Source organism: Wolbachia endosymbiont (group A) of Sturmia bella, from assembly GCF_964030905.1.
GTDB classification, from domain to species: domain Bacteria; phylum Pseudomonadota; class Alphaproteobacteria; order Rickettsiales; family Anaplasmataceae; genus Wolbachia; species Wolbachia pipientis.
Genome location: NZ_OZ034988.1, coordinates 518,464 through 576,134, shown reverse-complemented (window position 1 = coordinate 576,134; position 57,671 = coordinate 518,464). Strand labels below are relative to the sequence as shown.

Annotated in this window: 41 protein-coding genes and 8 pseudogenes (2 of these 49 only partly in view); 19 read left to right on the top strand and 30 right to left on the bottom strand. The window is 35.2% G+C overall.

The features are described from left to right. A protein-coding gene (locus ACQH3L_RS02770) for an ankyrin repeat domain-containing protein (protein WP_425384962.1) crosses the window boundary here: on the bottom strand, positions 1–5,965 show its 5' portion. Its footprint begins 2,192 nt before the window's first position; the window shows 5,965 of its 8,157 coding nt (coding positions 1–5,965); its start codon is at positions 5,963–5,965; the stop codon falls past the left edge of the window. 194 nt (positions 5,966–6,159) lie between these two features. Here ACQH3L_RS02770 and ACQH3L_RS02765 point away from each other — a divergent pair, with 194 nt between their 5' ends. From ACQH3L_RS02765 to ACQH3L_RS02755, 3 genes and pseudogenes are all read left to right on the top strand, one after another. After that, complete coding sequence (locus tag ACQH3L_RS02765) at positions 6,160–6,765, top strand: ankyrin repeat domain-containing protein (RefSeq protein WP_425384961.1); 606 nt, start codon at positions 6,160–6,162, stop codon at positions 6,763–6,765. Further along, on the top strand, positions 6,758–8,767 hold the full coding sequence (locus ACQH3L_RS02760) for an ankyrin repeat domain-containing protein (RefSeq protein ID WP_425384960.1): 2,010 nt from the start codon (positions 6,758–6,760) through the stop codon (positions 8,765–8,767). The genes ACQH3L_RS02765 and ACQH3L_RS02760 overlap by 8 nt, the downstream gene beginning before the upstream one ends. A 180-nt stretch (positions 8,768–8,947) precedes the next feature. Next, positions 8,948–9,797, top strand: a pseudogene (locus ACQH3L_RS02755) (IS630 family transposase). A 166-nt stretch (positions 9,798–9,963) separates the two neighbouring features. On the opposite strand, the gene ACQH3L_RS02750 reads toward ACQH3L_RS02755, so the two are convergent. The 4 genes and pseudogenes from ACQH3L_RS02750 to rnhA form a co-directional block, all read right to left on the bottom strand. Continuing rightward, positions 9,964–11,769, bottom strand: coding sequence for a hypothetical protein (locus ACQH3L_RS02750; RefSeq protein WP_425384959.1), 1,806 nt, complete (start codon positions 11,767–11,769; stop codon positions 9,964–9,966). A gap of 82 nt (positions 11,770–11,851) precedes the next feature. Continuing rightward, positions 11,852–12,684, bottom strand: a protein-coding gene (locus tag ACQH3L_RS02745; protein WP_425384643.1) for an IS5-like element ISWpi1 family transposase whose coding sequence is annotated in 2 segments (ribosomal slippage) — positions 11,852–12,315 and positions 12,315–12,684 — 834 coding nt in all. Because the reading frame shifts where the segments join, the coding sequence is not laid out codon by codon here. A gap of 60 nt (positions 12,685–12,744) precedes the next feature. Beyond that, positions 12,745–13,863: pseudogene (gene mutL, locus ACQH3L_RS02740) on the bottom strand (DNA mismatch repair endonuclease MutL); the annotation flags it as partial. An 89-nt stretch (positions 13,864–13,952) separates the two neighbouring features. After that, a pseudogene (gene rnhA / locus ACQH3L_RS02735) lies at positions 13,953–14,374 on the bottom strand (ribonuclease HI); the annotation flags it as partial. A gap of 410 nt (positions 14,375–14,784) precedes the next feature. Here rnhA and ACQH3L_RS02730 point away from each other — a divergent pair. Continuing rightward, positions 14,785–15,714, top strand: coding sequence for an Rpn family recombination-promoting nuclease/putative transposase (locus ACQH3L_RS02730; protein ID WP_425384958.1), 930 nt, complete (start codon positions 14,785–14,787; stop codon positions 15,712–15,714). Positions 15,715–16,045: 331 nt separating this feature from the next. On the opposite strand, the gene ACQH3L_RS02725 is transcribed toward ACQH3L_RS02730, so the two are convergent. Beyond that, positions 16,046–16,624 carry a hypothetical protein gene (locus tag ACQH3L_RS02725; protein ID WP_425384957.1) on the bottom strand — a complete coding sequence of 193 codons (579 nt, stop codon included), beginning with the start codon at positions 16,622–16,624 and terminating at the stop codon, positions 16,046–16,048. Between the two features lie 258 nt (positions 16,625–16,882). Then, positions 16,883–17,083 (bottom strand): annotated as a pseudogene (locus ACQH3L_RS02720) (ankyrin repeat domain-containing protein); the annotation flags it as partial. Positions 17,084–17,239: 156 nt separating this feature from the next. On the opposite strand from ACQH3L_RS02720, the gene ACQH3L_RS02715 reads away from it, so the two are divergent. Next, positions 17,240–18,072, top strand: a protein-coding gene (locus ACQH3L_RS02715; RefSeq protein ID WP_264374449.1) for an IS5-like element ISWpi1 family transposase whose coding sequence is annotated in 2 segments (ribosomal slippage) — positions 17,240–17,609 and positions 17,609–18,072 — 834 coding nt in all. Because the reading frame shifts where the segments join, the coding sequence is not laid out codon by codon here. Here the strand turns inward: ACQH3L_RS02715 and ACQH3L_RS02710 are convergent. Together ACQH3L_RS02710 and ACQH3L_RS02705 are read right to left on the bottom strand one after the other, a co-directional pair. Continuing rightward, entirely contained in the window at positions 18,047–18,304 is a 258-nt protein-coding gene (locus ACQH3L_RS02710; protein ID WP_425384956.1) for a hypothetical protein, read from the bottom strand. The two genes, ACQH3L_RS02715 and ACQH3L_RS02710, sit on opposite strands and share 26 nt — an antisense overlap. A 32-nt stretch (positions 18,305–18,336) precedes the next feature. Further along, entirely contained in the window at positions 18,337–20,859 is a 2,523-nt protein-coding gene (locus ACQH3L_RS02705; RefSeq protein ID WP_425384955.1) for a hypothetical protein, read from the bottom strand. A 122-nt stretch (positions 20,860–20,981) separates the two neighbouring features. On the opposite strand from ACQH3L_RS02705, the gene ACQH3L_RS02700 reads away from it, so the two are divergent. The 7 genes and pseudogenes from ACQH3L_RS02700 (at position 20,982) to ACQH3L_RS02670 (ending at position 25,946) form a co-directional block, all read left to right on the top strand. Further along, complete coding sequence (locus tag ACQH3L_RS02700) at positions 20,982–21,260, top strand: hypothetical protein (RefSeq protein WP_223823133.1); 279 nt, start codon at positions 20,982–20,984, stop codon at positions 21,258–21,260. Beyond that, on the top strand, positions 21,236–21,535 hold the full coding sequence (locus ACQH3L_RS02695; protein ID WP_138265064.1) for a type II toxin-antitoxin system RelE family toxin: 300 nt from the start codon (positions 21,236–21,238) through the stop codon (positions 21,533–21,535). The genes ACQH3L_RS02700 and ACQH3L_RS02695 overlap by 25 nt, the downstream gene beginning before the upstream one ends. 265 nt (positions 21,536–21,800) lie before the next feature. Then, positions 21,801–22,688: a replicative DNA helicase gene (locus ACQH3L_RS02690; RefSeq protein ID WP_223823132.1), complete on the top strand. Its 888-nt coding sequence runs from the start codon at positions 21,801–21,803 to the stop codon at positions 22,686–22,688. A 51-nt stretch (positions 22,689–22,739) separates the two neighbouring features. Next, positions 22,740–22,985: pseudogene (locus ACQH3L_RS02685) on the top strand (PD-(D/E)XK nuclease family transposase); the annotation flags it as partial. Positions 22,986–23,423: 438 nt separating this feature from the next. Continuing rightward, positions 23,424–23,567, top strand: a complete 144-nt coding sequence (locus tag ACQH3L_RS02680; protein WP_173862902.1) for a hypothetical protein — start codon at positions 23,424–23,426, stop codon at positions 23,565–23,567. Positions 23,568–23,604: 37 nt separating this feature from the next. Beyond that, entirely contained in the window at positions 23,605–25,152 is a 1,548-nt protein-coding gene (gene ltrA, locus ACQH3L_RS02675; RefSeq protein WP_006280223.1) for a group II intron reverse transcriptase/maturase, read from the top strand. Then, positions 25,149–25,946 carry an Rpn family recombination-promoting nuclease/putative transposase gene (locus ACQH3L_RS02670; protein WP_182282561.1) on the top strand — a complete coding sequence of 266 codons (798 nt, stop codon included), beginning with the start codon at positions 25,149–25,151 and terminating at the stop codon, positions 25,944–25,946. The genes ltrA and ACQH3L_RS02670 overlap by 4 nt, the downstream gene beginning before the upstream one ends. 114 nt (positions 25,947–26,060) lie before the next feature. On the opposite strand, the gene ACQH3L_RS02665 is transcribed toward ACQH3L_RS02670, so the two are convergent. The 3 genes from ACQH3L_RS02665 to hemC all read right to left on the bottom strand — a co-directional run bounded on the left by ACQH3L_RS02665 (position 26,061) and on the right by hemC (position 28,105). After that, positions 26,061–26,252 carry a hypothetical protein gene (locus ACQH3L_RS02665; protein WP_070356842.1) on the bottom strand — a complete coding sequence of 64 codons (192 nt, stop codon included), beginning with the start codon at positions 26,250–26,252 and terminating at the stop codon, positions 26,061–26,063. Between the two features lie 96 nt (positions 26,253–26,348). Continuing rightward, positions 26,349–27,236 (bottom strand): UDP-N-acetylmuramate dehydrogenase, encoded by an 888-nt coding sequence (gene murB, locus ACQH3L_RS02660; protein ID WP_010082163.1) that lies wholly within the window; start codon positions 27,234–27,236, stop codon positions 26,349–26,351. Next, on the bottom strand, positions 27,227–28,105 hold the full coding sequence (hemC, locus tag ACQH3L_RS02655; protein ID WP_010962666.1) for a hydroxymethylbilane synthase: 879 nt from the start codon (positions 28,103–28,105) through the stop codon (positions 27,227–27,229). The genes murB and hemC overlap by 10 nt, the downstream gene beginning before the upstream one ends. 955 nt (positions 28,106–29,060) lie before the next feature. Between hemC and odhB the strand changes: the two genes are divergently transcribed. Continuing rightward, positions 29,061–30,233 (top strand): 2-oxoglutarate dehydrogenase complex dihydrolipoyllysine-residue succinyltransferase, encoded by a 1,173-nt coding sequence (gene odhB, locus ACQH3L_RS02650; protein WP_425384954.1) that lies wholly within the window; start codon positions 29,061–29,063, stop codon positions 30,231–30,233. A 38-nt stretch (positions 30,234–30,271) separates the two neighbouring features. Here odhB and ACQH3L_RS02645 read toward each other — a convergent pair whose 3' ends face one another. Together ACQH3L_RS02645 and ACQH3L_RS02640 are read right to left on the bottom strand one after the other, a co-directional pair. Beyond that, on the bottom strand, positions 30,272–33,124 hold the full coding sequence (locus ACQH3L_RS02645) for a tetratricopeptide repeat protein (protein ID WP_425384953.1): 2,853 nt from the start codon (positions 33,122–33,124) through the stop codon (positions 30,272–30,274). Beyond that, positions 33,096–33,749, bottom strand: a complete 654-nt coding sequence (locus ACQH3L_RS02640; protein WP_425384952.1) for a hypothetical protein — start codon at positions 33,747–33,749, stop codon at positions 33,096–33,098. The genes ACQH3L_RS02645 and ACQH3L_RS02640 overlap by 29 nt, the downstream gene beginning before the upstream one ends. 249 nt (positions 33,750–33,998) lie before the next feature. Here ACQH3L_RS02640 and secA point away from each other — a divergent pair, with 249 nt between their 5' ends. Then, on the top strand, positions 33,999–36,659 hold the full coding sequence (gene secA / locus ACQH3L_RS02635; RefSeq protein WP_425384951.1) for a preprotein translocase subunit SecA: 2,661 nt from the start codon (positions 33,999–34,001) through the stop codon (positions 36,657–36,659). 9 nt (positions 36,660–36,668) lie between these two features. Here the strand turns inward: secA and ACQH3L_RS02630 are convergent, their stop codons facing one another. The 3 genes from ACQH3L_RS02630 to ACQH3L_RS02620 form a co-directional block, all read right to left on the bottom strand. After that, positions 36,669–37,754 (bottom strand): ankyrin repeat domain-containing protein, encoded by a 1,086-nt coding sequence (locus tag ACQH3L_RS02630; protein WP_425384950.1) that lies wholly within the window; start codon positions 37,752–37,754, stop codon positions 36,669–36,671. A 517-nt stretch (positions 37,755–38,271) separates the two neighbouring features. Continuing rightward, positions 38,272–38,913: a fructose-6-phosphate aldolase gene (gene fsa, locus ACQH3L_RS02625; RefSeq protein WP_007552982.1), complete on the bottom strand. Its 642-nt coding sequence runs from the start codon at positions 38,911–38,913 to the stop codon at positions 38,272–38,274. A gap of 39 nt (positions 38,914–38,952) precedes the next feature. After that, positions 38,953–39,294, bottom strand: coding sequence for a hypothetical protein (locus ACQH3L_RS02620; RefSeq protein WP_010082297.1), 342 nt, complete (start codon positions 39,292–39,294; stop codon positions 38,953–38,955). A 270-nt stretch (positions 39,295–39,564) separates the two neighbouring features. Here ACQH3L_RS02620 and ACQH3L_RS02615 point away from each other — a divergent pair. Next, a pseudogene (locus ACQH3L_RS02615) lies at positions 39,565–40,642 on the top strand (IS3 family transposase). Positions 40,643–41,122: 480 nt separating this feature from the next. Here the strand turns inward: ACQH3L_RS02615 and folD are convergent. The 5 genes from folD to ACQH3L_RS02590 all read right to left on the bottom strand — a co-directional run bounded on the left by folD (position 41,123) and on the right by ACQH3L_RS02590 (position 45,383). Continuing rightward, positions 41,123–42,001, bottom strand: a complete 879-nt coding sequence (gene folD, locus ACQH3L_RS02610) for a bifunctional methylenetetrahydrofolate dehydrogenase/methenyltetrahydrofolate cyclohydrolase FolD (protein WP_010082295.1) — start codon at positions 41,999–42,001, stop codon at positions 41,123–41,125. Beyond that, the gene (locus ACQH3L_RS02605; protein WP_425384949.1) at positions 41,985–42,560 is read right to left on the bottom strand and encodes a UbiX family flavin prenyltransferase; all 576 of its coding nucleotides are present in this window, start codon (positions 42,558–42,560) and stop codon (positions 41,985–41,987) included. The genes folD and ACQH3L_RS02605 overlap by 17 nt, the downstream gene beginning before the upstream one ends. After that, positions 42,553–42,819, bottom strand: coding sequence for a DUF2312 domain-containing protein (locus ACQH3L_RS02600; protein WP_010082293.1), 267 nt, complete (start codon positions 42,817–42,819; stop codon positions 42,553–42,555). The genes ACQH3L_RS02605 and ACQH3L_RS02600 overlap by 8 nt, the downstream gene beginning before the upstream one ends. Before the next feature lie 13 nt (positions 42,820–42,832). Beyond that, the gene (locus tag ACQH3L_RS02595; RefSeq protein ID WP_010962674.1) at positions 42,833–44,116 is read right to left on the bottom strand and encodes an HlyC/CorC family transporter; all 1,284 of its coding nucleotides are present in this window, start codon (positions 44,114–44,116) and stop codon (positions 42,833–42,835) included. 88 nt (positions 44,117–44,204) lie between these two features. Next, positions 44,205–45,383 carry an aspartate aminotransferase family protein gene (locus ACQH3L_RS02590; protein WP_006280246.1) on the bottom strand — a complete coding sequence of 393 codons (1,179 nt, stop codon included), beginning with the start codon at positions 45,381–45,383 and terminating at the stop codon, positions 44,205–44,207. A gap of 275 nt (positions 45,384–45,658) precedes the next feature. Here ACQH3L_RS02590 and ACQH3L_RS02585 point away from each other — a divergent pair, with 275 nt between their 5' ends. Next, the gene (locus tag ACQH3L_RS02585; RefSeq protein ID WP_010962676.1) at positions 45,659–46,831 is read left to right on the top strand and encodes an NADH-quinone oxidoreductase subunit D; all 1,173 of its coding nucleotides are present in this window, start codon (positions 45,659–45,661) and stop codon (positions 46,829–46,831) included. A gap of 753 nt (positions 46,832–47,584) precedes the next feature. Here the strand turns inward: ACQH3L_RS02585 and ACQH3L_RS02580 are convergent. The 4 genes and pseudogenes from ACQH3L_RS02580 to ACQH3L_RS02565 all read right to left on the bottom strand — a co-directional run. After that, positions 47,585–47,779: pseudogene (locus ACQH3L_RS02580) on the bottom strand (IS256 family transposase); the annotation flags it as partial. 84 nt (positions 47,780–47,863) lie between these two features. Then, positions 47,864–49,195: a DNA recombination protein RmuC gene (gene rmuC, locus ACQH3L_RS02575; protein WP_038199773.1), complete on the bottom strand. Its 1,332-nt coding sequence runs from the start codon at positions 49,193–49,195 to the stop codon at positions 47,864–47,866. 173 nt (positions 49,196–49,368) lie between these two features. Then, positions 49,369–50,349: pseudogene (locus ACQH3L_RS02570) on the bottom strand (IS3 family transposase). Positions 50,350–50,454: 105 nt separating this feature from the next. Beyond that, on the bottom strand, positions 50,455–51,165 hold the full coding sequence (locus tag ACQH3L_RS02565) for a class II aldolase/adducin family protein (RefSeq protein ID WP_010082280.1): 711 nt from the start codon (positions 51,163–51,165) through the stop codon (positions 50,455–50,457). A 280-nt stretch (positions 51,166–51,445) separates the two neighbouring features. Between ACQH3L_RS02565 and ACQH3L_RS02560 the strand changes: the two genes are divergently transcribed. After that, positions 51,446–52,069: an AAA family ATPase gene (locus ACQH3L_RS02560; protein WP_010082279.1), complete on the top strand. Its 624-nt coding sequence runs from the start codon at positions 51,446–51,448 to the stop codon at positions 52,067–52,069. On the opposite strand, the gene tsaB is transcribed toward ACQH3L_RS02560, so the two are convergent. The 3 genes from tsaB to ACQH3L_RS02545 all read right to left on the bottom strand — a co-directional run bounded on the left by tsaB (position 52,064) and on the right by ACQH3L_RS02545 (position 54,887). Then, on the bottom strand, positions 52,064–52,639 hold the full coding sequence (gene tsaB / locus ACQH3L_RS02555; protein ID WP_010962437.1) for a tRNA (adenosine(37)-N6)-threonylcarbamoyltransferase complex dimerization subunit type 1 TsaB: 576 nt from the start codon (positions 52,637–52,639) through the stop codon (positions 52,064–52,066). The two genes, ACQH3L_RS02560 and tsaB, sit on opposite strands and share 6 nt — an antisense overlap. After that, the gene (locus ACQH3L_RS02550; protein ID WP_006280118.1) at positions 52,639–53,769 is read right to left on the bottom strand and encodes a cation:dicarboxylate symporter family transporter; all 1,131 of its coding nucleotides are present in this window, start codon (positions 53,767–53,769) and stop codon (positions 52,639–52,641) included. The genes tsaB and ACQH3L_RS02550 overlap by 1 nt, the downstream gene beginning before the upstream one ends. A 128-nt stretch (positions 53,770–53,897) precedes the next feature. Continuing rightward, complete coding sequence (locus tag ACQH3L_RS02545) at positions 53,898–54,887, bottom strand: ribonucleotide-diphosphate reductase subunit beta (protein WP_006280119.1); 990 nt, start codon at positions 54,885–54,887, stop codon at positions 53,898–53,900. 131 nt (positions 54,888–55,018) lie between these two features. Between ACQH3L_RS02545 and ACQH3L_RS02540 the strand changes: the two genes are divergently transcribed. Beyond that, the gene (locus ACQH3L_RS02540; protein ID WP_006279908.1) at positions 55,019–55,357 is read left to right on the top strand and encodes an outer membrane protein assembly factor BamE; all 339 of its coding nucleotides are present in this window, start codon (positions 55,019–55,021) and stop codon (positions 55,355–55,357) included. A gap of 697 nt (positions 55,358–56,054) precedes the next feature. Here ACQH3L_RS02540 and ACQH3L_RS02535 read toward each other — a convergent pair. Then, entirely contained in the window at positions 56,055–56,675 is a 621-nt protein-coding gene (locus ACQH3L_RS02535) for a hypothetical protein (RefSeq protein WP_022626225.1), read from the bottom strand. A gap of 172 nt (positions 56,676–56,847) precedes the next feature. Here ACQH3L_RS02535 and ACQH3L_RS02530 point away from each other — a divergent pair, with 172 nt between their 5' ends. Further along, a protein-coding gene (locus ACQH3L_RS02530; RefSeq protein WP_038199734.1) for a PDDEXK nuclease domain-containing protein crosses the window boundary here: on the top strand, positions 56,848–57,671 show its 5' portion. Its footprint extends 208 nt past the window's final position; only the first 824 of its 1,032 coding nucleotides appear in the window; its start codon is at positions 56,848–56,850; the stop codon falls past the right edge of the window.

Sequence of the window (57,671 nt, the reverse complement as noted above, 5' to 3'; positions counted from 1 at the left end):
CATCTATAAAATTAACACCACTAGTATCACTCTTGCATGTAACAAATACTTTATCTGCTTTATCTTTTCTACCTAAGAATCTATTTATTCCACTTACTCTAAAAGAGTTATCCTGATAATAATCTTCAACCTCACCTACATCTAATCTCACATTCATACTCTCTTCTTCTCGAGCAAATGATGCAAGATCCAAAGTATTAACTCCACCTTCTCCATATAAATATCCTTTTATAGCACTTCCCTGCAAAATGAATATATCATCCTTATTACCACCATAATACCTTTTGAATCCATCATTTACTACAAAAACATTAGAACTATCTATAAATCCTTTTGCATGATCATTACCTTTTCCTAAGTTAATTAGAGTATGATTTCCAGTTTTATTTCTACTTAGGTCAGTTATGCCAATTGTATTTTTACATAAGTAAGCTTCATTAACAGGTTCATAGTCTCCTTGTGATAGACAAAATACTTTTCCGCCATTTGGATTATCTGATCTTGCTCTGCTCCACTTTATGTCAGTTCTTTTTCTATCAAGTAGTACTTCATTATTCAAATCTACTTGAAACTTGGTTGTACATTTTTGATAATATTTTGTTACTGTTCTTCTCTCAAGGCAACGACCACCATCTAATCCAAGAATCCTAACACACTCAGTTGCATCATATGGTACTAGTGAACAAGAATCTGTAACTTGCTTTCCAGTTGGAAAAATATATCTTTTAATGTCACTATGTTGCTGTAAATACTCAAGTCCTTGATTGACTAATTGATTATTAAGCTGCTTTTCTTCCATTAAATCTTTTATATATTTCTCAGGTTCCATACCTATAAATGCATGCAATCCTTCAACAAACTTTTCACTCGCAGTTAAGTGAATAATTTCATCAATTTTATCAACTCTCTTTACTGCCATATAAATATCAGTGCCAACAAACACTACAGCTCCAATTGTTGTTCCAATAGGTCCAGCAGCAGACGAACCTCCTTCTAATAATTCAAAAGCCTCAGCAACCTCTATGCCAATCTCTGCAACATCAACTCCTAAATAAATACTATCTCCTACTATGCCAACCAGTGCTTCTTCAGTACCATTTTTATACTCTTTTATCTGATTTATTAAGTCATAGGCAACAAAAGCTGAAGTTCCACGAGCAAGAAAAGGTGATGCTGCTCTTAAAGATTCGCCAAGTAATACCTTTCCTTTTGAAGCTAATTTTAATCCTTTAATAGATGCAGCTTCAGCAACTTTAGCAAATCCTTGACCACCGGCAATAAATCCTATATTAACTGCTACCTCTTGATAATTACCGTTTAAAAAGTCAGCTAGAACATTTTTAGCCATCATTCCATGCATAGTCATACCAGAGATCCTTCCTGCTCTAGTTAGATGATTCATGACTTTCTGATTACTAATAAGCTTACTCACAAGACCTTGAGCATTACCTGTAACTTGAACTTCATTTGCTAGCTGAATTAACTGAGAACGTTTTTCTTCTGATAAATCTTTTATATAATTGATGAACTTTTGGCTATCTATATTAATCTTACTAAAATCTCTTTGCTCATCTTTTTCAACATTAAATTCATCTAAACCCTCCCAGGTGAATAAACATTTACTTGCAACTTCTCTTTTCTTCCTCCCCCCACCACTACTTGTACTCGGCAAGCATTCCTCAGCTGAAACTTCACCTCCTTGATGTATAGGATCAGTCTTTCGTTGTTGACCTATAGATTTAGACTCAAGAACATCTATAATTTTTTGATAAATTTGCGGATTTCGATTAAGTAGTTCTTTAGCTAGAGCTAAAGGAGTAAGTTTTCTAAAACTTTCAACATCAACTCTAGCACCTTTTTCTATCAGATATTTCACTATATCCAAGTGCCCTCCTTCAACAGCTAAGTGCAGAGAAGCAATTCCTTTATGGTCTTGAGCATCAACTCTAGCACCTTTTTCTATCAGATATTTCACTATATCCAAGTGCCCTCCTTCAACAGCTAAGTGCAGAGAAGCAATTCCTTTATGGTCTTGAGCATCAACTCTAGCACCTTTTTCTATCAGATATTTCACTATATCCAAGTGCCCTCTTTTAACAGCCAAGTGCAAGGGAAAAATATTGTAGTGAGAGCCGTAATTCGGAAAGGCTTCCTGATTAGCAGGATAATGTCTTTCTTCTATAAAATACCTTACTAATGCTAAGTGACCGCCCTCAGAAGCTAAGTGCAAAAGAGTAGATTTTTTAGGAATTCGAACACTAATTTTAGCACCTTTTTTTATCAGAAGCTTCACTACATCCAAGTGACCATTTCTAGTAGCAAGGAATATAGGAGTATAACCTTTTTTGTTTTTATCATTGACTCCAGCACCTGCTTCTATCAAACATTTCACTACTTCTAAGTGACCATTTTCAGCAGATAAATGCAGAGGAGTAAGACCATCCTCCGCATTACCTTGAAGATCACCACCTTTTTTTATCAGAAGTTTCACTACATCCAAACAACCATTCTCAGCAGCCTTATCTAAAGGAGTATGTAAATATTCATCAGTAACATTTACATTGATTCCTTTTTGTAAGAGATAATCTACCACCTTCAAATTATCTCCCATAGCAAACCAGTGCAGAAGAGTCATCCCATGTTCGAGCCTGATATTATAATTATCCCCCTTTTTTATAAAGTAAGACACTATCTCGCCATTAGTAGCTGCAGCGGCCAATTTCATGGGAGTATCACCATCTCTATTAACTATATTTAATTTAGCCCCTTTTTCTACCAGATATTTCGCTACATCTAAGTGACCATTTTCAGCAGCCAAGTGCAAAGGTGTCATATAGTCTTTTCTCTTAGTATTACAATCAACTTTTTTCTCATCCACAAGGTATTTGACTATATCCAAGTAACCATTCATAGCAGCCAAGTGTATAGGCTGTCCCCACCTCTCATGAAGGAATTCAAAATCTGCACCATTTTTTACAAGGGATTTTAGTATCTCAAGTTCACCAATTTCAGCAGCGAAAGTAATAGGAGTATTTCCATCTACACTCTTACTATCAACAGCTTTAGATAGCGAAGGTATATCCTTTATTGCTGTTAATAGTGCGTTAATTGCTTTTTTTTCACCATTTTGAACAAGCAAACCTAGGGGAGAATCTTGATGCTGGCCATAGGTAGAACACGAATAAAAATCATTGACTAACTCACGATATTTACTTACATATTTCCAAATAGATGTAGCTTGGTCTATATTCTCTTTTCCTATATTAAAACTATTTATTAAGTTTAAAGCCTCTTTCAGAACTTTTTGCTCTTTGCCTTGCTCTTGCAGTTTTAATCTTATCACTTCTTGAACTAGTCTATGAATATTCAATACGCTTTGCTTTTCTCCACCATTTACCATAGAATAATTTACAAGCAAACGGACAGCTGATTTTAATTGCTCTTTATTACCACCTGCTAGACTCAAAAATATCTCTCTTTCGATTTTCTCAGATACGAAGTAAGCTATATTATCAAGGATATTTAAAGCTAGTTGCCCACATTCTTTATCTTTTGCTATTTTATTAACCGTAATTTCCCAAGTTGTAAAAGTTGTCTTAATATAGTCATCATTAATCTCTTGAAGTACTTTATAGTTAAGCAAATTTTTTGTCTTTATCTCATATTCCTTTAAATAATCACTAACTCCAAACTCTTCTGTTACTTTTCTATCATTAATATATGCTATTGCTTGCCGTATAGCTAAAGGAAAATGCTGTAGTTTTTCTACTAAGTTTTTTATTTCTTGGTTTTGAAGCTCATCATTTATGAATAGCCCTTTTTTTACAAATTCTATCGATTGGTCCAATTTTAACTTATCTAGACCTATAACTTTTATCCCTGCTCTCAAATTTCGATTACGAGAGGTAATCAAAACATAAGGCTTGTCAGCTTGAGGTGTGAAAAAATTTAGCGGTAAGAATTTACTGAGATTCTCAAATTCCTCAACGTTATCAAAAATGAAAAGACTTCTTTTATTAGAAAAAAATTTGTATACATCTTCAACTATAGAAATTATCTGTTTGTCTATACCACCTGCACCTTTTATACTAATGTTCAATTTATCAGAAGCTAGTCTACGAAAAGATTCTGTAAGAGTTTGATAACTTTCAGCATCTATCCATATGACATTATTGCTGTACTCCTCAGCATATCTACGAACATACTCTCTGGCTAACTCAGTCTTACCAATTCCCCCTAACCCGCTAATTGAGGACATCTGTGGTACTACTCCTATTCTTTCCTCAGTGTGCTGCAATGCCAAATGCACCTTATTTAGTTCTTCCTCTCTTCCAGTAAATAATTGTGACGGACTTTTTATATTAAAATAAACATATTCTTCTACTTGTTTGTTGTTTTGTTCCGCTACAATATACGAATGCACTTCACTCACCTTTTGCTCTATATTTCTGACCCCTTTTTCTATTATACTTAAAGTATTAACTTCTTGTTGCATTTCTTTAAAAAGGTCTCCTGCTTCTTTGTTATCAAAAAACCTTCCTTCCCTTTCCTTTAACCAACCTAGCATTCTTTTCTCAAATTTGTTATAAGCGTCTTTACTCAAATTACCGATATAATCAAATCTTTTACTAAATTCTATACTTATTTCATGTTCAAGTATTTCGGTAAGTTGTTCTTCATTTGGCTGACCAACTGCAAATACTAACTTTTCAAGAAACTCTTTTATTTCCTTACCTATAATATCTACTGACTGTCCACGCATTTCATTTTGCACTTCGCTACCTTGTGTTAAATGCAAGACTAAGTCATCATTACATTCTATTCTATATCTTGTACCAGTGGCTGTTTTAAAGAAGCTATCATTCTCACCAATTTCCTTAACAAAAACTTTTTTTCCTTTATTCTTTCCAAGACTAACTTCCTTAAGCTTCTTTATTTGACCTTGCACCGAATTATCCAGATCAAAACTAATATTAGTACAAATAATAAAATCTTTTAGGCTATAGTCTTTAAATTCTTTTTTCTTCTTAATTCTTAAATAATAAACAAAATACTTCTCTAAATTAAATTCACCATCCTTACTTTTTGTAAATAAGTCTCCTACTGTAATCTTGTTACTTTTCTCATCTAGTTTATGTTTAGCTTGCAAAAAACGACATTTTTTTTCTCTTGAATCACCATATATAAACACCAAATCATCAAATTTTTCAGCACTATCCCACTCTGTAGCCAAACGAAAAGAGTAGCCTTGATCTAATCCACGCTTTAAAAAAAGCATTGACAATTTTAGCTGATAAATAACTCCATGAAGAGTATTCTTTAGCCCAGAAGCAGGATATTTATTTTCTATATTCTCTTCTTTTATTTCTTTTTTTATTTCTTTAGGTCCTTGCATAGAGGAAATTCTTGGCTTTTTTGAAAGATCAACTTCTGGCTTATTTTCCCCAGTATTTCCCCTTTTTGGAACTGTGGCTTTCTTCAACTGTAGCACAATATCTTTCCTACCAAGACGTCTAGCAAGATCTAGTGGTGTTTTACTGTTATCATTCTTGATTTGAATTGCTCCTTCTGCTAAAAGCAGCTTAACCACTTCAGCCTCCTGTTTACGAACAGCTGCATGTAAAGGTGTATTATGCCCAAGGTTAGAATCTTGAAAGTTAACATATGCTCCTCTCTGGATAAGGTTTTTAATTTTTTCTAGTTTTTTTAATTCTAAGTCATTACTTCTAATGGCACTCATCAATTCCTGATTAAGCTCAACTTCACTAGTAATATCATCATAATCTCTCTCATCGTCACTATTAGAACGACGGTAGCGCTTTAAGTCACGTTCACTATCAGGCTGCCAATTTAAATCTTCCTCTTGATTAGATAGAGAAGATTGATTAATTTTCTCTACGTACTGCTTCTTTTTCAATATCTTAACCTTCTTTAAGATTTTTACTGAGCGTTGTATTTTGTGCATAAAAAGAACTTATATTAAACCCTACATTATAGGGAATCAAAATCAGCAGAACAATGACTTTATGATCCCAGAGTATATAGTTCGTCTAATAATAGTATAAACAAGCCACAACTACACTTTGAAGAAAATTTATTTTGCTTAAAAACTTATAAGTGCTACGTTTAGCATAAATCTTTCTCAATTATGGGGTTTTTATGTTTACCAATAGAATAGCTAATAAACGGAACCTGTTGCAAATTCTTGTAGAATTTCTAAACATGGATGATGAAGCTCAGAAACATCATAGTCTTACACCGCTACATTTAGCAGCAGGAAACGGTCAGTTGGATTTAGTCAACACCCTGTTAACAGAAGATTTAGATATTAACTCAGAAATTAAATATGATCGTTTTACACCACTGTACTTTGCAATTGCAAAAAATCGCTTAGAAGTGGTTGATTTTCTCATTGCACATGGGGCAGATATAAATCATAAGGCAATTCTAGGCTTTACACCTTTAAATTTTGCATCCCAGCAGGGCTATTTAGATATAGTTAAAACTTTAATTGAAAATGGGGCAGATCTTGATACCAAGACAGATAAACTTAATACACCCTTACATTTAGCAGCAGAAAATGGTCATCTGGATATAGTAAATGTTCTTGTTGAAAAAGGATTAAATGTTAATGCTGTCAATAATGATCGAGCAAGCCCCTTACATTCTGCAGTACAAAATGGTAATCTCGAGATAGTAAAAGCTCTCATTGCACATGGGTCTAATATTAATGCTGGATGTTCAGGTATTGGTAATCATGATTAAGAGAGTTGATACAAACATTACACCCTTACATTTAGGAGCACAATTTGGTAATTTAGATATAGTTAAGATTCTGCTTGAAGCGGGAGTAAAAGTCAATGCAAAAACAAGCGATAGAATTACACCTCTGCACTTAGCATCTCAAAATGGCTTTTTAGAGTTAGTGGATATTTTACTGGAAGCGAAATCTGACGTCAATGCTAAGGATTATGAAAATCTTACACCTTTACACTTAGCAGCAGAGCGTAATCACTTTGGAGTAGTTAATTCTCTTCTTCTTGTAAGGGGAATTGAAGTTAATGCTAAAGGCTATGATAATTCTACGGCTTTACACATAGGGTCTCAGAACGGTCACTTGGAAGTAGTCAAGCTACTACTAGAAAAAAAAGCCAATGTTAATGTTAGAAAAAATGAAGGTTTCACACCTCTACATCTAGCAATTCAGCAAGGCCATATAGAAGCAAGTGATTTTTTAATTAAAAATGGAGCAAACATTAATGCTACAGATGATCAAAATTGGACTCCTCTGCATAATGTAGCATATAATAGTTTTTCTTTGAAAATAGCGGAAAATTTAATTGCAAAAGGAGCAAACATAAACGCAAAGATAGATAATGGTAGGAGAGCTCTACATTTGGCAGCAGAGCATGATCATCTAGAGATAGTAAACTTTTTAATTGAAAATGGTGCAGATATTAATGCTATGGATAATAGAAACTGGACTCCTTTACATTGTGCGGCGTATGACGGTAACTTAAAAGTGGTTAAATCTTTGCTTGATGCAGGGGGAAAGATTGATACTAAAACAGTCAAAAATACTACTCCTCTACATTTCGCAGTAGACCATGGTCACTTCGAGGTGGTCAAATTTCTTTTAGAAAGAGGGGCAAACCTTAATGCTCTAGATCATACAAATTGGACCCCTCTGCATTTTGCAGCAGAAAGAGGTTATGATCAAATTTCCTCCGTTCTGTTGAGACATGGCGCTGATATAAGTGTGGAAGAAAGTAAGGACAGAGGGACAGCCTTACATCTTGCAGCTCAATATGGCCACTTTAAGGTAGTTAAAACCCTTATTACAAATGGAGCAGATGTTAATGCAAAAATGGATAAAAATGCTACACCTTTACATTTAGGAGCCCAACTTGGTAGTTTAGATATAGTTAAGTACTTGCTTATAAATGGAGCGTATTTTGATGCCAAGACTCAGGTAGATAAATATGCTTTACCATTACATTTTGCAGAGAGAAGTAGAAACTTAGAAGCTGTAAAATTACTAAAGATGATCGAAAAATTTTTTAAAGCTATAAAAAGTAATAATCTTAAAATAGTGGAGGATTTAGTAAAACAAGGTGTAATCATTAATGCCAAAGATACTGACGGATGGACACCATTGCATTATGCTGTGAACAATGGCAGCCTAGGTATCATAAATACTTTATTAATGAATGGCGCTGATGCAACTCAGGTTACCAATAAAGGCAATACATCTTTGCATCTTGCTGTTTTAAAGGAGTACAGAAAAATTGTTGAAGTTTTGTTACAACAAGTAAGTCATGATAAATTAAGTGACTTTATAAATGCTAGAACCGTTGCCAGTGGTGACACATCACTTCACGTTGCTGCTAAGAACGGCTCATTAGAGATTGTCAAATCTTTACTTAAACATGGTGCAAATTATCACATTGAAAATAAGGAAGGTAAAACACCACTTGATCTTTCTGAAGATAATAGTGTTGCTAAATTATTGAAGCTAGTTGAAGAACTCTTTGAAGGTATAAAAAATGGTAATGTTGAAATTATCAGTAAGTTGAAAACAATAAAACCTGATGAACGTGTAGCTGTAACAAATGCTCGTAATAATCAAGGGAATACATTGTTGCAAGTTGCTATAGTTAATAAACACAAGAATATTGCAAGTGAGCTGTTAGAGACGCTAAAACAACCAGATCAAGCTCTACAGGATGTCAAAATAGAAAGCCAAGTTAGAGATATAAAACTTTAACAAAGATTTTTTCAGTACACTCCTATTAACTTGGCAGTGCATTTTATTAAGAATGTGTAGCTTTTTTCACAATAATCCGGACATGTCATAATACGCTGCCGGCCTAATGACTTACAATATAGCTCTTTTCATAATAGTCCAAACGAGGTAAAATAAGTTTTTATAGCAGTGAAGGTAAGTATGCCAGCAGCATATAGTTATGATTTAAGAAAAAAAGCAATGGAAGTGCTAGAAGAAGGGGAAAGGAGAGAAACAGTGGCAGCAAGATTTAAAATTGGAAAAACTACATTATGGGAGTGGCATCAAAGAAAAAAAGAAATAGGAGATTTTCAGTCAAAAAAACTTGGAAATGTAGGTTATAATCACAAAATTACCGACAGGAATAAATTTACTGAATTTGCCAAAAAACATGGTGGAAAAACTCTATCGGAAATGGCTAAGCTTTGGAGCAATGTTAGTATCACAACGATCCATCGAGCTCTTAAAAAAATTGGACTCACACGCAAAAAAAGACATATGGATACAAAGAAAGGAACGAAGAAAAACGCGCTGAATTTTTGAAAATTCTAGCAACAAAAGAACCTCAAAACTTAGCATATATAGATGAGTCTGGCATTGATAACACTGAGGACTACCCTTATGGATATTGCCAGAAGGGACAGCGGTTTTATGCTCTAAAATCTGGTAAAAATTCAACGAATCAGTATGATTGCAGCCTTAAACGGCAGAAAAATAGCTGTTCCGTTACCATTTGAAGGCCACTGTAATATGGATATCTTTAATAAATGGTTTGAGCAGTTCCTGACACCGATTTTGGAACCTGGACAAACTGTTATCCTTGATAATGCTACTTTTCATAAGTCTAATAAGATTTGCTAAAGGAGTTGGCGCAGAAATTTTATATCTACCGCCTTATTCTCCCGATTTTAACAAAATTGAGCATCATTGGTTTGCTATAAAAAACAGAGCTAGGAAAAACATCCCTCTATTCACATCTTTTCGTCATGCTGTTGATTCTGCTTTTCTATAAGCTTTTCGGACTATTATGAAAAGAGCTATACCATCATAAACACTTATCTTGCCCCGTTCAGACTATTATAAGAAGGGCTATAAACGTAACGGCTATCTCCGGAAACTAAAACCAGCTAGCGTGGGAGGCATTTGTGTTTGGGGTTGGTTTTTTGATAAAAATCATATTACCAATCCCAGGAAAGCGGAGCATTTGGATCATCTGGAATTTCAAAAATAGGTTGAGATATTACTTCTCTAACAGCTCCTTGAAAAGTTGGATCAGAAGCATTAGCAGACGCTAGTCCTTTACTGCCTAAGAACTCCTTTGCTGTTCTTTTATTGTTATCATATGCTTGGTCATTAGCATCAAGAAATCCTGCTAATTTTTCCACAAGAATTGATTTTTTCTCATCTGTATCTTCTGTTACGGCAAGTATTTTTTTTGCTACTTCTTTATTATTTCCTATAGCATTAACTAATGTTTTATTCTCATCAGCAAGCAATTTAGTAACCACATTATCGACTGATAGACTTTCTTCTCCTCTACTAAGATCTCTTTTTACAATATTGGAAAAATTCTTATTATTACTCAAAATTGCCACCACTGCGGTGCTAAAATCTTGATTAATTGCCAAGGACTCTTGTAAACCTTTATTACGTGCAACTTCAGTGACTAATGCATCTTTATTTGTATCAATAAGTAACTTAGCAGCTACGTCATCAACTGATGGACTTTTTCCATCTTGACCAGGGTTCCCTTTTGGACCTATTGCCTTTCCAGGATTTTCTTTTAATTTTTTCGCTACGCCTTCCTGTAAAATAGAGCTGTTTACTAAGATTTCTCTATTTTCATCATCCTTTGCCCCTAGAACCGCTCTTCCTAGTGCATCTGCTTGATTAGTAATCAATGCTTGAGCTACTAAATTAGGTGCTGTGATTGTTCCATCTTTACCTGCTAGACCATCTGCCTCTCTCGGTCCCTGCATGCCTTTCTTCCCTAGGAAATCTTTTGCTGTCTTACCGTCATATGCTTTATCATTATCATCAATTTGATCAAGAAATTTGCCCAATTTTTCTACTAAAACTGATTTCTTCTTGCCTTCTCCTATATCTTCTGTTGCATCTAGTATTTTTTCTGCAAAGTCCGGAATCATTATATTAGAGCCATTAATTTTAGCAAAATTACCTTTTTCAGCCAAGAAATCTTTTGCTGTTTGCTCGCTCTTATTACCATACCACAGTTCTTGCTCATCAAAAAACTTTCCTAACTCATCAACTAATACTGATTTTCCGTTTATGCGCTTGCCTAATATCTCCTTTGCTAACTTCTGATGTTCTGCAAGCGGGAAGAATATCTCATTTGCCTCTTGCTTAGTATATGTAAAGAAAGTATCAGCTTTGACTGCCAGTTTCTCATCTATTTCTTCCTTGGTATATACCCTATCAGCGTTAACTCGAGTTGCTAATTCACTATCTATAACTTGTTTAGTATATATATCATCAATATCGACTTTAGTTTTCAATTTGTCATCTATATTTTGCTTGGTATATACCCTATCAGCATTAGCTTTCTTATCTAATTCAACTTTGTCAGCTTTTGTGCTTAATTTGCTATTTATATAGTCAGAAACATCATTTCTCCTAGCAAAAGTATGCTCTAGTGCATTATCAGAAATTCTGTTACCCTTGTCGTCTTTTGCATACATTATTGCTTCTACTATAGGTTGTTCTGATACTTTTTCTTCAAGCACTGTTTTACCACTACTATTTTTTACATTCAGCAAACTTCCGAGAGCCTCTGCTAAACTTTTTATTGTATACTCCTCTTCTTTATCCTTATTAGTCGGTATATATTTTAATTTAAGATGACCATCACGTGCATCTAAAGTATATTCATTACCTACACCGTCACTTAAGGTTATAACTTTAATATCTTTTAAATCTGATATCTGATTGCCTTGATTATTTTTAAATTCTATACTAGCTGTCATGCCATTTGCCTAATTGGAAAAACCATAAAGTACATCAAAAATATTTGATTTCTATTAAGAGGTTGTCCGGAAACTAGTAAATTCAAGCATATTCCCTCTTTAACATAACCCTACTCATAGCTAGGTATATGAAATTCTCAGTGGATGTTGTGAGTAAATCATACTCCTTCGATAGCCTTCTATTCCTATTAACCCAAGCAAAAGTCCTTTCTACAACCCATCTTCTTGGCTGTACTTTAAACCCTTGTTCTCTTGTTGGTAGTAGCTCAGGTGGCGTATCTTTGTGCACCCAAAATCTACATGGAGGCCTTTTAACAATTTCAATATCTATGTCATATTCTTCCTTTGTGTGATTCTTTAAATTTCTTCCTTGGTATCCCATGTCAGCCCACATTTTTTTAACTTTAGTATATTTTGTTCTCATATTGTTTAATGCTATTTTAATACCATCTCTATCATTTTCGTTAGCAGCGCCTACGTAACAACCTAGTATAAAACCCTGAGTGTCTGTAATTATATGCCTTTTTCTACCCTTTACTTTTTTACTTCCATCATAGCCTTTGATCCCCCCTTTTCTGTAGTCTTTACAGATTGACTATCTACTATACAGGCACTCGGCTGCTCATTCCTTCCTATTTTTCTTCTACTATATTTTGTAATTTCATAATTCATTTTCTCAAAAATTCCCTGCTTCTTCCATTGCCTGAACTGCTCATACACAGTCTTCCATAGCGGAAAATCATTTGGTAAATACCGCCATTGACACCCTGTACGCAATACATAGAAAATTGCTTCTAATATTTCTTTTTTGCTATACTTTGGCAGCCTTCCTCCTTTCTTGTATGATACTCTGAAGTGTTTTTCTATTCTTGCCCATTCCCTTTCGCTTAGATCTGTTGGATACTTTTTTCTCATCTTTACCCCGTACTAAAATTTCAGATATTATAGCCTTTTACTTGTTTCCGGACAACCTCTTAGACGATTTTCTAAAAGACTTGGTCTCTTTTCATAAAACTCTTTTTGATCTTTTTTCTCTTGACTATCAACCTGCTCTTGGCTTTTACTATCATTAAAAATTAGCTCCTCTTCAATACCTTGATCACCCGCTGCAAATCTCGTTGATAGTGTTTTTATTATCCCTCTTCTCACTATTTCATATATTAGCCTTTTATTCTGAAATCTTACTTCCGATTTATTTGGATGCACATTTACATCTACTTGGTCATATGGTACTTCTAAATGCAACACTGCAAAAGGATACCTATTGTTTGGAATAAAATCGTGATACGCATATCTAATTGCACCAACAAGTAGATTCTCTTTTATTGGCCTTCCATTAACAAACGTATAAATCTGAGTTGAGTTGCCACGATTGACATTAGGTTTACAGATGTGTCCCTTAAGTTTGATGCCTTCTTCTTCCTCTTTAACTTCCAGTGAATTGCTTTGAAATTCTTCTTCTATTTCACATAATCTGTTGAACAGCGAAGTTTGCTTAACATATTTTAAGAGCTTTTTATTACCAGAAGTGAGAGTAAACCCAATACTATAATTAATCATCGCTAAGTTATTCACAATATCAACAATACTTTGTGTTTCTGCCCTTTCGGTTTTTAGAAACTTTAGTCTATTTGGTGTAGCAAAAAATAAGTCACGAACTTCAATATATGTACCTTGCAACAAAGAACAAGGGGTAATCTCTCTTATTTTTTCTCCTCCCTCATACCTTATAGACCATGCTTCCTTTGCTCCACTTGCCTTAGACGATAATTTCATTCTGCTTACTGCTGCAATTGAAGGTAAAGCTTCTCCCCTAAACCCAAGGTGCTTGATTTCTATTAACTCACTATCGCTTAATTTTGAAGTGGCATGCCTCATAAATGCTAGTTCTAAGTCGTCCTTTTCTATTCCATTTCCATCATCTGTCACAGTTATAAGGTTACGTCCACCACTTTCTATTTTGATCTCTATCTCTGAACTTCCAGCATCTATTGCATTTTCTACTAATTCCTTTACTACACTCGCTGGCCTTTCTATTACCTCTCCCGCTGCTATACGATTTATAGTTTTTGTGTCTAAAAGAATTATTGCCATAACACTCCCTCCAATCTATGAAACTTAGAGCTCCCTCTATTTTTTTGTGATTTCTTGATCTCACAATCTCTATATTTTAGCTTTTTAGATTCCTTTCTAGCAAGTCTATCTGCCTCTTCATTATAGGTATTACCACTGTGAGCTCTAACCCACTTCCAATTAACATCATGCTGTAAAGCAACTTCATCTAGCTCCTGCCATAATTCCCTGTTCTTTACTGGCTTTTTATCAGCTGTCTTCCAACCATTTGTTTTCCACTTGTTGATCCATTCTGTTATACCTTGTTTAATATACTGACTATCAGTGTGTACAATAACTTTGCAGGAAATTTTTAACATCTTTAGTCCATTAATTACAGCCTTTAGCTCCATCTTGTTATTTGTTTTCACCTCCAGAGATACGTTTTTTGATAAAGACACTTTTATTTTCATACATTACCACGGCTGCCCATCCACCAGGCCCTGGATTTCCATCCATCTGTATATATTATAACCTTCTTTTTTTCGCCCATACTTACAGGATATAGATCCAACGTAAATTTGCTACCAAAATATGTTGATATTATTTTTTGAATATTTTAAAATATAAGGTGTGAGAGATTGACAAACCTGTCCTCACGATGTTAGGTAAATCTTAATTGAGCTTTTAGGCTCGTATTTTTATTAGGAGGTTAGTCTCTCACACTGAAAATAAATATTTTTAAGCTCCTAATAGCTCATCAATTCATTTGCTGTGGTTTTAAGGCCTTTTATAAGGCAACTATAAAAAGATGATATCCCCTCTCTTCATCTAAAGCCTTAAATGCAATTCTCAGATGATCTCTGACAGACGTTTTTTCATCAACACATTTAAAACAATAAAAAGATTGAACATTTCCTCACAATTGTGTATAATAATTAATGCTTTTTATCTTACTTTCTCATGGCTCTTTCCAAGTTTCTTGACGCACGCAACGATTATGCCTTCAAAAGAATATTTGGCACCGAGAAGAATAAAGATATCCTCATTCATTTCTTGAACGATATTTTAGGCTTTACTGGCTTGGCTGCTATTCACGATGTTGAATTCTTAGCTACCATTTTGGATCCTGAGATTGCCGCTAAAAAGCAAAGTATTGTCGATGTTCTTTGTAAAGACTCTCAAGGTTCAAGATATATTATAGAAATGCAGTTCACTAAGACCAAGGGCTTCGAAAAGCGTGCTCAATATTATGCTGCCAAAGCCTACTCAAGTCAAGCTGATCAAGGTGATGATTATCATAACCTCAAAGAAATTATCTTTATTGCTGTTGCTGATTGTATTATTTTTCCAGATAAGTCTGAGTATAAATCTAATCATGTCATTTTAGATCAAAATAGCTTTGAACATGACTTAAAGGATTTTTACTTCGTATTCATAGAATTACCAAAATTTACAAAGACAAAAGAAGACCAACTAGAAAATATAGTAGAAAAATGGTGTTATTTTTTCCGATATGCAGCAGAAACAAACGAAGAAGACCTAGATAAAATAGTTGGTAGTGACGTAATAATAAAACGAGCTTATGAAGAGATGAATAAGTTTAATTGGTCAGAAGAAGAGTTACTAGCATATGAGCAAATGAAAAAACGCATAATGGATGAGATTGCTGCTTTCGCTCAAAAATTTGATGAGGGTCTTAAAGTTGGTCACGAAAAAGGTAGACAAGAAGGCATCCAAATCGGCCATGAAAAAGGTAAAATTGAAGGTAAAATTGAAGGTAAAATTGAAGTTGCAAAAAACTCACTCAAGGCCGGTGTCTCTATAGATGTTATCGCTCAAATTACCGGTCTCTCTCATTCTGAAATTTCACAACTCAAAGAAAAAACATAATACTCCTACTTATTCACTTTAACATTTATGAAAACCTTTTCTAAGTTAGACATATCCCCTAATTAAGAATCTAGTGAACTGTCTAAAACAGCTATAAAGATTACACATAGAATTATATAAATTACTATCATAACGTTATCCAAATTTCTGTATCAAAGCTACGTGCTGTAAGTTCAATATGGAAAACACATTAACCTCTTAGCATTTAATGTCTACTTCATCCATTTTAGTATTAAGACTATCAAACTTGCTACTGGTTTCCCTAATTATTTTGGCTACCCTCACTTTAAATTTTCCACTACTTGGCATATTATACCTTCCGTATTCTCATCTACTTACTCAAAGTATTTCCAAGCTTGGTTACTCCTACATCAGAAAGACAAGTTGATACTTTATCCTTTGGTAGGACATTTGTACAAAAGCACTTCTTGCACTTTTCTAAAACATTATTTAACCCAACATTACCACTAAATTCAACTCCTCTTTCAAGACTTGCTGTTATTTCTGGATATGCGTCTTTAATTTCAACACGTATTCTAGCTTGTTCTTTTGAGCCCAAATTTCTTATTTTACCTTCTACAAATGAATCAAATTTTCTAAGAGCGAACTCAACTGCAACTTCTCTACTTGGTATAACTTCTACTCCTTTGCTTATTAAGTTTTGATAGCGTCTACTTGGAGTATCATCTAATGCATTGGCAACACAACTTGCAAGAGCAACATTCTCGCTGTTTAGAAAATTATTCCAACCAACAGCTGATATACTTTGTGGTATGTTGTTATTATCACTTTTTACATTAATATCATCATTCTTATCTGCAATGTTGTATTGAGTAGGTAATCCAGGAATTATAGAGAAAGTGCTAACTGCTAATTTTTTTGCCCAGGAAATACAATTATTTATCCACAAATATGGTCTTGTGCCACCACTTGTTGCTATCTCATGTTGATTACTTGAATCTATAGCAAGAGTTTTACGTGATAAGTGATTGTGATGACGATTATAATCTCCATGGTGGTGACGGCGCCTGCGCTGTACATGATTTCCCCCTTCTTGATTAGATTTTCCTAAATGTTCTATAGTCTGATCACAGTCTTGACCAGAAGTAATATCTAATTGTTTTTGCCAAGAGGCAAGATCTAACGGAGTTTTACCATCCTTGTCTCTAGCATTAACATTAGCTCCCTTTTTTACAAAAGATTGTACTACACTTGAATGACATTTTCTAGCAGCAAGATGCAGAGCAGTACGGTTGATATTATTCTCAACATCAATTTTAGCATCTTTCTCTATAAGAGATTCTACTACATCTAAGCAACCTCTGAATGCAGCCCTGTGTAGAGGTATCCATTTACTATTATCCTGAGCATTAACGTCAGCACCTTGATTGACAAGATCTTCAACTTCATTAGGTTTACAGTCTTGTGCTACAGTTAATAATTTTTTATTTAAATCTGATAACTTAGAGGTTGTCCGGAAACAAGTAAAAGGCTATAATATCTGAAATTTTAGTACGGGGTAAAGATGAGAAAAAAGTATCCAACAGATCTAAGCGAAAGGGAATGGGCAAGAATAGAAAAACACTTCAGAGTATCATACAAGAAAGGAGGAAGGCTGCCAAAGTATAGCAAAAAAGAAATATTAGAAGCAATTTTCTATGTATTGCGTACAGGGTGTCAATGGCGGTATTTACCAAATGATTTTCCGCTATGGAAGACTGTGTATGAGCAGTTCAGGCAATGGAAGAAGCAGGGAATTTTTGAGAAAATGAATTATGAAATTACAAAATATAGTAGAAGAAAAATAGGAAGGAATGAGCAGCCGAGTGCCTGTATAGTAGATAGTCAATCTGTAAAGACTACAGAAAAGGGGGGATCAAAGGCTATGATGGAAGTAAAAAAGTAAAGGGTAGAAAAAGGCATATAATTACAGACACTCAGGGTTTTATACTAGGTTGTTACGTAGGCGCTGCTAACGAAAATGATAGAGATGGTATTAAAATAGCATTAAACAATATGAGAACAAAATATACTAAAGTTAAAAAAATGTGGGCTGACATGGGATACCAAGGAAGAAATTTAAAGAATCACATAAAGGAAGAATATGACATAGATATTGAAATTGTTAAAAGGCCTCCATGTAGATTTTGGGTGCACAAAGATACGCCACCTGAGCTACTACCAACAAGAGAACAAGGGTTTAAAGTACAGCCAAGAAGATGGGTTGTAGAAAGGACTTTTGCTTGGGTTAATAGGAATAGAAGGCTATCGAAGGAGTATGATTTACTCACAACATCCACTGAGAATTTCATATACCTAGCTATGAGTAGGGTTATGTTAAAGAGGGAATATGCTTGAATTTACTAGTTTCCGGACAACCTCTTAGAACTTTTTCAGCAAATTTCTCATTAGCCTTTACCAGCTCTAAAACTTTACGATCATCACCACCAAGCGTATACCCTTTGGCTATCGCCTCATCGATGATATTTTTCGTTTTTTCTAAAGTTTCTTCATAAAAATGATCGATTTCAGCATTTTTTTCACTGATTTCAATATCGATTTCATCGATTTTACTGTTTTGTTCAATCATGTTTTTTCTCCTATTTTTAAATTTATTTCATGTTAGCACCTTATGTAGTAGTCACACTTATCGTCAGTGATATTAGGAATGTGGAATATAGTTGTTCCCTTATTGTTAATATCATTGGCAATCATGTCTGCGAGTTGCTCTGGTGTCGTATCTTTTGTTGCTTTGACTTCTCTAAATTCTTTGGCGGTAACATTAGTTGGTGCTTTTCCATCACCATCAACACTCCACCATATTACTGTGTTAAAATTGTTACCAGTTTGGGTGTTATGAGATGTTTTAAGACCTATAAAGTCTCCTGCTTTCACTTCTTTAAATTTCAAGACATACAAGCATCTTTGCGTAAACAAAGCTTTATGCTGTATAGCATAGGTTATCACTGAATTTTTACCAGCAAACAGAACATTCGGTTTTCCTGGTGTTCTCTTGTCCGTTGCTGATTGTTTGTAAATAACGTAATCACCCCATGACTTCATTAATAAATCACTAGAATCACCATGAATGAAACTAGGGTAATCTCCACCACTAGAACTAATACTTGTACCATGTACTGAAGCCATTGAATACACAAACCATGGTGAAAACAAAAAGTAACTTTGTGAAGTACTAGTAGTATTATTATTGTGTTGCAAAAAAGTAGCGCTAACCGATGGTATATTTAAAGGAAAACCAATATCATAAACTCTACTACTAAAATTAACTGGATTAAAAAATCCACATAAACCGGAAGGATACGGAAATTGTTGATAATTAAGACTTACTGTCAAATAAAAAAAATTCTTTTTAACAGAGTAATTTATTTTAGTTTGCTCAGTTATTTTATCAATACCTTTATTGTATGGCACAACATTATTTGTATAATTATAAATTGAATTTAATTTAGTTATAGTTTGAAAATAACCTGGAAAATCAGAACCAGAACCCGCAAATTTTATCTCCCTTAAATTCATATTAGTCATTAGAATGCCACTACTTAAGTAATTAGTGGTAATGTCAAACGTATGACAACAAGTAGTAAGGTCTATGCTATTTGCTGCTGCAACATATTGAAAATCATAGTTAACATCTGAATTAGCATAGAATGTAGTTTCTAGCCATAGATGACCTATATCATCACCTTCGGGCTTCGGATTTACTACTCCATCTCCCTCGAATTTAACTTTAACATTATTATCCGCAATAAACTTCTTAATATACTCACTTGATATTGCATTAAACCAATTTGGTATGTCTTTGGTTTTAAGCATATCAAATGTAATTGGAGCATGGTCTAGCTTGTTATATAGCCTTTTGTATTCAATGCCGAGCGGACTAATACCTGTTGAATCAAGTGTGCGACCATCGCACTTGAGCAGATTTATCTTTTCCTCGTCGACTTTTGCTCCTTTTGGGTAGGAAACTATTTCACCAATATTATCTACAAACTTAAGACCATCAATTGTAAAAACTAGCTCATTGTAACTGTTATCAATGCTATATTTATTTGCTCGAAATGAAGAAAATAATAAATTAGATTTTGCTAAATCAGAATTTTGTGTTGGGTATTTAAAATCAACTGCATGTATTGGCAATGAGGCTTCTGCACAATAAAAATTTGTCGCTTTAAAATTAAATGCTCGATTCGGTGGTAACAAAAACTTCAATGTCAAACTTTGATAATCGCCAATATCTTCAGGTATTACAAAGCCAAGCAAACTTAAACTAGTGTAATAAACCTTCGGAGTATCAGAATCAATTAAAAATTGATCAATTGACATAACTTGTGGCGGTGTTGATGATTTTGAACCAAAATCACGAATTGCCAGTAAATTAACTACTATATCATCACCACCTCTCCAAGCATAGAACTTCAGCCAAGCTCTGGCATCAGTACCCCATAACACATTAGAGCTCCTAAATGTTACAGCTTTCTGCAGAGGTGGCGTTGTCTCGCTAGGTTTTTCGCAAATAACGTTCAAATAAAAACGAGGATTGCCTTCATCGATCCTTTCAGCTTCGGTAATGTCTTTAATGAAAATCCTGTCTACATCAGTTCTATCCTGTATCGGTACTGAATCAGCATAAGATCTTAAAAACTGCCATGATAGTCCAGCAATTGGCACCTGCGAAAATTCAGGTGAAACATAACCAGATCCCTGCCCTCTATCATTAATTTGTAGACCAATATTAAATTGACCATCAATAAATAAGTTATCAGATAATATAGATGTAGCTGGATCTGCTTTGGATTGTTCTTGAAAGTACGGTAGATCATGAAAGATGAGTTCAGGAGCTGCAGCATTACCGTAATTGCACTTCAGTTCTACGGTATAACGATCTTCAGGATCATCAACGTCGACAAAGTAGTACAACTTATGAGGTAAAGCACCGTTTTCATCAAGCTGCAAAGGGTTTGGTGCCGGTACGACATTTCCCTCCTGGTTCTTGTAGTAGGCATTACGAAGAGTAGTTGGACTTCTTTTATCATAAAAATACATCCAGTACCCACTAGCTGGCATACCTTCCTTATTCTTGATAATATCTTGCAATACTATACTTAGTATTAACTTTTGTGTCATTTCTCCCTAACATCAGCAAAAGCCAGTTCCAGTATATGCCAAATTATTAATAGTTTATTAACACAGGTGCACAAAATTCTCTTTACATATCATCAACTTTCTTTATTGAAAAGTTCAGAAAAATGTTGTATAATTGTTACAGTAGTAGAACTTTGGTAAAGCATATGGCAAACTTAAGCACTAACATAGCTCTCAGTAAAGAAACTTTGCAGCACTTTGCTAAGCTAGTTGAGCTCACTAAGCAGCCAACTCAAGAATTAGCAGAAAGGCTATTTAAAGAAGCAATAGATCGTGAAATGGAAGACTTTTTACTATCTGTGGTTGCTAACGAGTATGACGTTGAAGGTGCAGAGACGGTTAGAAGTGAGGATGTAGATTGGAATACACTATTATCTTCTTAAGGAACGTTCTTAAGAAAAATCTTCCGGACCTTCCAAAAACGATAAGGTCAAGAGTTGTAGACGCAATACATGATCGGCTTACAGTCGATCCATTGAACCTTGGTAAACCATTACACCACAGCTTTAAAGGGCACAGAAGGCTAAGAGTTAGTGATTATCGCATCATATATAGCGTAAATACTGTAAAGCATGCAGTAACTATTGTTGCAGTAGGGCATAGAGACACCATTTATGAAGAGGCTTTGAAGATAATCGATACATATACTCTTCAGTAGATTCTATCTTCCTTTTTTATCAAGTTACATGAGTAAATTATACAGAAAATCTTAAAGATTTTATATATATAATTTTATACACCACTCCTTCCTGATCCATTCTCTACCTTAGGTGGCTTCGCTCAGCTCAAAGAAAGTTCATTTTTTTGGTTACCCCCCTATAAATTATATATTATATATATATTAATATATATAATATATAATTAGGGGAGAGGCGACGAAAACAAGATTTAGAGTTTGAGGAGCCTCCGGTTTAAGGTAGAGAATGGATCAGGAAGGAGTGGTCAGGGTCGACCAAATGCCACATGTTGATGAAGACATCAAGCCAATTATTGATTATTTTGAAGCTTATAAAAGCTACATTAATAAACTACTTGCAAACAACAATGAAATAGAAGGAATAACAACAGGAATACCTAGACTTGATACTATAACTGGTGGCTTAAAAGAAGGAGAATTAACAGTGCTTGCAGCTCGTACTTCAATTGGCAAGACCTCAATAGCACTACACATGGCTCTGCAAGCTGCAAAATTACTGAAAAATCAAGAATATGTCTGCTTTTTCTCACTTGAAATGTCAGCAAATCAGTTAATCAATAGAATGATCAGTATTGAAGTCAATGAGACAATAAACAATATTATCAAGAAACAAAACACAGAACTTTTACATAAAGGGATAAATCAAATAGTTTTTTTAAATATTCTTGTCGATAATTCAGGAAATATGGATTTAAATATCCTAAAGAAAAAAATCTCATTAATTTGCAGAAAATATAAAATGAAATGCATATACATTGATTACTTACAGTTACTCAGAGGATCGAAAGTAACCGAAAATAGAACTCTTGAAGTAACAGAAATCAGTAGAACTTTAAAAAATATAGCAAAAGACTTTAATATTCCTATTGTAGCATTATCACAAATAAGCCGTAAGGTAGAAGACAGACAAAATAAAAGACCACAATTAGCAGACCTACGCGAATCAGGAAGTATTGAACAAGATGCTGATCTAGTGTTATTACTCTACAGAGAAAATTATTACAAGGCTGATTCTAATAACGACTTAGAGATAAATGTTGCAAAAAACCGTAGTGGATCAACCGGAAAGGTTACAGTGCCATATCAAGTAAATACAGGGAGAATATTAAGTTGAAAGATCGCGGAAAATAGTGTATAATATTAATGGTTTTTAAGTGGATTTCTTATGGTTTTATCAAAGTTTTTAGATCCAAAAAACAATTACGCGTTCAAGCGTATCTTTGGTACTGAGAAGAATAAAGACATTCTTGTTCACCTTCTCAATGATATTCTAGGTCTCACTGGTGAAGCTAAAATAAAGGACGTGAAGTTCTTAAATCCTATTCTAAACCCCGATATTGCCTCTCAAAAGGAGAGTATTGTCGATGTGCTCTGCAGAGATTCTAAAGGTATTCAAACAATTGTTGAAATGGTGCGACCTGAAAGCCTTCGGTCATATTGTTTAAAAGGAGAGGAATTCATTCAGAAAGAAACTGAAAGGATTCTAAAGCTTATTGAACCAGATGTTTTGCCATCTGAGTCTACGCATCAGTGCGAATTGGGTAACCAGTTGGTGCCGAGCGACGCGGACAATGAACCTCCTCTTGATAAAGAAGATGCTCAATCGTGAGAGAAAGCATAAACTACAAGCATCATGTGGTTGGAGGGCTAGGCTTAGTGGTATGGTGAACGTAAGTGAAGCTTCATAAGTATCGTAACGATTAAAGAGCTAAAGATGCTGATAAGCTCCGACCAAAAGGTAATGTGACATTTTTCATTTCTGGATGTACGCAAATCACCGGTATAGAGAAGCCACCTAACCCACTATTGTATGACAAAAGGAACAGGATAAGCCTGTATTTTCGCCTATATGGCAGGCAACCCGCAAGGAATGCTGATGGATGTGCAGGTAAAGGATAATGGAGAAAGCGAATGCCATTTTGTAACGAAATGGATAGAATTTGTAACATTAATTCGCGTGAAAACGAGCAGACTTCCATTTGGTCCCTCATGACAAGAAACTTTGTTAACCACTTAAGGTAGGAAAGCAGATGATTACAAGTACAACTGTAAGTGCACCTACCAATAACTCCGAAGCATGGAACCAGTTACCCTGGAAGAAATGCCAAAAAGTTGTTATGAGGCTACAGAGGCGTATTGTTAAGGCTGTCCAACAAGGCAGATGGGGTAAGGTGAAAACTTTACAACACCTTCTCACACGCTCTTTTAGCGGCAAAGCTTTGGCGGTTAAGAGAGTAACTGAAAACCAAGGAAAAAACACAGCAGGTGTAGATCGTCAAATATGGTCAACTTGCAACACAAAATTTCAAGGAATAAAGCTATTAAAACAAAGAGGATACAAACCTTCTCCGCTAAAACGGATATACATCAGTAAGTCTAATGGCAAAAGAAGACCTCTTGGAATCCCTACGATAAAAGATAGAGCCATGCAAGCATTATACTTGTTTGCTTTGGAACCGATAGCTGAAACGATCAGTGATCGTCACTCTTATGGTTTTAGACCAAAAAGATCCTGCGCAGACGCTACTGTGGCTTGTCACTTGTTACTGGCAAGCCGTAACCAACTACAATGGATACTCGAAGGTGATATTAAAGGGTGTTTTGATAACATTAACCATGAATGGCTCATGAAGCATATTCCTATGGAGAAGAAAATTCTTCATAGCTGGTTAAAAGCTGGCTTCCTAGAATCAAAAACTCTGTATTCCACAACTGCAGGTACCCCACAAGGTAGTATCATCTCTCCAATACTAGCAAATCTAGCCCTAAATGGACTTGAAAAATCATTGGAAAGTCAATTTGGTAAACTTGGCAGTAAAAGAAGAAGCAAAATCAGAAGTGGAGTAAATGTAATCAGGTACGCAGATGACTTTATCATTTCAGGAATCACACGTGAAGTACTGGAAAATGAAGTAAAACCTCTAGTATCGTCCTTTCTTCAGGAGAGAGGTCTTATCCTTTCCGAAGAGAAAACAAAAATTACATCTATTACAACAGGGTTTGACTTTCTTGGTTGTAATGTACGCAGGTATAATAAGAAGTTAATTATAAAACCTTCAAAAGAAAGTATTAAGAAACTTCTTAATAAAGCACGTACATTGATAAAGGCAAACATAGCGAACACTCAGGCCGTACTAATCAAGTTGCTCAATTCCCTATTAAGGGGATGGGGAAATTACTACAGCCATGTGTGTGCGAAAAGAGCTTTTAACAAAATAGACCATGAAATTATGTGTGCTCTATGGAAATGGGCAAAGAAAAGACATCCTCGTAAAGGATTACGTTGGATAAAGAATCGTTACTTCAAGGTAATGAAACAACGCCAATGGGTCTTTGCTGCACCCATATGCAAGAACAAACCGAAAGAGATAAGGTATTTAAGACTGCTTAGGTTGATTGATATACCTATCAGACGACATGTTAAAATCAGGGCGGATGCAAATCCACTTGACTTAAAATGGAAAAAGTATTTTGATGAAAGAGTGAAACAAACAAAAATGTTAGCAAGCTCTTTCTCAAGAGAAGGTTCTCTACTGTTGGTGTCACCATTAAGAATGATGTTTTCTGAGGAATCATGAAGGACAAGCCGGTTCGAGAAAAGAAGGACTTAGATAAGGGGCTCAAGCGTAGTGTGGGGAAACCTGCATGCTGCGTTTCTAAGGGAGGGAGTAGTAGCAATACTACTTCCTTACCTAACCAAGTTGCCAAAACTAAAGGCTTTGAAAAACGCGCACAACTTTATGCTGCTAAGGCTTACTCAAGACAAGCTGATAAATCTGGTAAATACGTTGATTTAAAGAAGATTTTCTTTATCGCGATTTCAAATTGTACCTTATTCCCTGATAAGCTTGACTATATATCTAGCCATACCATAAGAGATGAAAAAACCAATGAGCATGACTTAAAAGATTTTCAATTTATCTTCATAGAGCTGCCAAAATTTCCTAAGAGTAGAGAAGAACAACTAGAAAGTGTAGTAGACCGTTGGCTATTTTTTTTCAAATATGCAGATGAAACAACGGACGAAGATCTCAGAAAAATTGCGGAAAAATCACCAATAATAAAGCTAGCATATGATGAATTAGATAAGTTTCACTGGAATGAAAAAGATCTAATAACTTATGAAGAAAGAATAATGGATCTGCGCAAAGAAGAAGCCATTCTTGAATACAGACTTGATCTTGCTACTGAAAAAGGCATCCAAATTGGCGAAGAAAGAGGCATCAAAATCGGTAAAGAGGAAGGGAAAATTGAAGGAAAAATCGAAGTCGCAAAAGCAATGCTGGCTAACAATGTTGATGTCAACACTATTGTCAAATTTACTGGCCTTTCTATTAGTGAGATTGAAGAATTAAGTGTGAACGGTTACTAATTAAGAACTTTAATTATCAATCATAAATCACTGAATTTCGCTAGTAAATTTGTTGCCATTGTCCATATTGCACAATTGTATATAAGATATAGTATAACAATAGTGTCCGTTCAGCTAATACCAATTCCCACTGCACAATAAACGGATAGATAACAATGGAAAAAAAGCCATACTATTGCCTTTCTTTCTCACTCCACAATTAAATAACTCTACAATATCGCTTATTTGATTCACTAATAATGAGAATTGGTATAACTTTGCTATTTTTCTCTCTAGATTCTTGCAAAGTTCTACAAGATTAACCACATTACCTCACGGTTTCTCTATGATTATTTTTTTAGATTACTTGTTTACCTTATTTGCCGTTCTCCTGAACGAATATACATAAGCTATAAAAACTATCTAATAGCTACCCAAAACCCTTATTTCCCACTCAAGTTCAACATTAAATTTATCCTTTACTGCATCTTTTACTTTGTTGCCAAGGTTTTCCAAGTCAGATGCAGTTGCATTATCGTAATTGAGCAAGAAGTTACAATGTTTCTTAGAGATTCTAGCTCCACCAATATTTAACCTTAGGCAGCCAGATTTATCAATTAACTCCCATGCTCGGTAGTTTTTTGGATTTTTGAATATGCACCCAGCAGTTTTTCCTCTTATTGGCTGGCTTTTATTTTTCCTCTCAATAACTTCCTTTAACCTTTGCAGTATAAGCTCATACTCTGAGTTTACTCCTTTAAACTCAGCTTCAACAAAAATCCAATTTCCTTTTAGGCTATGTCCACGGTAAAAATACCCCATTTCTTCGCTGGAGAACTCATATAGGTTTCCATCCTCTAGATTCACTGCTTTTATGGATTGTACAACACTTGCGATATCACTACCATATGCACCTGCATTCATTTCTATTCCGCCACCAACTGTTCCTGGAATTCCAACTAGAAACTCCAACCCACTAATCTGCTGATTTCCCGCAAAGTGAGCAAGGTTGCTGAGCAGCACAGCTCCCCCAGCTACAATAGAGTTGTTACCCTTACTTTTAATATATGCAAACTCCTTACCTAATTTTACTGTTATTCCTCGAATGCCACTATCTCGCACTATTATGTTGGATGTTGCACCAATAACGCTAACTGGCAGTTCAGTATTTTTAATCAAGTATGTTAAATCTTCAATATCACATGGTTTAAATAATACATCAGCTCGTCCACCAACATTTAACCACGTCGCTTTAGACATTAAGACATCATAACGATAGATTCCACGTACTTTAGGTAAGCTTATAAGCATTTTGATTTCAACTCTAATCCTGCATCCATACCCATTTTCTCCGCATCTTCTATAAATGAAGTGCGCTCAGTGAAGTATATATTTTTTCCACTTGCTAACATACAACGAAGGTGTAGCATATTTTCGCTCACATATTCAGCCAAAGCTGCAAGTGGTGTAAAACATGAACCATTCACTGTCTTCATAAAACTGCGCTCTGATTTCACTCCTATAAAAGACATATTATTATTAATTTTCTCTAAAAGATCGATAATTTTTACATCATTCCTTCTACATTGAATACAAACCGCCCCCTGCCCCACTGCACTTAACATAACTTTTGGTGGCAATACCTCTGTAATCAAGTGATGTTTTTCTAATCTTATGAGTCCTGCTTCAGCTAGAATTATTCCATCAAAACTTTGATTTTGCAATCTGGTTGTTACATTTCCACGTAGCGGTACTATATTTAAATCTGGTCTAACATTTAACAACTGAACTTTTCTTCTTATTGAAGAAGTGGCAATAGTAGCCTGCTGTGGCAAAGACTCAAGGCTATTGTGTTTATGAGAAATAAACGCATCGCATGAACTTAGCCTTTCTAAAACACAAGGAATTGTTAAACCCCCTGAGAAAAACGCAGGCATATCTTTTAGCGAATGAACTGCCATGTCTATATTATTTTCGAGCAATTCAGTCTCAATTTCTTTAATGAATAATCCTTTGCCTCCTATTTCAGCAAGATTTGCGTTTGCATACTTATCTCCAGAAGTTTTTATTTTAACAATTTCAATAGATAAGTTAGGAAAAGAATCCAGCAACTTTTGTTTTGCTTCCAAAGCCTGGGCAACTGCAAGCTTGCTTCCTCTGGTACCTATTTTGACTAGCATGTGTACGATTGTTTGTCTGATGTCATTCAAGTAGCTGACTACTTGGATCCAGTTTATATAAACCTTTGCATTTATTGTACTTTAACTTAAAACCAAAAGCAACTTTGACTTTACAAAATAATAACCTTTTATATGCATAAATAAGCTTACTGGATTCTAGTACTTGCATGACAAGGTATAAACCTTATCGTCATACCACCGCGAACCGTCATACCGTCACGGTATCTCTAGATCCCGCTAACACGTAGCGGGATGACGAATTATTTAACCGTCATACCGCGATTCATTCGCGGTATCTCTAGATCCCGCTAACAAGCAGCGGGATGACGGTTGTCGTTTAGCTATAAATATTAAAAAATTTACCAAGCGAAAAAAAAGGCAAAAGAAGCCCCGTGGTGGTTGGCTATTTACTATGTACTAAAATATCGGCGTTTTTTTTATTCTAAAACGCTTGATTAAGAGCGATTTAGCTGCTTTTAACTTGCAACTAACCTACACCGCAAGTGTTTAAGAAATTTACTAAGCAGGAAAAAAGGCAAAGAAACCCCGTAGTAGCTAGCATTCAAATTCTCCCTTGTCAATTTGACGTTTTTTGCTGTCTTAAACGCTTTGTAAGCGCGTTTCGGCTTATATAGGTAAAAACCTAAAAATTTTTAAAGACATGCGATGCACGTAGTGCGAAAAATTAAACATGAGACGCCAAATACCCTAAGTTTTTTGTCATTAACCTGCACAGATTGCGAAGATAAATAAATAGCTTCAGTTTCATGATAGGGGGGATGGCAAAGCTTGTCAAGGAATTTTTATGGCCTAGCGTCACGTGCTGGAATGACATTTGGGAATATGTTATCCGTTTGTCACTTCTAAATGATAAGAGCCTCAATGAATTTATTAGTTTATTACATGTCTCTTTTCATGTATAAATCTATAGAAAGTTTTATACGGAAGTTGTTTTATGAGCAAAATTATAGAAATCAGAGCACCAAAAACTCTTGGTGGTGAATCAGTTACAGAAGGTATAGTAAAAATAAAGAAGGGTATTGGAGAAGCAGTAAAAGTAGATGACTTGATCTTTGAAATTGAAACTGACAAAACAGCACTCGAATTAACTGCAGAAGCTTCAGGGCAAATAACTGAATTTCTTATAAAAGAAGATGATGTAATAAGTCCTGATCAATTGTTAGCGAAGCTTTCCATGGGAGAAGTAAAAGAGGAAGCGAGAAAAGAAGATAAAAGCGAAAGTGCTGCTAAAAAAGATGCTCCATCAGCTCGTAAAATTATGGAAGAAAATTCAATCAGTGCAGAAAGCGTCAAAGGAACTGGCATGGGAGGCAGAATAACAAAAGCAGATGTGATAGGCCATATGAACAAAGCTGAACAACCTGCAATAAAACAATATGAATTGCCAAAAAGTGTAGTAAATGGAGAGCAAAGAGAGGAACGAGTAAAAATGAGCAAAATAAGGCAAGTAATTGCCGCTCGTTTGAAAGCATCGCAAAATACTGCTGCAATACTGACCACGTTCAATGAAATTGACATGAAGAATGTCATGGATCTAAGAGCAAAATATAAGGACGCCTTTGAAAAAAAATATGGAATAAAACTTGGTTTTATGTCGTTTTTTATAAAGGCAGCGGTGCAAGCATTGAAAGAAATTGCTGAAATTAACGCTGAAATCTCAGGCGATGAAATCATATATAAACATTACTATGACGTAGGTGTTGCTGTTGGCACCGATAAAGGTCTTGTTGTACCAGTTATTCGGGGTGCCGATCAGATGTCATTTGCAGAAATTGAGTTGACTTTAGTTGCTCTTGGCAAAAAAGCTCGTGAGGGTAAATTACAAGTATCAGAAATGGAAGGTGCAACATTTACCATCTCAAACGGTGGAGTATACGGTTCACTTCTTTCCACTCCGATAATAAACCCTCCGCAATCTGGAATACTTGGAATGCATTCAATACAAAACAGGCCAGTTGCTGTTGGTAATGCAGTAGAAATCAGACCTATGATGTACATTGCTCTCTCTTACGATCACAGAATAGTTGACGGCAAAGGAGCAGTAACTTTCCTCGTTAAAATAAAAAATTATATAGAAGATCCAAATAGATTAGTTTTGGAAGTGTAGCTCAAATGAATTGTTGTTAATCCAGTATTGCTAAAAACCTAAATGTCATCTAGTTCTGCCAGCAGTTTAGCAACTTCCGGATGATCAGGGCCATAATGTTTCTCAAAAATAGGCAAGGCCTGTTCAAGCAATTCCTCTTGTTTCTTGTGATCGCCCAAAGCGCCATAGGCAATACCAAGATTTGCCAGTAGTTTGGCAACTTGAACATGACCAGAGCCATAATGTTTCTCAAAAATAGGTAAAGCTCGTTCAAACAACTCTTTTGCTTTCTGATGATCGCCAAAAGTGCCATAAACGATACCGAGGGTTGCCAGTAATTTAACAACTTCAAAATGGTCGAGGCCGTAATGTTTCTTTCGAATTGCTAGAGCCTGTTCAAGCAACTCTTTTGCCTTCTGGGGATTACCTAAAACCCTATAAGAATTACCGAGGTTTGCCAGTGTTCTAGCAACTTCAAAATGGTCAGGCCTGTAATGTTTCTTTTTGATTGCTAAAGCCCGTTCAAGTAACTCCTTTTGTTTTTTATAGTCACCTAAATCCACATGAGAGATACCAAGGTTTGTCAGAGTAATAGCGACTTCAAAATGATCAGAGTTGTAATATTTTTCTTTAATTGTTAAGGCCTGTTCAAGCAGCTCCTTTTCTTTCTGAGGATCACCCAAAGCACCATAAGCGATACCAAGGTTTGCTAGTAGTTTAGCAACTTCAAAATGATCATAGCCATAATATTCCTTAAAGATAGGTAAAGCCCGTTCAAGCAACTCTTTTTCTTCCTGAGGATCACCTAAAGCCCTATAAGCGGTGCCTAAACTTATTAGTGTTCTAGCAACCTCAGGATGACCAGTGCCATAATGTTTCTCAAAAGTAAGTAAAGCTCGCACAAGTAAAGCCTTTTGTTTCTGAGGATCACCTAAAGCACCATAAACGTTACCTAAGTTTGCCAGTGTTCTAGCAACTTCAGAGTGATCGGAACCACAATGTTTCTCTTGAATTGCTAAAGCTCGTTCAAGCAATTCCTTTTGTTTCTTATAATTGCCTAAATACCTGTAAGCGTTACCTAGGTTTGCCAGCAGTTTAGCAACTTCGAAATGATCAGGGCTATAATGTGTCTTCAAGATAGGTAAAGCCCGTTCAAGCAACTCTTTTTCTTTCTGAGGATCACCTAAAGCACCATAAGCAATGCCAAGGTTTGCTAATGTAATAGCAGCTTGAAAATGATCAGAGCCATAATGTTTCTTGATGATAGGTAAAACCCGTTCAAGCGACTTCTTTTGTCTTCTAGGATCTAAATCAAAATATCCATCGCCTATCCATATTAACAAATTTACAAGATAATCCTTTTCTATTGTTTGTTTTTCTGAAGGATTTTTTGTTAGCCAATTATCTACATGTGATAAGAACGCTTCTAAATGCGGCAATAATTGTCGTTTCTTAGCATAATCTTCTAATTTATCACTGCCGTAAGGAAAGCTTTCTTCCAGTAACTCAAAAGTCTTTTTCACAACTTTGTCTTTGCCTTGTTTTTCTAACTCTATTCTTGTTACTTGCTGTACTAACCTGTGGATATTGACTGAGCTTTGCTCTTCTCCTAAGTTGATCATTGAATATTGTTTAAGTAGTTGGATAGCATCACCTAACTTTTCTTCATTGCGTTCTACCCCTAAAAACATTTTTGCAGGAATGTTGTCAGGAGCAATATAGGCAATGATATCCAAGATTTCTTTGGCTTGCTGACCATACTCTGGGTTATCTTTGATTTTATCAATAGTAATTCTCCAGGTTATAAAAGTTGTCTTGGTGTAGCTATTGTCGCTGTCTTTAGGAAACTTAAAATCAAGTAATTTTTCTGCTTCCTCTTTGTATCTCTTTAAATAATCACTAATTTCAAACTTCAAGCCTACATTCTTTAATGCTATATCCCTCTCTTTTATGTATGCAACTGCCTGCTGCAAAGCTAAAGGAAAATGCTGTAATGTTTCTGCCAAATTCTTTATTTCATTTTCTTGTGACCCATCTTTTATACCTAATGCTTTTCTAATAAAGTCTATTGATTCTGGTTCAGTAAATGCACCCAATGTTAATGATTTTATATCTCCCCATTTCTGATTACGAGAGGTAATCAAAACACTAGGTTTATTATCATCCGATGATAAAAAGTGGGACGGTAAGAATTGACTAATACCAGCATCTTGACCTTCACTTCTATATTCTTCTGCATTATCGAAAACAAAGAGACTTTTTCTCTTGGCGAAAAAAGCGTATATGTCTCTTACAATAGATTCAATATCCCTATCTTCTGTAGGAATGCCTAAAGGATCTCTAGCTAACCTGAGAAAAGACTGCACCATGGTTTCATGGGTTTCAGCTTTTATCCATATAATATTGTTGTCATAATCTTTACTGTGTTCTTCAATATATTTTTTGGCCAGCTCAGTCTTACCTATTCCTCCCAACCCACTAATAGAAACCAGTTGCGATATTACTGTGGCTACACCTTGACTTTTTTGTATTAATTTGTGTAGTTCTCGTAATTCTTCTGTCCTTCCAGTGAACGATCCTACTGGATTTCTCACCTCAAATCGAAAGCCTCCTAAGATTTCTTCTTTCATCTTGCGAAAGAATTCTCTTCCGTCTTCATGTGTAAGAAAACGTCTCCCTTTTTCTTTCAACCAATCTAGCATTTTTTCTTGGAAGCGAGCGTAAACATTCTGTCTATCAATATCATTAAATTGCTCGCCTAGCTCACTTTTGATAATATCCGCTAGTTTTATTTCATTGGGCTGATTTACTGCAAATACTAACTTATCAAAAAATTCTTTTATATTGTCTTCCAACCTACCTTCATTCATCATTCGTCCAAATTCACGTTGCCACGTCTGATTTCTTTCCAATTTCCTTTTTGAGTTCTGATCTGGCTTGTTTTGGAGTTTTTTTTATCTCCTCTTCTAATTCTTCCATCGCTTCTTCTACAGCACTTTCAAATGCTGGTTGCACTACTGAAATCATGTTATTGTGAATATAAGAGAACTTATATCTAGTGCCACCATCTTTAAAAAAGACATCACTAGTGTCGATTACTTCAACTAAAATTTCTATTTCCTCGTTTGGTCCTAAAGTTTTTACCCTCAACTTCTTCACTGTGTTTCGTGCTGTGCTTTGATCCAGATCAAAATCGATATTAGTACAGATAATAAAATCTTTCAGGTTACCATCTGCAAAATCTTGATTATTTTTGATCTTTAGGTAAGAAACAAAATACTTTGCTAATCCAAACTCACCACTTTTATCTTTTGTAAGTAAGTTCCCTACTCCAATTTTCTTGTTATCTTCATCTTGTGTGTGTTTAGCCTGCAAAAAACGGTATACTTTCTTACTACCTTGGGTACATTCAAATACTAAATCATCGAATTTTCTGGCCTCTTCTATTTCTGTACCTAAGCGAAAAGAGTGCTGATAGAGCACTCCTCGATGCAAAAATAGCATCAATACCTTTAGCTGGTAGATATTACCGTGCATAACTAGTTACCTCATACAGGCTGCTATAAATTTGTTTGATCTAGAATTAAAGATTACCAAACACCTAAAATAATGCAATAGAGTCTTTATGTGTTGATAGAAAGGCCTTCGAGGGTAGGAATTGCCTGGCAAACTCTTAATTCTTGATTTAAAAAAGACTTTCCAAAGACTCCCCAAATCTAATATGTAATTGCTGTAGGCTGCATTTAGTAATATAATCTCATATTAAATAAGACTTTACTTAAGTTTATGCTAGATTCTCCGCTAATTTTGACAGCCATTCTTATATTTTTCATTTTTACGTTGTCATTCTTTTTTATAAGAAAGATATTTGGGTCAACAAATAAGAAGATAATAAAATCCTTTAGGAAAATTGTTCAGCAAATAAATGCATTAGAAACAGAAATGCAGAGTTTATCTGATGAGGAGCTTGCTGGTAAAACTGAAGAATTCAAACAAGAATTGAAAAATGGGAAAACGTTAAATGATCTTCTCGTACCTGCATTTGCAGTTGTGCGTGAAGCCTCTCGAAGGTTTCTTAACATGAGGCACTTTGATGTTCAACTGATTGGTGGAATGGTGCTCCACAATGGTATGATATCAGAAATGAAAACAGGAGAGGGAAAGACACTCGTTGCAACTTTAGCAGCATATCTAAATTCCTTAGAAGGGAAAGGCGTACACGTCGTAACTGTTAATGACTACCTTGCAAAACGAGACACAGAGTGGATGAGCAAATTATATAATTCTCTTGGGGTTTCTGTTGCGTTTATTACGAATAACTTGACAGACGAAGAGAGGAAAGAGGCTTACAGTGCAGATATCGTGTATTCCACAAATAACGAGCTTGCCTTTGATTACCTGCGAGACAATATGAAATTTTCTCAAGAAGACATGGTTCAGAGAGGCTTTCACTACGGAATAGTTGATGAAGTGGACTCAATACTCATTGATGAAGCTCGCACTCCGCTTATTATTTCTGGCCCGGTTGAGGAAAACAATCAGATATATAAGCATATCAATAAAATAGTAACCAAATTAGTTGACTCCGATTATGAAGTAGATGAAAAAGGTAGAACGGTATTCTTGACTGAAGATGGTATTTCACGAGTGGAGGAACTACTAAGGTCATACAATCTCATTCCTGAAAATTCCTCGCTCTATGATACTGACAGCATGATAATGACTCATTATATAGACCAAGCATTACGTGCATATAAGCTGTTTACTGCTGATAAAGATTATATAGTAAAGGATGGCAAGGTAGTGATTATTGATGAATTTACTGGGCGTATGATGGAGGGCAGGAGATATTCCGATGGTCTTCATCAGGCACTTGAAGCGAAGGAGAATCTTGAAATTCAGCATGAAAACCAAACTTTAGCATCGGTCACATTTCAGAATTACTTTCGTATGTACAATAAACTTTCCGGAATGACGGGAACAGCAGCAACAGAGGCAGAAGAGTTTCGTGATATATACAGATTAAATGTAGTAAAAATTCCAACCAATGTACCTGTAAAAAGAGTTGATATTGATGATGAAATTTACGGTACAGAAAAGGAAAAATTTAATGCTGTGTTGAAGTTTATAGAAGAATGCTACAAACGCCTTCAACCGGTCCTTGTTGGCACGGTGAGCATCGAAAACTCTGAGAAGCTTTCTGCGCTTTTGCAAAGCCATTCTCTTAAGCATTCAGTATTGAATGCTCGTTATCATGAACAAGAGGCGTACATAATAGCGCAAGCTGGGGTGCCAGGTAGTATCACTATAGCAACTAACATGGCAGGGCGTGGAACTGATATTCAACTCGGTGGAAATGCTGAAATGATCGCAAAGGTAGAGCTAAAGAAGATAAAAAATGCTGATGAAAGAGAAAAAAAATACCAAGAAATAGTTGAAAGAGTAAAAAAAGATAAGGAAATTGCTATAAAAGCTGGTGGTTTATGTGTGGTTGGAACCGAAAGACATGAAAGCAGGAGAATAGATGATCAATTACGCGGCCGTTCTGGTCGTCAGGGGGATCCTGGACTTTCTAAGTTCTTTTTATCGCTCGAAGATGACCTAATGAGAATATTTGGCTCTGATAGAATGAGAAGCTTTTTACAAAAAGTAGGGTTAAAGAATAACGAAGCTATTCATCATCCATGGATCAATAAGGCACTCGAGAAAGCGCAAAAGAAAGTTGAAGCTAGAAACTATGACGTGCGGAAATCTCTACTTAAGTTTGATGACGTAATCAATAACCAACGTAAAGTTATTTTTAAACAGAGAAACAATATCTTAGGCAACGAAATTAATGATTTACTTGAAGTATATAGCGAAGTAAATGAGAGCGTAGTAGAAGGTATAATCCAAAGTGGCTATTATGAGGATTATATTGAAAATATAGTCAAAGAATTCCATACAAGGTATGGAATAACGCTTGATAAAGAAGACTTGGCAAAGTTTTTGAATAAACAAGAAGCTTTGAATTATATAAATGATAAGATACAAGAATTTTTTACTGAGAAAGAAAAATATTTCAACAGTCAGCACACTACAGATTTGTGGAATACGATCGTGAAGCAAATGATGATAATGACACTTGATCATTTATGGAGGGAACACCTTTCAGTTCTAGAGAGCCTAAGACAAAGCATAAGCTTACGTGCTATGGGGCAGAAAGATCCACTGAATGAATTTAAACGCGAAGCTTTCTTGATGTTTGAGTCAATGCTTGAAAAATGGAAGGAACTCACCATTCACCGCTTAGCACACTTTAAGTTGGCAGACAACCAAGAGATAGGCAATAGGTTACATTCTGCTAGAAATAGCAGACTTCCCAAAGTCTCAAGAAACGACAAATGTCCTTGCAACTCCGGAAAGAAATACAAACACTGCCATGGTGCGGTTACTGCGGTGAGCTAATAATTATGGTTATACAGTTTGTTTATTTCCATCAACATTACTGCATCTAACCTCACTTAGCTTACTGTTTAATGAGTGCTCTGATGACTTATACGCAGCCCCATAGGAAATTCCACCAACTATCAGTGCAGATGCTACAGTAATTCCAATTATTGCTAGTGCAGGTAATGCAGTAGCGTAAACGAGTGCTAATGGAGTAACAATGGCAGCTAATATACCCACAGCAACTCCTGCTGTTATAGCTTTAGATCTATGAATAAATGATGGATCTGCGCCATCATTTAGTAGAAGTTTTGCTAGCTTTGGGTATCCACGCTGAACAGCGTAGTGTAAAGGAGTTCTTCCTCCTCGATCTTGTATATTAACATCTGCTCCTTTTTTTAGTAAAACTTCTACTACTTGTGTGTGTCCATGCTTAGCAGCATTATGTAAAGGAGTTCTTCCAACTTTACTTTGCACATTAACATCTGCCTCTTTTTCTATAAGATGTTTTACTACCTCTATACGCCCATGCTTAGCAGCATCATGTAAAGGACTTCTTCCATATTGGTCCACTACATTAACATCTGCCTCTTTTTTTATAAGATGTTTTACTACCTCTATATAACCATTATTAGCAGCATTATGTAAAGGAGTTCTTCCAACTTTACTTTGCACATTAACATCTGCCCCTTTTTTTATAAGATGTTTTACTACCTCTATATGACCATTATTAGCAGCATCATGTAAAGGAGTTCTTCCAACTTCACTTTGCACATTAACATTAGTGCTTCTTCCCAATAGATTTTCTAATACCTGTGTATGTCCATACTTAGCTGCATAATGTAGAGGAGTTTCCCCATACCTATTTTTCAGATCGATATCTGCTTCTTTTTTTGACAAAATTTCTACTATTCGTATGTGTCCATGTTTAGCAGCAACATGTAAAGGAGCTTCTTTGCAATATCCATTTTTTATACCGGTTTTCGCTCCATTGTCTAATAGATTTTCTACTATTTGTATGTGCCCATGTTCAGCAGCAACATATAAAAGAGTCCTTTCATATTCTATAAAGAACCCTGTTAATTTTGTATCTTTAGCTATCATACGCAACATGATACCTGGTAAAAACAGGTGATCTATATCAAACTTGTTATCTTTCCACCCGTTGTATACGCGTGGGTCCTTTTCCTGCAGCTTATCCTTAATTTTATCAATTATATTATCTTTATTGAAGCCTTGATCATTAATTTCTTGTAATATTTACTTTAGCATTTCTTCAAATTCTGATCCCACTATTTCCTACCAAGCTATAAAACTTTATTAAGGCATATGAAGTGGATTATGTCAATGAAGAACTAAGAAACTGGTTCTTCTTTTTTTCTATAGCTTTAGGTTTACCTACAATTTGAAAAACAACAAATTCGTCATTCCGCTACTCGTTAGCGCCGCGGCGGTATGATGTAGGGAAACCTTTCTTGGGTTAGCTATAAAGTTAAAATTCGACCAGGGCAGCCGCAATAAGGTAGCAAACGCCATCATGTCTTTAGGAGAGTTTGCTAATGAAGGCTCTTAAGTTGACGCCATTGCCTGAACGGATACGCCAATTTTTATGTTCATTTGTAACCGTCTATTATTTTACACCCCAGTCTTTTTCAAATATTGCTAGCCCTTGGTCAGTAAGTGGGTGATTAATTAATTGTCTAAGTACTTTTGCTGGCACAGTAATTGAATCAGCACCAAGCCTTGCAGCTTCTATTACATGCGCTGGGCTTCTCACTGATGCAACAAGAACTTTAGTATCAAAACCGTAATTAGAATATATAGTACATATATCTTCTATTAGCGATAAGCCATCATAGCTTATATCATCAAGGCGACCAACAAAGGGGGAAATAAAACAAGCACCGACCTTAGCGGCAAGCAGTGCTTGTCCAGGAGAAAAACATAATGTGATGTTAACAGGTATTTTATGCTCTGTCCATAACTTTTTACAAGAAATTAATCCTTCATGTGTAAGAGGTAATTTGATCACAACATTATCAGCAATTTTTGCTAAATTCAGACCTTCTGTGATCATCTCTTCATGGCTATCTGCAACAACTTCAACACTAACAGGCCCTTTTATAATAGAGCATATTTCACGCACTAAATCCTCGTATTTATCTTTACGCCCGGACTTTGCTATTAAAGAAGGATTAGTTGTTATGCCGTCAATGAACTCCTTTAGTCCTTTAATTTCATTTAAATCAACGCTATCAAGAAAAATTTCCATATTAATCTCCTATAAAAAAAATACCCTTGCAAAATCTTGTCATCCTACCGCTTGACTTACAACCTTATGAACTTTCTGCGTTGTAAACATCAAACAGCCGATAACACAACTGTACAAATATTGAGACATAAGAGTAATTTGTACCAAGAAAAAAGATGTCATCCCAGTGCCCAGACCCCTTAGACAATGTACCATCTTTTGATTTTGTCCATTCTGGGCGGGGTTTTCAAGTTCTTTGATCTTAAATACTACATCTACTTTATCAAGATCAATGTTGACTTCTTTTACTAATGTTCTAATAAGACTACGTTTGGCTTGCCAATCTAGGTCCGATTTAACACTAGAATAAAAGCCCTTTATGCTATTTGTAATAAGATTCATTTTCTGCCGTATTCCCTTTTACCTTTTTCTTCTCTCCTTCAATCTCTTTTAAACGTTACTTCATTTTTTTTATTGCCTGCTTAAAGTCTTCCTTACTTATAGTTAGTGCATACTTTGTTGCCGTAAAAACTTCTGGTACCCAAACAATTGTAATAAGTATACACAATCTTTGTCAACTATTTTCGGCACTGGTATATTGACCTTACCCAGAAAAAGTGGAGAGAAAGAAAAGAGTTCTTTTGGGTAAAATAAAATTTTGGAGGATTAGAAATGGTAAGAGAATATACAGCAGAATTCAAATTGGAAGCTGTTAAACTGGCAAATGAACAAAGAAAGGCAGGTCAAACAATTACAAAAATAGCAAGAGATTTAGGAATAAAGGGTGGTTTATTAGGAAAATGGGTAAAGAAACACAACGAAAAAAAGTCGGCGGCAAATGCATTTCCAGATGTAGCACCTTATGACAAAGAGAGGTTTGATTTACAAAGCAAGAGTAACAAGGGAAAGAGACATTTAAAAAAAAGCCCTGGCCAGTCAAAAAGAGTAAAATATTTTTTTATATAGTAACTGCTATAAAGTACAGGAATTATGTAGGATTTTCTGCTAGTGGCTACTATAAGTGGACCACAAGAAAAATAAGCAGTAGAGAATCAGCAAATAAAGAGCTACTCGCAGCTATTCAAAAAATATATCAAGTTTCTAAATGTAGATATGGAGCTCCTAAAATTCATGCTGAATTGAAGGCTTTGGGTAAAAGTTGCAACTTAAAAACAGTGCAAAGTATTATGCAGAAAAATGGTATTCAGGCTATATTGAGAAGAAAATTTAAAATTAAGAAACAACAAACGGACAGTAGCTCCCAATATATTAGACCAAAACTTTATTGTCGATCAACCAAATAAAGTATGGGATTACTTATATAAAAACCAAAGAAGGATGGCTATATTTGGCAACAATAATCGATCTATATTCACGCATGGTAGTTAATGAGCAGTTCAATAAATAAACAATTGGTTATGGACTCTTTATTAATGGCCGTTAACAAGCGTAAACCTGCCAAAAATCTACTATTACATAGTGATCAAGGTTCACAATATACTTCGCAAGGTTATCAATATCTCTTATCCATAAAAAACATAGATGAGTTATAAAGGTTGTTGTTACGACAATTCTGTTGTGGAAAGCTTCTTCAGTTCTCTAAAAAGGGAGTTACCAATAGACACCTCTCGGCACTCTAAACAGCATATCAAAACTGCTATATTTGAATATATAGAAATTTTTTATAACAAACAACGTCACTATTAACTATTGCATTCCTGAGCATTTTGATTCATCATTCTCTTTGTGAAAAACATTCCAAACTTTCTCTCCACTTTTTCTGGGTAAGGTCAGATACTATAAACTATAAAAAAATTTCTCCGATAGTTCATATAGCAAGTAAATTCACAAAATGAAGACTATTATTTTTATTACAGGTGTATCTACGGTTGGAAAATCAAGTTTGGCTCATATATTAGGTTCAAAGCTTTTTATGCCTAGAAACTTTGCAATTCCACTAACTATAGCTAACCCAAGAAAGGTTTCCCTACGTCATACCGCCGCGGTATCTCAGCATAGATTCCGCTAACGAGTAGCGGAATGACGAATTTGTTGTTTTTCAAATTGTAGGTAAACCTAAGCCACTTTAGCTATACTTGTAGAGAAAAAAGAATAGATGATGATCCTAAATATTTAATAAATTTGACTACTGAGGAATTTCAAAAATCTCAATTTTTTATTAATTGTGATATGGTACATTCTATCTTCATATAGCTTTCCTCTTCATACCTCAACTAATGAAATCAGAAGCATCAACTCCCTTTTGCAAGCAAGCAGCAATAACAGTGTTCATCATTAGAAATGCAATGGTCATTGGGCCAACGCCCCCGGGTACTGGGGTCATAGCTTTGGCTTTCCCTTTTATTCCTTCAAAGTCAACATCACCTACAAGCTTTCCTACGTTAACGCTATTTATGCCAACATCGATCACTATTGCACCTTTCTTTATCCAGTCTGCTTGAACAAAATTTGGCTTTCCGACTGCTGCAACTACTATATCCGCTTTAGAGCAATATTCAGCTAAATCCTTGCTTTGTGAATGCAAGATGGTGACAGTGCAGTTTTCTTGCAATAGCAGGTAAAACATTGGCTTGCCCACGATATTTGACCTACCAATTACCACTGCGTTTTTACCGGAAAGGTTCTCTTCAATTGACTTAATTAAATGCAAAGAACCTTTAGGAGTGCAAGGTATAAGGCAGTTTTTTTCACCTTTAACTAATTTGCCAACGTTTTCATCATGAAAGCCATCTACATCTTTTTCAACACTTACTGTGTTAATTACTCTGCTTGCACTAATATGATTTGGTAAAGGCAATTGCACTAAAATGCCATGCACAGATGGATCTTCATTTAATTCATTGATTTTTTCAATTAATTCATCTTCTAAAATATTATTAGGCAAAACAATGGTCTCAGAACTTATGCCTATTGATTCTGCTTTTTTCTGTTTGTTGCGAACATAAACCTGACTTGCTGGATTGCTACCTATGAGAATTACTTTCAGGCAAGGAAAAATGTTATACTCTCTCTTTAAAATATCAATTTTTTGTGATAGCCTCTCACATAGGTCGTTTGCTATTTTTTTACCATCAATAATAATTGTCACTTCCTTGCCACTCCTTAAAGTCGGGTAATTTGATACCAAATAAATCCAATACTTTGCCAACAGAATGATTAATAATATCATCCAACGATTTCGGTTTAATATAAAAAGCAGGCACTGGTGGAGCAATAATTGCTCCCATCTCCGTTAATTTTAACATATTTTGTAAATGCCCAAGATGCAGTGGTGACTCTCGCACCATAAGAACTAACTTTCTTCTTTCTTTTAGCGTTACATCTGCAGCCCTTGTCAATAGATTGGAAGTAACACCTGATGCGATTTCAGACATTGTCTTCATAGAGCATGGTGCTACAATCATCCCTGAGGTTTTAAATGAGCCGCTTGCTATTTTTTCTCCAATCTTTTCTTCAGAATAGTAAAAATCTGCAAGTGATGTAATATCTTCAAGTTTTTCTTTAATCTCGTGAGCTAAAGTTACTTTCCCAGCACGACTTATCACTAAATGAGTTTCATAATCGACGTCTTTCAACGCTTCTAAAATACGCACACCGTAAATAGAACCAGATGCTCCACTTATTCCAATTACAATTCTGCTATTCACTTAACTCTTCTTCGTAGCTCATTCCCAATGCACGTTTATAGGTATCAAGCAATATTTCTTGTTCCTCTCTGTCATCATCATCCATCTTCCTCAGCCTAATAATTTGTTTCATCACTTTTATATCCCAACCTTCATCTGCGGCTTTTGCATATACATCACGAATGTGATCTTGCACATCCCTCTTTTCTTGTTCAAGTTTTTCGATTCTCTCTATGTAACCCTTCAACTCTTCAGCCGTTATTTTTACTGTATCTTCCATGAAACTCCACTAATTAATTGCTGCCACTAATATTACCAATTTTTACTTGCACTTCAACAACAGTAATAATATTTTTATCTTTTTTTAAAATCTTAAAGCGAAAACCATACATGGAAAACTCCTCGCCTTCGTCAGGAATGCGCTCTATTTCATTCACAATCATACCTGCTAGAGTTGTAGCTTCTTCATCAGGGAGATTCCAGTATAACTGCCTGTTAATGTCCCTAATAGTAGATTTTCCTTCTATGTGATACATATTATCAGATATTTTCTTTATAAAATTCTCCGTAATCAAATCATGTTCATCCGAAATTTCTCCAACTATTTCTTCCAGTATATCCTCAAGAGTTACAATTCCCTGCAGTGCTCCATACTCATCAATAACAAATGCAAGGTGTTTCCTGTTCTTACGGAAGTTGTGAAGTTGCACGCTGAGCGGTGTACTTTCTGGTATGAACCAAGGCCTTGACATAACTTGGGTAATGTCAACTTCTTCCGCTTTATTATTCTTTTCACGCAAAGCATTTATTAGAGCTTTCACGTGAATTACACCTACAATGTTATCTGGTTCCTTCTGCCATAAAGGTACTCTACTGTGACTGCTGGTTAAAATCTCTCTTATTAACTCTTCTTTATTCCGATCTATATCAAGAGAAAATAGGTTTCTTCTATGGGTCATAATTTGTGATATCTCTGTCTCAGCCAAATCAAGTATGCTGCTTAGCATATCTAAATCCTGTTGCAACATAGTTCCTTCACTGCGGTGAAGAGTAATCATATTACGCATTGCATCCGCTGCAGATATCACTTCCTTATCTTTATGCAGCCCACATAATTTTAGGATGAGGTTAACAATAAATTGAATACCTAGTGTCAATGGAGAAAAAATCTTTACAAAAAACAATACAAAATAAGCAGAAAATGATGCAAATTTTTCAGGATTTTGAATAGCATAAGTTTTTGGTAGAACTTCGCAGAACAATAAAATACAAAATGTCATTATAATTGTTGATAGGAGAATGCCCTCATTTCCAAAAAGATTGATAAATATTGCTGTAAATAAAGCAGAGCAAGTAATATTAATAATTGTATTGCCGAGCAATACCGTTCCTATTGTCAATTCTTTCCTATTTAATAAGCGATCTATTACCCTGGCTTTTTTGTTACCGTCTAGCTTTAGCTTATTAACTCGAGAACGGCTAATTGAGGTTAAGCCTATTTCTGCTCCTGAGAACAAAAACGATAAAACTAACAAAACAAAAATTGCTGATGATACTAAGACCAATAACCAATCCATTAAAGTACGATGTTATTGTGATAAAAAATAAAATTAATTTTACATGTTATGAGAGGCATTTGCAAGCCTGAATTTATATTGCCGAATTTTATATACCTTTAATCTTAAAAAACAAATCATAAAGCATATTACACGCTGCGTTCACATGCTCATCCTCAATGATAAGTGGTGGGGTTACCCTTACTACTTTGTTGTTTAAAACCCTAGTTATTATTAAACCTTTATCAAGAGATCGACTAATAATTTTATCAGCTACAAGAGTTGCTAGTTCTATTCCCATTAGTAACCCTTCTCCACGAACTTCTAAAATCATCTCAGGAAATTCTTTAGCTAAAAGCAACAGCTTTTCTTTTAAATATTTACTAATTCTTTTAACATGATCAAAAAAGCCTTCTTTTAGCATTATATCGAGCACTGCATTACCAACAGTCATGGCAAGTGGATTGCCACCATAGGTTGATCCATGAGTTCCTGGAGTAATTGCTTCTGCTATATAATCTTTCACTAAACATGCAGCTACAGGAAAACCGTTACCCATAGCCTTCGCACAGGTTAGCATATCAGGTTCAATGCCGACATTTTGATAATGAAATAAAGAACCGATGCGTCCATATCCGCACTGCACTTCATCAAAGCACAAAATTATTCCTTGAGCTTTTGTTATTTCCCTTACTTTTTGAAGATATTCTACGTCTAGTGGATATACTCCACCTTCGCTTTGTATGGGCTCTAAAAATACAGCAGCTATTTCATTGTTGATTTTTTCTTCTAATGCTTTAATGTCATTTCTTGGCACTTTATCAAAACCAGAAAGGAGCGGAGCAAAACCTTCGCGTGATTTTTCATTGCCTCCAGCAGAAATTGCAGCAATACTGCGGCCATGAAAGCCTCCTTCAATTGTAATAATACGATTACGTTTTGCTTGCCCTTTTGAATAAAAGTAACGACGAATAAACTTAATTGCAGCTTCTGTTGCTTCAAGCCCACTTGAGCAGAAAAAAACTTTATCTGCAAAAGTAAGGGTTGTTAAACGCTCGGCAAGCCTTTCTTGCTCGGGAATAGTGAAAATGTTAGAGCAGTGCCATAATGAGCTCGATTGCTCTTTCAGCTTATCTGTAATGTATGGATGACAATGCCCTAAAGAAGTTGTAGAAATACCTGCAGCAAAATCTAAATATTTTTTACCATCTTTATCAAAAAGATATGCCCCTTCTCCCCTGACTATAGGAGTGTCAAGTCTATTATACGCATTAACAACATGATCCATTTTATAAGTATTGTGGTATTATCTATACTATACCTGAAATGAATCCATTAACACAAAGCTTTTCCTTTAACCTCTTATGCTACTTCAACTAAAAATTTGGCTAATGCAAACCTTTTTTGTCATTCTATAGCTAAAGTGACTTGGTTTTACCAACACTTATTAGCCATTGTAAAAGTTTTTGTTTCTATTGAATGATAGTTGTAGCCTATGCAAGAAGTTTATTGACTTTGAGCGCACTTTAGCCTATACAATTTTAATATCTTAAACTACTGGACATGCCCGATCTAAAGACAATGATGTTAAATTTTGGACCTCAGCACCCAGCTGCACATGGAGTGTTGCGTCTTGTTTTAGAGATGGATGGTGAAGTGATCGAGAGGGCAGATCCCCATATTGGGCTTTTGCACCGCGGTACTGAAAAATTAATAGAACATAAAACGTATCTTCAAGCTTTGCCTTATTTTGATCGCCTTGATTACGTATCACCAATGTCACAAGAGCATGCATATTCACTTTGTGTGGAGAAATTGTTGCAATGTGAAGTGCCAATTAGGGCAAAGTATTTACGTGTCTTGTTTTGTGAACTGACGAGAATACTAAATCATTTACTAAACGTTTCTTCTCAAGCACTTGATGTTGGAGCAATGACCCCTCTTTTATGGCTCTTTGAAGAAAGAGAAAAAATACTGGAATTTTACGAAAGAGCTTCAGGTGCAAGGTTTCACGCAGCTTACATCAGGCCAGGTGGAATTGCAGCAGATGTTCCAGAAGATTTGATTGAGGATATTGCAAAGTTTATAGAGCAATTTCCAAAATATATAGACGATGTTGATGAACTTTTAACAGAAAATAGGATATGGAAGCAACGCACTGTAGGAATTAGTGAAATATCAATTAAACAGGCACTTGATTGGGGCTTTAGTGGCCCAATGTTGCGCGCTGCTGGGCTTGCTTGGGATTTGCGAAAAAGCCAGCCATATGAGATATATGATCAACTAGATTTTGATATACCGATCGGCCAAAATGGCGACTGTTATGACCGTTATCTAGTTAGAATGGCAGAGATTAGGCAATCTATCAGTTTGGTGAAGCAGTGCATAGAGAAAATGCCTGAAGGGCAAATAAAAACTGAAGATAGAAAAATTTCTCCACCGTCAAGAGCAGAGATGAAAAAATCTATGGAAGCTCTGATTCACCATTTTAAGCTCTATTCAGAAGGATATCACGTACCAGAAGGTGAGGCTTACGCAGTTGTTGAGGCACCAAAAGGTGAGTTTGGAGTGTATATAGTTTCAGATGGTACCAATAGACCTTATAGGTGCCGAATAAGAGCACCTGGCTTTGCGCATTTACAAGCCTTAGACTTTATGGCAAAAGGACACATGCTTGCTGACGTTGCAGCAATTATTGGCTCACTCGATATAGTTTTTGGTGAGATTGATAGGTAATCATTGGTACCCGTTCAGGCAATGGCGTCATGCAAGTAGCTGACACATAACTGTACGAACATTTGTTTGCATATGTTAAGTGTTATAGCCGATTTTGCCTCAAACACAAAGGCAGTGCCTTGACTACTTGGATCCAGAAAAATTGATTGTGTACTATACAACATTTTTGATCAAAAGCGTAACCGTTCACTGTTAGACTGCATTCTGTGATTTTTAGCAAAACATGATCTTTCATTTGAGCTTCCTTCAATTTAAAATAAATACAGAAAATTGCTGCCTATAGCTAAACTGACTTAGATTTACCAACAATCGTCATCCCGCTACTTGTTAGCGGCTAAGAGATACCGCGGCGGCATAGCTATCTTCAAAAATATGGTTGAATAATTGTGTGTATAATTATTAATATTTTTAAACACTTTGGCTATGGCTTTATCTAAGTTTCTCGACCCTAAGCTGGATTTAACCTTCAAAAAAATATGTAGGGTCAAGAACTGGCGCGCCTACTTTAGGGTTTGGTGGCTGATCCATTGTTTTCACAATAGGCCTCAATCCAAATTCCCATGTTAACGTTTCCAGCTACCGCCTCGTCAAACGCAGCATCCGCACTACGCTTTCCTAGCAGATTCTTTACCAAAGTTTATAACATATTGTGCTGGTGATGCTTTCGGTTTGTAATACCTTATTCTATAGCCTGAATATAGACCCAGCGTTTTGTATATCCATTCGCTACTCCACTTCTTCCAACCAAACCCTCTCTTCACTTTTAGCTAATAAGTGATTTTCTATTTCACCTTCCAAACTTGCCTCCAGCAGCTTTTTTATAAATGGTGTAAATGCTCCATCCCTTCCTGTTAATGGTCTGCCTTCCCTTATTGATGACAGTATATTTGCTTCCAGTTCTTTGTAATCTACCAAACCGGTAGTTCTGTTTACTACTTTCTGACTCATTGTCAAACCTCCATTTTTTTTATATCAATTTATTACTTTTTTTTTGGTTTGACACACTTTTTTGAACATTCCCTGTTAAGATGCCTAATCTACTTTCAGCTCCTCAGTATGTAAACTGCGTGGTAAAGACTCTAATTCCTTTGCAGCACTTAAACTTTTATTTTTTGCATGTATACCAAGCTTATTGAATTCTCGAGCAGCAGGAAACACCCTTGCTTCAAGAGAGCCAGCAGTTTTATTATAATGATCAACAGCACTTTTTAAGCTCCTGCGCAAATTATCAAAGTTTTCACCCATTGTGCAAATGCGCTCATATAAAATATGACCTAGTTCACTGATTTTCTTTGCGTTTTCAGCTATCATCTCTTGCTTCCATCCATACGCTATTGCTCTCAGCAACGCAATTAGAGTGATCGGTGTTGCAATGATCACTTTTTTTTCCACTCCAATCTCTATCAAAGCAGGCTCATATTCCAGTGCTGCGCTAAAAACCCCCTCCCCTGTTAAGAAAAGCACCACAAGTTCTGGCGTATTTTCAAATTGATTCCAATACTCTTTTTTACCCAAATCATTTATGTGTTTTTTTATTGCCAGGGAATGATTCTTTAATTTCTCCTTTTGTATTTGCAAATCATTTTGTGATATAGCATCCATGTAAGAATCAAGCGGCACTTTAGCATCTATTATTATTTGCTTTCCAGATGGCATTTTGATTATTAAATCAGGACGCAATAAATTATCCTCGTTTTTATCAACCACTGACGGCTGAGTAAAAAAATCGCAATATTCAATCATTCCCGCCATTTCTACCACCCTTTTGAGTTGCATTTCACCCCACTTTCCTCTGATGTGAGGCTTTCTCAAGGCATTAGCAAGGCTGGAAGTTTGGTTCATCAGCGCTCCAATTTGCTCCTTTAAACCTTCATAGGCCCCTACCCTCTCTTTTTCCAGCTCGCGTATTTCATTATCAAATTTTTCTAATTTTTCTTTTATTGGAGTTACAACTTCGTTGATCGTTGCTTGTCTTTTTTTGAAATCGCTTTCCGTTTCTTTTAATTTACTATCGATTACTTCCTTTGCTAAGTTCAGAAAATTATTGTTATTTGTCTGCAAAGCATCAAGAGAGAGCGCTTTAAAAGTGTTTGTTAATCTCTCCTCTGCTTTTGTTAGTAATTCTATTTCCTTTTTCTTTTCCTCACGTTCTTTTTGCAGAGTTACTTCAAGTTCTGCTTTTTTGACCCTTAAATCAACTATTTCTTCATTCTTCGTAAGCAAAGTTTGCTTTGTTTCTTGAAGTTCTTGCTCTAATTTACATAAATTACCCTCAAGGTTTGCTTTCTTTTCGCTCAGTTTTTTTACGATAATGTAGAAAAATAGTAATAGAGAGACAACCAGAGCTATAGAATTGAAAAGCATCAGAATAAAAAAGCTGTATTTACAATTCTATATGATTTTTGTGTGTATAAGAAAGAAAAAAGGAGCACCTAAAGAGGTGACCTTACCCAGAAAAAGTAGAGAGAAAGTTAAGACGTTTTTATCATGAGAATAAATTGTGCAGGAATGCAATAGTTAATAGTAGAATGTCTACGTTATTTGTTATAAAAGATTTCTATGTATTCAAATATGGCAGTTCTGGTTTGTTGAGCGAGAAGTATCAATAAGCAGCTCCCTTTTAAGTGAACTTTTCTGCAACAGAGTTATCGTAACAACAGCCCTTATGGCTCATGCTGGAAATGATGTTTTTTGTATTCAATAGAAATTGGTAATTTTGAGAGGTATACTGTGACCCTTGATCGCTATGTAACAGCAGATTTTTATCGGGTTTGCGTTTATCAACGGCCATCAATAAAGAATCTATAACTAATTATCATGTTACTCATTAACCACCATGCGTGAATATAGGTCAATTATTGCCGCCAACAACCTTCTTTAGTTTTTATGTAGGTAATCCCAAACTTTATTTGGCTGATCAGTAGTAAAATTTTGATCCAATGTGTTCGGAGCCACAACTCGGTTGCTTATTTGCTGTTTTTTATTTTTGAACCTTCGTCTAAACTTGGCTTTAATGCCATTTTCTTGCATAACACTTTGTACTGTTTTAATTTTTGCCTAAAGCTTTTAATTCAGCGTGAATTTTAGGGGCTCCATATCTGCATTTAGAAGCTTGATGTATTTTTTGAATATCTGCTAGAAGCCCTTCTTTTGCTAATTCTTTACTGCTTTTTTCCTTAGCAACCCATACCACCAGTATAAAACCCTACATAGTTCCTGTGTTTTATAGCAATTTCTATATAAAAGAATACTTTACTCTTTTTCTTTGCCCAGGGCTTTTTTTAAGATGTCTCTTTCTCTTATTAGCTCTTTTTTTAGATCAAATCTTTCTTTGTCATAAGGAGCCTTTGCCTGGAAATGCGTATGCTACAGACATTTTTCCATCATATTTTCTTACTTAACATACTACCATCTATACCTAGATCTTTTGCTATTTTTGTACTTGCTTGACCTGTTTCTTTAACCAGCTTAACAGCTTCTAATTTGAATTCTGCTGTATATTCTCTTCTATTTGTCATATTTTGAAAAAACGTTTTATTTTACTCCAAAAACGTCTTAACTTTCTCTCTACTTTTTCTGGGTAAGGTCACTACTTGGATGACAGATAGTAGTGCGAAAGTCTCTTACAACTTACTTTTAATTAGTCTAACCCATGCGTGCCAATCCCTCTCACCAAGATTGCTTTCAAAAGATAGGAGATCCTTTACAGCTTTTGAGCAAATTTCTTCACTTGGAATTGATAACTCCTTATTCATTGCTAACGTTAAACATTGAGTTTTGCACGCTTGTTCTAAATGATACGAGTAAAACATTGCTTCTTGTATAGTCCGACCACACGTTATAGATCCATGATTACGCATTAACATGACAAAATTTTCTTTCAGATCAGCTATTAACCTCTTTCCTTCTGTATCGCTAAGTGCTAGGGAATTATAATTATGGTAAGAGATTTTATTGTAAAAGTGCAGTGCCCATTGACTTATAGGAAGCAGCCCATCTTTGAGAGAAGAAACCGCTACAATAGAAGGTGTATGCAAGTGAAAAATTGCTTGAATATCTTTCCTTGCTTGATAAACAAAACCATGAATTATATAGCCAGTTCTATTATATTGATATTCTTTGCCTTCAATTACATCTCCATCAAATGATACTTTCATTAACGAACGTTCATCTACTTCATCAAAACGCATACCAAACGGATAAATATAAAACGACTTTTGATCTTCAGAACGCACTGAAAGGTGAGTATATGTATGATCATCGAACTTAAGGTAGGACAAAATCTGATAGGCATAGACTAGATCCCTTTTTACTCTGCTCTTTGTTAACAACACAATCCTCTGTTAGAATCTTCTGAAGGTTTATACGCGAAAAGAGACTTGTAGTAAACTAATAAGTCTATGCCACTCTGTCTTGCTTTCTGAATACCAAACACTTTTGTGTTGTAGCTTGCTTAAAAATAGTTATCATTATTATAGAGTTTATATACAGAATTTATGTTTTTAAATTACATAATATCTTAACTACAAAAGTAATTTTCTATATAATATTTCATATGTTTTAAAGCTTCATTTTTATGTTATTATAAATGTAAGTTTCAAGATTGAAAATAATATGGTAAATATTAACACAAAAAAACAGCCAGCAGGATTTTTCATATATCTCTCTGGTCTTTCGGGAAGTGGTAAACTTTCCACAGCAATAGAATTATCTAATATGATAAACGCATTAATTGTAAATAGTAAGTTCTATAACAATGTTCAAGCTTGCTCTATATACGATGGTGTCTTTGAACGTGATCAAATACCTAAAGAAGTTCAAGATAGAATATATGGCATTATGCAAATTATGCTTCAGGTAATAGAAAATTATCCGATTCACTCAAAAAATTACATATTTATTGATGAGTTGATGGAAAATAATGACCAGAACATGAGGATGTATGATTCAATAGTAAGGCTTAGTAAAAAAATGAACACAGAAATCCTTCCTGTGGTACTTAGGTGTGATCTACCGACATTACAAAAGCGTATTGCATTAAAAAGGCAAAGAAAAAATAGGAAGGTGATTAATCTAAATAGCATTGTAGAGAAATTTAGGACTGACGATTTATTTATACCACCAAGTGCCATAGAGATAGAAAATTCAGATATGAGTATAAAAGAAGTAGCTCAAGAGATAGTAAACCAGATGCACAAGCTTAGTAACATTGCATGTACGCGAAAGAATAGTCTATAATGATTTCATATACTGAGGCTCATTTAAATATAGAGCTTCAACTTCATTTAATTTTTGCTTGTTCTCTAATCTATAACGGACTAATAGCCCTGCATGGCTAGCATTTAAATTGCAATCCATATGTGTACTGCTTGTAGCGTGACACTGGGATCCAGGTGCAGATAGTGGCAATAAATTGAAATCAAATAACTGCGTATAAAACCCTTGAGCATTTTTGACTATAGCTCTGATATTTTTTTTGTTATTCGTACAAAGCAAAGATATTGCGTAGGCTTGAACTTCCAGCGCACTAACTCCGTATAATGGCTTATTTGTAGCAAGATTTATACCTTGTGCAGCTGATATACCAACTCTAATTCCAGTGAAACTTCCTGGTCCAACTACTACCACTAAATGATCTATTTTATCATAATTATAGTTGTGCTTATCAAACAAAGTATTCAGAATTTGAAAAAATGATTCTGCATGATTGTTGCTGGCGGAATTGTGCTCTACAAAACAGTTACCATCATAATCAACTATTGCTATTGAACTACCAATACCTACAGTATCAATCGCTAAAATAGACATTACTTAAGCTTATCATAGAGTTTTGTAAACATTATAGCAAAGGCTCCATTACCCATAACGTTTGCTGAAGTGATTATTGGATCAAACACTATATACAGTGCTGTGATTAACGAAAGCATTTCTGGAGAAAATTTGAGGTATTTCTCAAGAATAGGTAGCATTACCATAATTCCTCCTGCCGGAACTGCCACGATAGCAAACTTAAATAACAAAAAATAGAGAAGGAAAGTTACATAGTCTGTTGTGCACAATGAATAACCGGAGGCAATTATCATTGATAATATTATAATAAAAAAGCAATCACCTACTAAATGAAAGCTAGCAGTTATTGGCACAACAGACGATGCTATGTCAGGTTGCTTTACATTTTTTTTGCTTCCTTCAAGAGTAAGCGGCATAGTTGCATTACTAGACATTGTGCTCATTGCAGTAATAAATGCCGGTATCATATTGCCTATACTAGCTATCCAGCTTGTGATCTTGAATGAATTTGCTGCTCCATATAAGAGGAAAACATAAAGGTAGGTTGCAGATGCTATAATAATGAAAATTATTGAGTAATCCTTAAATATTATAGATAAAACTTGATCATGCTGCATTTTTAAAGCAAGCCCAAGTACAAATATTGGAATAATCGGCGTCAAAAACGTCTTCAAAATAAAGAGAGTTAAATCTAACATTTTGTTCGAAAGCTCTCTGCTTTTTTTGGGTAGCAGTGTGGACACTACTATGCTGGACACAAATCCACAAGCAAGGGCATAAAAATTAGAAAGCAATGCAGGCAGTCTAAACGACCATAAGGGAACAATTGTTTCTTCATACGTTATATCTTGTATTGAATAAGTGTTTTGTATGATAAAATGCCCAACAGAATAAGCTATTAAACTTGAAGCCAGATTCGATAAGAAGATCATTATAATAAGTAACAATATGAACTTTATAGCTGACTGCTTAAGATTGTTAACACTGCTAAAGATTAACGCAAAAATAATAAAAGGCATTATAAATAGCAAAACCTCTTTTATACTAAGGCTCGTTGAGTACAAGAAGGTTTTTACTTCCATTGGAACTAAATGACCAAAGAATGCAGCTGAAGTGATGACCGTGAGTAAGATTAATAGTTGTAGCACGTTCTTATATACCAATGTCCTATGGACATATATATGGTAAGTTAGTTGTTAAGTAAAGCAAAACTGTCTAAACTGCACAGCAAATGGTGTAATGAAAGTGGAATGACAAAAAAGAGTGAAATTAGCATTCACTTATTATTCGTGTCATTTTCAGTAAAAGCTTCTTCCCACGTGCCTTGAGTTGCTGCGCGGCTATACTCTGTTACTCTATTTTCAAAGAAATTCGTATGTTCAACGCCATTTAGTATTTCATCAAGCCACGGAATAGGATTATCATTGACATCATATATGGACTCAAGACCTAATTGCATTAACCGTCTGTTTGCTACGTAGCGTATGTAATTGCGCACTTCTTCTGCGGATAGTCCTTCAACATCTCCTAAATCAAAGGCAAGCTTTATGAATTCGTCCTCAAGTTCAACGATGGTGCGACATGCAGAATATAATTCCTCTTTAAACTCGTTGTCCCAAATTTCATTATTCTCTTTAATAAATGTATTAAATAACATGATAATTGAATTGGTGTGCAAAGTTTCATCACGGGCTGACCAGGCGATTATCTGCCCCATTCCTTTCATTTTTCCAAAACGTTGGAAATTGAGCAAAATTGCAAATGATGCAAATAACTGCAACCCTTCAGTGAATGCACCAAACACTGCTAGAGTTTTAGCTACATGTTTTTTATCGTGTTTTTTGCTTTCCTCGAATTCCAACATATATTCATATTTCTTTCTCATAGCATCATACTTTAAAAATGCTTGATACTCACTTTCTGGCATGCCAATTGTGTCTAAAAGATAAGAATAAGCTGCAATGTGTATGGTTTCCATATTGGAAAAGCTTGCAAGCATCATGCATATTTCTGTTGGCTTAAATATATTTGAATAATGCCTCATGTAGCAGTTATTTACTTCAATGTCTGCCTGAGTAAAAAATCTAAAGATCTGGGTTAGTAGATTTTTTTCTACACTTGAAAGTTTAGTTTTCCAATCCTTCACGTCATCAGCGAGCGGAACTTCTTCAGGTATCCAATGGATTCTTTGTTGCTGCAGCCACGCATCATACGCCCAAGGGTAATTAAAAGGTTTGTATATTGGATCTGCTTCTAACAATGACATAAGACACCTATTATTTTCTAAAGTAAATATTATATTAAGTGATATTGAGAATCAGTCAATTTAACTTTTTTGAAATTTGACGGCAGATAATTTATTAGTGTATTATAGCTTCAAGTAATTTATCAACAGAAATGCGAGTATTAATATCTTTTATTTTATTATTTACAGTGAGCTGCACTCACACTATTCACAATCACGGAGCTCCTGGCATTAGTGTTGAATTGTGGAGCAAGATAAAAGTAGGTGACGATAAAGAAAAAGTGGTTCACACTTTAGGATCACCAACATTAGTATCAAAGTTCGATGACAATGTTTGGTACTATGTCTCATATAAAATTAAACAAGCCAATTTTTTAGGAAAAAGGAAGTATAGTAGTAAGTCTCTGCAAATTTCATTCGACCAGGACGGTAAAGTTGAAGATACAAAAGAAACTGACATCTTAGAGAGATCTTTGGCTGTTTCTGATTGAAAGTTTGCTCAGATCTTCCTACGTCATACCGCGGTTCATTCCATAACTGTACGAACATTGCGATTTGGGCCTACCAGAAGGGTGTCATGAAAGTAGCTGACACTAGTTCCTTTATGACGGCAGTGCCCAGACTACTTGGATCCAGGAAACTTAATTGCAAGTAATGCATTGGGTTTGGTAAGTATGGGTTTTGCGTTATAGAATGAAGCACTTTTGGTGAATTTGTAAAGAAAACTGGATCCCAGTGGGCTTTGTTGCATCGCTAGCTATGATGGATTAAAGATAAAAAAGATAGGGAATATCAGTAGCTTATTATTCTGGTATTTATAACAAGAACGGTCAATGAATACCTAAATTTGAGTAAAAGAAATTTCACTACCATTTACCAATCCGGCTAAAATTCAAGAATTTCAATGCTTTAGCTATTTTCAATAGAATTAAATTTATTAATATAAATAACAAATTACTATTCTTAAATTTGATCAGATTGATTGCAAAAAAACAAGATTTTCAATAGGTTGCTTATAATCCTAACTATAGTTAGCCTTTCATAAGTAGCGATGCAACAAAGCCATCCCAGTGTCAAGCACTGGGATGACACCATTTGTTGTAAACTCACTTTTACTCTATGGTTATACTACCTTGCTGCTATTCTGAACGGATACAGTGGGCTTATTAAATTATAGAATTACTTTAGCTATAGAATAAAATCTAGTGTTACTTCACGCCAAATGTGGTGGTGCTGAGTAGGCAAGCCGGTCAATGGGCTACATTTATATACTGCACGCATTGCATTATCTGCTATCGACCTGAAAAGTGGATTATTTCGATAGGAATCACTGTCTGCTACATCCGCCATAATTATCTCGCCTTGACTGGATAACAATAAGTTAATTTTTATATTAAAATTTTCTTTGTAAGCTATGCTTTCAGGAATGCTCCAGCATTTTGTGAGCTTGTCTCTTATAGAGTTAATAATTTCTGTTACAACTAATTCATCCTTTTTGCTCTCAACGCTTTTTTCGTTTCCTATTTCATTTTTTGCCCCTCTAACATCCCTTCTTAGTTTTTTCTCTACACTTTTTTTTCTTTTTGGAATTGGAATGAATTCTTTACCCTCGTTAATAATGACTTCTTCTTGCATTTCGATAATTTGCCTCGGTTGTGCTACAACAGTGTGCTCAACTATTTCTTTTTTCCTTTGTGGTATAGGAACAGCTAACGTATCATTCGTTTGGGCTTTTGTTGAAGATAACGAAAAAAGCAAAAAACAACATAAAGACAAAAAAAGAATATAATTCGAATAGAAAAAACGCATATGTTAAGCAGCTTGTTTTACTGGTTTAAAGCTAATATTGCACGTAAAGTCAATATATTTTAGTTGATGGACGAGTTTGAAGTCAATAAGGAATCCCTTCAAAGCTGAAGGCAAGCGGAAGATTGTCTTCTCGACAGACAAAGGAATTGTATAATGGATTAAAAGGAACCGTATGACAAAAATTATAGCAAAAGAATATACAGAATTTTTAGAGCAATTGAAGGATCATATTGCAACAAACCGTTATAAAGCAGCACTTGCAGTAAATAGTAAGCTTATTTTGCTTTACCACCATATTGGTACAGAGATCCTAAAACGCCAAAAAGAACATACCTGGGGAGCTAAGGTAATTGATCAATTAAGTAAGGATTTGAGAAGTACATTTCCAGAAATGAAAGGCTTTAGCATGAGAAATCTGAAGTATATGCGTAAGTTTGCCGAAGAATATCCTGATGTTGAATTTGTGCAGGAGCCTCTTGCACAATTAACTTGGTATCACAATATCACTCTTTTGGAAAAAATAGAAAGTCATGAAATAAGATTATTTTATGTAAAAAAAGCTATTGAACATGGCTGGTCACGTAACATTATGGTGATGCAGATAGAACTTGGACTACATAAACGTCAAGGAAAAGCAATAACTAATTTTAAAGAAAAATTACCATCTCCACAATCCGATCTAGCACATTACACATTAAAAGATCCGTATATTTTTGATTTTTTAAGTATAGGTAAGGATGCTCATGAAAGAGAAGTAGAAAAAGGACTCGTAGGGCATATGGAAAAATTTCTGTTAGAACTCGGTGAAGGATTTGCATTTGTTGGTAGACAATTTCATTTAGATGTTGGTAATAAAGACTTTTATATTGATTTATTATTCTATCATTTAAAGTTACGTTGCTTCGTAGTGATTGAACTAAAAGATAAGGATTTTAAGCCGGAATATGCTGGTAAAATGAATTTTTATCTTTCTGCAGTTGATGATTTACTGAAGCA

Bases quoted from the DNA above. Each gene is read 5' to 3' on its own strand.
- ACQH3L_RS02600 (WP_010082293.1), bottom strand. From the start codon at position 42,819: ATGGAAGATACAGTAAAAATAACGGCTGAAGAGTTGAAGGGTTACATA.
- ACQH3L_RS02630 (WP_425384950.1), bottom strand. From the start codon at position 37,754: ATGTTGCGTATGATAGCTAAAGATACAAAATTAACAGGGTTCTTTATA.
- ACQH3L_RS02540 (WP_006279908.1), top strand. From the start codon at position 55,019: ATGCGAGTATTAATATCTTTTATTTTATTATTTACAGTGAGCTGCACT.
- fsa (WP_007552982.1), bottom strand. From the start codon at position 38,913: ATGGAAATTTTTCTTGATAGCGTTGATTTAAATGAAATTAAAGGACTA.
- ACQH3L_RS02750 (WP_425384959.1), bottom strand. From the start codon at position 11,769: ATGACAGCTAGTATAGAATTTAAAAATAATCAAGGCAATCAGATATCA.
- ACQH3L_RS02640 (WP_425384952.1), bottom strand. From the start codon at position 33,749: ATGCACGGTAATATCTACCAGCTAAAGGTATTGATGCTATTTTTGCAT.
- ACQH3L_RS02765 (WP_425384961.1), top strand. From the start codon at position 6,160: ATGTTTACCAATAGAATAGCTAATAAACGGAACCTGTTGCAAATTCTT.
- hemC (WP_010962666.1), bottom strand. From the start codon at position 28,105: ATGCTAGTCAAAATAGGTACCAGAGGAAGCAAGCTTGCAGTTGCCCAG.
- ACQH3L_RS02620 (WP_010082297.1), bottom strand. From the start codon at position 39,294: ATGAATCTTATTACAAATAGCATAAAGGGCTTTTATTCTAGTGTTAAA.
- ACQH3L_RS02690 (WP_223823132.1), top strand. From the start codon at position 21,801: ATGGATCAGGAAGGAGTGGTCAGGGTCGACCAAATGCCACATGTTGAT.
- ACQH3L_RS02730 (WP_425384958.1), top strand. From the start codon at position 14,785: ATGGCTCTTTCCAAGTTTCTTGACGCACGCAACGATTATGCCTTCAAA.
- ACQH3L_RS02535 (WP_022626225.1), bottom strand. From the start codon at position 56,675: ATGCGTTTTTTCTATTCGAATTATATTCTTTTTTTGTCTTTATGTTGT.
- ACQH3L_RS02670 (WP_182282561.1), top strand. From the start codon at position 25,149: ATGAAGGACAAGCCGGTTCGAGAAAAGAAGGACTTAGATAAGGGGCTC.
- secA (WP_425384951.1), top strand. From the start codon at position 33,999: ATGCTAGATTCTCCGCTAATTTTGACAGCCATTCTTATATTTTTCATT.
- ACQH3L_RS02705 (WP_425384955.1), bottom strand. From the start codon at position 20,859: ATGACACAAAAGTTAATACTAAGTATAGTATTGCAAGATATTATCAAG.
- ACQH3L_RS02710 (WP_425384956.1), bottom strand. From the start codon at position 18,304: ATGATTGAACAAAACAGTAAAATCGATGAAATCGATATTGAAATCAGT.
- odhB (WP_425384954.1), top strand. From the start codon at position 29,061: ATGAGCAAAATTATAGAAATCAGAGCACCAAAAACTCTTGGTGGTGAA.
- ACQH3L_RS02700 (WP_223823133.1), top strand. From the start codon at position 20,982: ATGTTGTATAATTGTTACAGTAGTAGAACTTTGGTAAAGCATATGGCA.
- ACQH3L_RS02760 (WP_425384960.1), top strand. From the start codon at position 6,758: ATGATTAAGAGAGTTGATACAAACATTACACCCTTACATTTAGGAGCA.
- tsaB (WP_010962437.1), bottom strand. From the start codon at position 52,639: ATGTCTATTTTAGCGATTGATACTGTAGGTATTGGTAGTTCAATAGCA.
- ACQH3L_RS02680 (WP_173862902.1), top strand. From the start codon at position 23,424: ATGGCAGGCAACCCGCAAGGAATGCTGATGGATGTGCAGGTAAAGGAT.
- murB (WP_010082163.1), bottom strand. From the start codon at position 27,236: ATGCTTATAAGCTTACCTAAAGTACGTGGAATCTATCGTTATGATGTC.
- ACQH3L_RS02560 (WP_010082279.1), top strand. From the start codon at position 51,446: ATGGTAAATATTAACACAAAAAAACAGCCAGCAGGATTTTTCATATAT.
- rmuC (WP_038199773.1), bottom strand. From the start codon at position 49,195: ATGCTTTTCAATTCTATAGCTCTGGTTGTCTCTCTATTACTATTTTTC.
- ACQH3L_RS02590 (WP_006280246.1), bottom strand. From the start codon at position 45,383: ATGGATCATGTTGTTAATGCGTATAATAGACTTGACACTCCTATAGTC.
- ACQH3L_RS02545 (WP_006280119.1), bottom strand. From the start codon at position 54,887: ATGTCATTGTTAGAAGCAGATCCAATATACAAACCTTTTAATTACCCT.
- ACQH3L_RS02595 (WP_010962674.1), bottom strand. From the start codon at position 44,116: ATGGATTGGTTATTGGTCTTAGTATCATCAGCAATTTTTGTTTTGTTA.
- ltrA (WP_006280223.1), top strand. From the start codon at position 23,605: ATGATTACAAGTACAACTGTAAGTGCACCTACCAATAACTCCGAAGCA.
- ACQH3L_RS02585 (WP_010962676.1), top strand. From the start codon at position 45,659: ATGCCCGATCTAAAGACAATGATGTTAAATTTTGGACCTCAGCACCCA.